At 41.5% G+C, this 54950-nt stretch carries 44 protein-coding genes; 15 read left to right on the top strand and 29 right to left on the bottom strand.

Annotated elements, in window-relative coordinates:
- A partial coding sequence (locus AC1DRQ_RS14080; protein ID WP_477425344.1) for a DUF885 family protein occupies positions 1 to 825 on the bottom strand: 825 nt, incomplete at its 3' end.
- An 89-nt stretch (positions 826 to 914) separates the two neighbouring features.
- On the opposite strand from AC1DRQ_RS14080, the gene AC1DRQ_RS14075 reads away from it, so the two are divergent.
- A complete protein-coding gene (locus AC1DRQ_RS14075) occupies positions 915 to 1394 on the top strand; it encodes a DinB family protein (RefSeq protein WP_477425342.1) in 480 nt (159 codons plus the stop codon).
- Positions 1395 to 1519: 125 nt separating this feature from the next.
- Here AC1DRQ_RS14075 and AC1DRQ_RS14070 read toward each other — a convergent pair whose 3' ends face one another.
- Positions 1520 to 2824: an alpha/beta hydrolase gene (locus tag AC1DRQ_RS14070; protein WP_429394262.1), complete on the bottom strand. Its 1305-nt coding sequence runs from the start codon at positions 2822 to 2824 to the stop codon at positions 1520 to 1522.
- Positions 2825 to 3200: 376 nt separating this feature from the next.
- Here AC1DRQ_RS14070 and AC1DRQ_RS14065 point away from each other — a divergent pair, with 376 nt between their 5' ends.
- Entirely contained in the window at positions 3201 to 5549 is a 2349-nt protein-coding gene (locus AC1DRQ_RS14065; protein ID WP_477425339.1) for a TonB-dependent receptor domain-containing protein, read from the top strand.
- A gap of 7 nt (positions 5550 to 5556) precedes the next feature.
- On the opposite strand, the gene AC1DRQ_RS14060 is transcribed toward AC1DRQ_RS14065, so the two are convergent.
- The 3 genes from AC1DRQ_RS14060 to AC1DRQ_RS14050 form a co-directional block, all read right to left on the bottom strand.
- The gene (locus AC1DRQ_RS14060) at positions 5557 to 5772 is read right to left on the bottom strand and encodes a KTSC domain-containing protein (protein WP_477425337.1); all 216 of its coding nucleotides are present in this window, start codon (positions 5770 to 5772) and stop codon (positions 5557 to 5559) included.
- Between the two features lie 43 nt (positions 5773 to 5815).
- The gene (locus tag AC1DRQ_RS14055; RefSeq protein ID WP_477425335.1) at positions 5816 to 6202 is read right to left on the bottom strand and encodes a DUF1634 domain-containing protein; all 387 of its coding nucleotides are present in this window, start codon (positions 6200 to 6202) and stop codon (positions 5816 to 5818) included.
- A 79-nt stretch (positions 6203 to 6281) separates the two neighbouring features.
- Positions 6282 to 7118, bottom strand: a complete 837-nt coding sequence (locus AC1DRQ_RS14050) for a sulfite exporter TauE/SafE family protein (protein ID WP_477425346.1) — start codon at positions 7116 to 7118, stop codon at positions 6282 to 6284.
- A gap of 199 nt (positions 7119 to 7317) precedes the next feature.
- On the opposite strand from AC1DRQ_RS14050, the gene AC1DRQ_RS14045 reads away from it, so the two are divergent.
- The 5 genes from AC1DRQ_RS14045 (at position 7318) to AC1DRQ_RS14025 (ending at position 14980) form a co-directional block, all read left to right on the top strand.
- A complete protein-coding gene (locus AC1DRQ_RS14045; protein ID WP_477425333.1) occupies positions 7318 to 9162 on the top strand; it encodes a UbiD family decarboxylase in 1845 nt (614 codons plus the stop codon).
- A gap of 329 nt (positions 9163 to 9491) precedes the next feature.
- Positions 9492 to 11207 (top strand): gliding motility-associated C-terminal domain-containing protein, encoded by a 1716-nt coding sequence (locus tag AC1DRQ_RS14040; protein WP_477425331.1) that lies wholly within the window; start codon positions 9492 to 9494, stop codon positions 11205 to 11207.
- Between the two features lie 175 nt (positions 11208 to 11382).
- Positions 11383 to 12078: a hypothetical protein gene (locus tag AC1DRQ_RS14035; protein ID WP_477425329.1), complete on the top strand. Its 696-nt coding sequence runs from the start codon at positions 11383 to 11385 to the stop codon at positions 12076 to 12078.
- A 170-nt stretch (positions 12079 to 12248) separates the two neighbouring features.
- A complete protein-coding gene (locus AC1DRQ_RS14030; protein WP_429394242.1) occupies positions 12249 to 13628 on the top strand; it encodes a M16 family metallopeptidase in 1380 nt (459 codons plus the stop codon).
- A gap of 14 nt (positions 13629 to 13642) precedes the next feature.
- A complete protein-coding gene (locus AC1DRQ_RS14025) occupies positions 13643 to 14980 on the top strand; it encodes a M16 family metallopeptidase (RefSeq protein ID WP_477425327.1) in 1338 nt (445 codons plus the stop codon).
- A 115-nt stretch (positions 14981 to 15095) separates the two neighbouring features.
- Here the strand turns inward: AC1DRQ_RS14025 and AC1DRQ_RS14020 are convergent, their stop codons facing one another.
- On the bottom strand, positions 15096 to 16196 hold the full coding sequence (locus AC1DRQ_RS14020) for an AI-2E family transporter (RefSeq protein WP_429394236.1): 1101 nt from the start codon (positions 16194 to 16196) through the stop codon (positions 15096 to 15098).
- Between the two features lie 139 nt (positions 16197 to 16335).
- The gene (locus tag AC1DRQ_RS14015; RefSeq protein WP_477425324.1) at positions 16336 to 17817 is read right to left on the bottom strand and encodes a glycine--tRNA ligase; all 1482 of its coding nucleotides are present in this window, start codon (positions 17815 to 17817) and stop codon (positions 16336 to 16338) included.
- Positions 17818 to 17988: 171 nt separating this feature from the next.
- Between AC1DRQ_RS14015 and AC1DRQ_RS14010 the strand changes: the two genes are divergently transcribed.
- Positions 17989 to 20598 carry a T9SS type B sorting domain-containing protein gene (locus AC1DRQ_RS14010; RefSeq protein WP_477425322.1) on the top strand — a complete coding sequence of 870 codons (2610 nt, stop codon included), beginning with the start codon at positions 17989 to 17991 and terminating at the stop codon, positions 20596 to 20598.
- Between the two features lie 141 nt (positions 20599 to 20739).
- Complete coding sequence (locus AC1DRQ_RS14005) at positions 20740 to 21405, top strand: ferredoxin reductase domain-containing protein (RefSeq protein WP_477425320.1); 666 nt, start codon at positions 20740 to 20742, stop codon at positions 21403 to 21405.
- A gap of 114 nt (positions 21406 to 21519) precedes the next feature.
- On the opposite strand, the gene AC1DRQ_RS14000 is transcribed toward AC1DRQ_RS14005, so the two are convergent.
- Complete coding sequence (locus tag AC1DRQ_RS14000; protein WP_429394227.1) at positions 21520 to 21762, bottom strand: hypothetical protein; 243 nt, start codon at positions 21760 to 21762, stop codon at positions 21520 to 21522.
- 151 nt (positions 21763 to 21913) lie between these two features.
- Here AC1DRQ_RS14000 and AC1DRQ_RS13995 point away from each other — a divergent pair, with 151 nt between their 5' ends.
- Entirely contained in the window at positions 21914 to 22834 is a 921-nt protein-coding gene (locus AC1DRQ_RS13995; protein ID WP_429394224.1) for a DUF6263 family protein, read from the top strand.
- 79 nt (positions 22835 to 22913) lie between these two features.
- On the opposite strand, the gene AC1DRQ_RS13990 is transcribed toward AC1DRQ_RS13995, so the two are convergent.
- Complete coding sequence (locus AC1DRQ_RS13990) at positions 22914 to 23276, bottom strand: hypothetical protein (protein WP_477425317.1); 363 nt, start codon at positions 23274 to 23276, stop codon at positions 22914 to 22916.
- Positions 23277 to 23285: 9 nt separating this feature from the next.
- Complete coding sequence (locus AC1DRQ_RS13985; RefSeq protein ID WP_477425315.1) at positions 23286 to 23915, bottom strand: TNT domain-containing protein; 630 nt, start codon at positions 23913 to 23915, stop codon at positions 23286 to 23288.
- A gap of 199 nt (positions 23916 to 24114) precedes the next feature.
- On the opposite strand from AC1DRQ_RS13985, the gene ligA reads away from it, so the two are divergent.
- The 4 genes from ligA (at position 24115) to dapA (ending at position 30199) form a co-directional block, all read left to right on the top strand.
- The gene (ligA, locus tag AC1DRQ_RS13980) at positions 24115 to 26127 is read left to right on the top strand and encodes an NAD-dependent DNA ligase LigA (protein WP_477425313.1); all 2013 of its coding nucleotides are present in this window, start codon (positions 24115 to 24117) and stop codon (positions 26125 to 26127) included.
- Between the two features lie 170 nt (positions 26128 to 26297).
- The gene (locus tag AC1DRQ_RS13975) at positions 26298 to 26525 is read left to right on the top strand and encodes a hypothetical protein (protein ID WP_429394214.1); all 228 of its coding nucleotides are present in this window, start codon (positions 26298 to 26300) and stop codon (positions 26523 to 26525) included.
- Between the two features lie 164 nt (positions 26526 to 26689).
- Positions 26690 to 29140, top strand: coding sequence for a DUF5686 and carboxypeptidase regulatory-like domain-containing protein (locus AC1DRQ_RS13970; protein WP_477425310.1), 2451 nt, complete (start codon positions 26690 to 26692; stop codon positions 29138 to 29140).
- 180 nt (positions 29141 to 29320) lie between these two features.
- Positions 29321 to 30199, top strand: a complete 879-nt coding sequence (dapA, locus tag AC1DRQ_RS13965; protein ID WP_477425308.1) for a 4-hydroxy-tetrahydrodipicolinate synthase — start codon at positions 29321 to 29323, stop codon at positions 30197 to 30199.
- A 64-nt stretch (positions 30200 to 30263) separates the two neighbouring features.
- Here dapA and AC1DRQ_RS13960 read toward each other — a convergent pair whose 3' ends face one another.
- The 3 genes from AC1DRQ_RS13960 to AC1DRQ_RS13950 form a co-directional block, all read right to left on the bottom strand.
- Positions 30264 to 30443 (bottom strand): histone H1, encoded by a 180-nt coding sequence (locus AC1DRQ_RS13960; RefSeq protein WP_090652322.1) that lies wholly within the window; start codon positions 30441 to 30443, stop codon positions 30264 to 30266.
- Between the two features lie 309 nt (positions 30444 to 30752).
- Complete coding sequence (locus tag AC1DRQ_RS13955) at positions 30753 to 32186, bottom strand: glycoside hydrolase family 125 protein (RefSeq protein ID WP_477425306.1); 1434 nt, start codon at positions 32184 to 32186, stop codon at positions 30753 to 30755.
- A gap of 247 nt (positions 32187 to 32433) precedes the next feature.
- Positions 32434 to 34170 (bottom strand): phospho-sugar mutase, encoded by a 1737-nt coding sequence (locus AC1DRQ_RS13950; protein ID WP_477425304.1) that lies wholly within the window; start codon positions 34168 to 34170, stop codon positions 32434 to 32436.
- A gap of 312 nt (positions 34171 to 34482) precedes the next feature.
- Here AC1DRQ_RS13950 and AC1DRQ_RS13945 point away from each other — a divergent pair, with 312 nt between their 5' ends.
- Complete coding sequence (locus tag AC1DRQ_RS13945) at positions 34483 to 34965, top strand: hypothetical protein (protein ID WP_477425302.1); 483 nt, start codon at positions 34483 to 34485, stop codon at positions 34963 to 34965.
- Positions 34966 to 35018: 53 nt separating this feature from the next.
- On the opposite strand, the gene AC1DRQ_RS13940 is transcribed toward AC1DRQ_RS13945, so the two are convergent.
- The 16 genes from AC1DRQ_RS13940 to AC1DRQ_RS13865 all read right to left on the bottom strand — a co-directional run bounded on the left by AC1DRQ_RS13940 (position 35019) and on the right by AC1DRQ_RS13865 (position 54433).
- Positions 35019 to 36263, bottom strand: a complete 1245-nt coding sequence (locus AC1DRQ_RS13940) for an aminotransferase class I/II-fold pyridoxal phosphate-dependent enzyme (RefSeq protein WP_429394196.1) — start codon at positions 36261 to 36263, stop codon at positions 35019 to 35021.
- 241 nt (positions 36264 to 36504) lie between these two features.
- Positions 36505 to 38106 (bottom strand): cell division protein FtsZ, encoded by a 1602-nt coding sequence (ftsZ, locus tag AC1DRQ_RS13935; protein WP_477425299.1) that lies wholly within the window; start codon positions 38104 to 38106, stop codon positions 36505 to 36507.
- 126 nt (positions 38107 to 38232) lie between these two features.
- A complete protein-coding gene (gene ftsA / locus AC1DRQ_RS13930; RefSeq protein WP_477425297.1) occupies positions 38233 to 39576 on the bottom strand; it encodes a cell division protein FtsA in 1344 nt (447 codons plus the stop codon).
- 4 nt (positions 39577 to 39580) lie between these two features.
- Positions 39581 to 40447 carry a cell division protein FtsQ/DivIB gene (locus tag AC1DRQ_RS13925; protein WP_429394187.1) on the bottom strand — a complete coding sequence of 289 codons (867 nt, stop codon included), beginning with the start codon at positions 40445 to 40447 and terminating at the stop codon, positions 39581 to 39583.
- Complete coding sequence (gene murC / locus AC1DRQ_RS13920) at positions 40440 to 41798, bottom strand: UDP-N-acetylmuramate--L-alanine ligase (protein ID WP_477425295.1); 1359 nt, start codon at positions 41796 to 41798, stop codon at positions 40440 to 40442. The genes AC1DRQ_RS13925 and murC overlap by 8 nt, the downstream gene beginning before the upstream one ends.
- Before the next feature lie 54 nt (positions 41799 to 41852).
- Positions 41853 to 43022, bottom strand: coding sequence for an undecaprenyldiphospho-muramoylpentapeptide beta-N-acetylglucosaminyltransferase (murG, locus tag AC1DRQ_RS13915; protein WP_477425293.1), 1170 nt, complete (start codon positions 43020 to 43022; stop codon positions 41853 to 41855).
- Positions 43023 to 43082: 60 nt separating this feature from the next.
- On the bottom strand, positions 43083 to 44228 hold the full coding sequence (locus tag AC1DRQ_RS13910) for an FtsW/RodA/SpoVE family cell cycle protein (protein ID WP_477425291.1): 1146 nt from the start codon (positions 44226 to 44228) through the stop codon (positions 43083 to 43085).
- 113 nt (positions 44229 to 44341) lie between these two features.
- Positions 44342 to 45727 (bottom strand): UDP-N-acetylmuramoyl-L-alanine--D-glutamate ligase, encoded by a 1386-nt coding sequence (gene murD, locus AC1DRQ_RS13905; RefSeq protein ID WP_477425289.1) that lies wholly within the window; start codon positions 45725 to 45727, stop codon positions 44342 to 44344.
- Positions 45728 to 45805: 78 nt separating this feature from the next.
- A complete protein-coding gene (mraY, locus tag AC1DRQ_RS13900; RefSeq protein ID WP_477425288.1) occupies positions 45806 to 47047 on the bottom strand; it encodes a phospho-N-acetylmuramoyl-pentapeptide-transferase in 1242 nt (413 codons plus the stop codon).
- 203 nt (positions 47048 to 47250) lie between these two features.
- Positions 47251 to 48711, bottom strand: a complete 1461-nt coding sequence (locus AC1DRQ_RS13895; protein ID WP_477425286.1) for a UDP-N-acetylmuramoyl-L-alanyl-D-glutamate--2,6-diaminopimelate ligase — start codon at positions 48709 to 48711, stop codon at positions 47251 to 47253.
- Positions 48708 to 50822, bottom strand: coding sequence for a penicillin-binding protein (locus tag AC1DRQ_RS13890; RefSeq protein ID WP_477425285.1), 2115 nt, complete (start codon positions 50820 to 50822; stop codon positions 48708 to 48710). The genes AC1DRQ_RS13895 and AC1DRQ_RS13890 overlap by 4 nt, the downstream gene beginning before the upstream one ends.
- Complete coding sequence (locus AC1DRQ_RS13885; RefSeq protein WP_429394164.1) at positions 50812 to 51225, bottom strand: FtsL-like putative cell division protein; 414 nt, start codon at positions 51223 to 51225, stop codon at positions 50812 to 50814. Before AC1DRQ_RS13885 ends, AC1DRQ_RS13890 begins: the two co-directional genes overlap by 11 nt.
- A complete protein-coding gene (gene rsmH, locus AC1DRQ_RS13880) occupies positions 51222 to 52124 on the bottom strand; it encodes a 16S rRNA (cytosine(1402)-N(4))-methyltransferase RsmH (protein WP_429394161.1) in 903 nt (300 codons plus the stop codon). The genes AC1DRQ_RS13885 and rsmH overlap by 4 nt, the downstream gene beginning before the upstream one ends.
- Entirely contained in the window at positions 52117 to 52581 is a 465-nt protein-coding gene (gene mraZ, locus AC1DRQ_RS13875) for a division/cell wall cluster transcriptional repressor MraZ (RefSeq protein WP_429394158.1), read from the bottom strand. The genes rsmH and mraZ overlap by 8 nt, the downstream gene beginning before the upstream one ends.
- A gap of 204 nt (positions 52582 to 52785) precedes the next feature.
- Entirely contained in the window at positions 52786 to 53424 is a 639-nt protein-coding gene (locus tag AC1DRQ_RS13870; protein ID WP_477425284.1) for a class I SAM-dependent methyltransferase, read from the bottom strand.
- Position 53425: 1 nt separating this feature from the next.
- Complete coding sequence (locus AC1DRQ_RS13865) at positions 53426 to 54433, bottom strand: NAD(P)-dependent alcohol dehydrogenase (protein WP_477425282.1); 1008 nt, start codon at positions 54431 to 54433, stop codon at positions 53426 to 53428.
- Between the last annotated feature and the right edge of the window lie 517 nt (positions 54434 to 54950).

Raw genomic sequence — 54950 nt, 5'->3', positions numbered from 1 at the left:
AACCTGCTGCGCAGTATTGGCCGATACTATTTCGTACTTAAATTTATCCTCATACAGATCCCTACCCAGCCTGAAACTGCGCGGATGGTCATTCTTTAATGCCTTTAACCAATCGGCATAACCTTTAATGGCCTGGGCACAAAGGGCTGCCCTATCCGTCATTAGTTTTTGTTCGGCTTTGGGGATATTGGTTTTCTTTAGCGAGTCGGCAAAATCTTTTTCAATCACTTCAAGTCCGCCCAGATTTTGCTCAATGGCCAGGCTGGTAAGTTCAGCAACCGGGTTTTTTATCTGCTTTTCGGCCTCTTTATAATAAAGTGGTACATTGACCATTCTTTGATAAAAATTACGTATACGCTTGGCAAGCGGTGCATAATGCTCATTAAGTATATAGGCAAAAGTTCCAATTACATTGTATGATGAGGGATCCCACTCGTAAGCTTTTAACTGTTGAATTTGCCATTGGGCGTACTCCAACTGGTTCTGCATCATTTTATAATCAATTCTGTTGGCCTCTGTAAGGCTGTTTACTTCAAAGCGGCTCAATGAATCAGTTTGAACTCTCACAAAATCCATCATTTTGTCCCGGCTCTGCCCATTAGGGATATATAGCAAACTATCATACTTATGATAGCCAACTGAGGTAGCCCAGTCAGGGTTTTGTTTCCATAAAGTCTCCAGAAAGGAGTTTTCATAAATGGTGAAAGCCGCATCATCCTTACCCATTAATGGTCCGCCGCCGCCATTATCTTTCTTACAACCCGTAAAAGCAACTATGAAAATTATAACAGCCAGTAATAGCTTTAAGTATATGTTTTTTATCACGAGATTATAAAATTTAGTAATGATGGATAAACTTAAAACATTTAAGGGATATAAATCAAACCATAGATAAATTTGTTACTTTAAACACTATGAAAACAACGAATAAAGAACACGATATTTTGATTGATGAACTGGTGCACCTGTTGAATGGAGGCAATGCCCATGCCGATTTACCAACGGCTTTAGCGAATTTGCCAGCCAATTTAAGAGGAGCCAGGCCCGATAAGCTACCCTACAGTATTTGGCAACTGGTTGAACATATACGCATTGCCCAGTGGGACATGCTGGAGTTTTGTAAGGATGGTAGCCACGAATCACCAAACTGGCCGGATGATTACTGGCCCAAAGAAACCAGTCCTGAAAATGAGGAAGCGTGGACCAGATCAGTTAAACAAATTGATATCGACAGGGATGAATTTATCGGCCTGATAAAAAATGGGGATCTGTTTGAGAAGATCCCGCATGGCGATGGACAAAACATCCTGCGTGAGGTTTTACAGGCTGCCGATCATAATGCCTATCATATTGCCGAAATTATTGTGATACGCAGGTTGCTTGGCGCCTGGTAGGATCGCACCGGGGGATTTGAATAATCACATTTGTCATGCTGAACGCAGTGAAGCATCTATTATACGACTTGCATATTTGTGAATAGATCCTTCGTTCCTCAGGATGACAAATGATTTATATAATATTACTTCACCTTATTTAAAAAGCTGATCATAGCTTTTACAAACTCGGGTTTAAGGGGCAGATCGGGTTGGTTGTAAGTGGCTGTATTTTGAGCTTTATCTGCCGGGGCTTCTTTTAAAACATGGTTCATGTTGGGTATAATGGCCAATACCGCATCAGATTTTGCTTTCTTTAGCTTTTCGGCATCGGCTACGGTTACCTGCAGATCAGTAGTACCCTGAACAATCAAAATAGGGATCTTTATTTTTTTGATCTCGCGGGTAGGGTTATACCTAAACCACGACATCAGGTATTTTTGTACGCTTGGCCGTGCAACTGAGTAAAGTGCAGGATCAATATTATCGGTGGTTTTACCCCTTTTCAAACTATCAAGCATACGGTTAAATCCATCGGCTATCCATTGGGGCTGTGATTTCATTTGCTCTGTCATGATCTTATCGGCCGAATCACCAGCACCAGCAACAGATATAAATGCCTTTATAGGCTGTTCATAAGCGGCCATCATACCTACCAATGACCCTTCGCTATGGCCCAGTATAATGATCTTTGAAAATCGCTGGTCGTCATTCAACATATTGATCAGGTTAACAGCATCTTCAATATAATCCTCAAACCGCAATTCAGATTCTTTTGTGGAGCTTACACTCTGGCCAACAAGGCGTTTATCATAGCGTAACGATGCATAGCCGTTTTTTCCCAACTCATTAGCTATCATTTTATAAACATTGGCTGATAGGCCCATTTTGGGGGCGTTACCATCACGGTCTGTTGGGCCCGAGCCGGCAATGATCAATACTACAGGCACTTTGTCTTTTACGTCTTTGGGTATTGCCAGCGTACCGGCAATGGAGCCCGACATGGTTTTTAATGATACCGGCGATTCTGTTATGGACGGATCAGTAGGTATAGTTGAAGTAGTTGTTGGGGCAGTAGTTGCAGGAGGCTGATATGGCTTTAAAAGCAAACCTGTAAACTGGTTTTGTGAGTTTACTGATAGGTTTAATAAAAATGTATTCTTTTGAAAAGTTGCTTTATAATAAGCCAGTGGCGCTTCATATTTTACAAAGTCGGTTTCAACAAGGTTGCCAAGCTGTCCTTTTAATTGCATGGTAGTGCTCCTGAAATTATCTAAAGGGAGGGCAGCTTTCATTTCGGAACTAAACATGTTAAAGATGCTGTCGGGCCGGTTAGCATTGTACAATTGTTTAAACTTGTTTAAGGCAATGGTATAATTAGCTGGTTCTGGTTGTGCAATTATTTTTGTTGCAAAACAGATGATCAGGATAAAAAGACTTACTTTCTTCATGTTTATGGTTATCAAAATTGTACAATGATCCGTTGGGCCGAAATTAATAAAAATTGAGTTGCTTTTATTTTAATTGAGCACACATGTTCCTTTTACAATCGTGAATTTTGTTTTATTGGAAATGCAAGCGCCGAAAACTCAAAACCGAGGCAACATTTATTATTTATGTATCTTAAATTGTCAATATGCAATTTATACGTTTTAATATATTGTTACTATATTGCGATACATTTTCAAATCAGGGAATATAGAAAATTTCCATACTAAATTATTAATGAAGGTTTTATTTGGGAGCTTGTTTTCGACCTTCTTGGCTGGCATGTGTTGTTTTTCTTTTGCGCAAACAAAACCTTCGGCACTACAGGGCAAAGTTTTGATGGAAAATAATGAGGGTGCAGAAGCTGCCACTGTTGTTCTCCTTAAAGCAGCCGACTCGTCCGTTGTAAGATCAACCCTGGCCGACAAAGCGGGTACATTCAGTTTTATCAATATCGATCCAGACTCCTATTTACTTTTGGCAACCAGTATAGGGTGCAGTAAAGTTTATTCGGGCCCCTACAAAATTGCAAGAGRCCAAAGCATAGCTGCCGCCAATATGATTTTAAAATTGGTAAACAGCCAGTTACAGGAGATCAAAGTTGTGGCACGAAGACCTTATATTGAAGTAAAGCCCGGAAAAATAGTTCTTAATATACAAAACAGCGTAATTGCCGAAGGCAATTCGGCTTATGATGTGCTCAGGCAATCGCCGGGAGTGCACGTAAACAGCGGCAACGAAACCCTGAGTATAAGTGGCCGGCAACCCGCATTGATAACCATTGATGGCAGACCAACAAATTTAACAGGGGATGACCTGGTAAATTTGTTGCGCACTATGCAAAGCAGCAATATTGATCAGATAGAGATGATCACCAGCGCTTCGGCAAAGTATGATGCATCAGGCGGGGGTATTATAAATATTATACAAAAAAAAGGCACTAACATAGGCAGTAACGGTACCTTAACAGCCGGCTTTGGCTATGGCAAATATTATAAAAGCCGGGCAGGTATTGTTTTTAATAACCGAAGCGCTAAACTCAACGTTTTTGGTAATTATACTTTTGAAGACAACAAAACCAGCCGCTATATTAATACCAACAGAAATATTACCTATAATGATATTTTAAGCAACTACAACGTTGATTATAATAATATTCAAACATCATACAATCATAATTTTAAATTAGGTGCCGATTATTCCCTTTCGCCAAAACAAACCATAGGAGTTTTAGTAAGCGGCATAGTACGCGAAGATGATTTTTTGAAAGACAATAATTTAAAGATCTCCAATCAACACAAGCTTGACTCGGTGATCATTGCTAAATCGACCCTTGACAGGGGCACCAGCTTTTTAAACTATAATATTAATTATAACGGGATACTTGATAAAAGCGGCAAAACCCTATCGGCCGATGCTAATTATTCAACTTACAGCCGCCACTCAAACGAGTACATAACCAACAATTTTTATACCCCAGCTGGAACCCAATACCGCGATTCGTTGCAATTGGAAAATCTATCCCCATCCCATATTCATATATGGACGTCAAAGATCGATTATGTGCACCCAATCTCAAAAACCGCAAGACTGGAAGCCGGGATAAAATATAACCATATACAGAGCGACAATAATTTAATATTTGGCCCACTGGTGAACAATGTTTACCGGGCCGATCCAAACTATTCCAACCGTTTTATATATACTGAAATTGTAAGCGCGGGCTATTTAAACTATGTAAATAAGATAGGGAAATTTGATATTACTGCAGGGCTGCGAGCCGAAAAAACAAACTCAATGGGTAGATCAATAGGCGTAGCCGAGATCAATTCGGTAACAAATGAAAACAACTACTTTAATCTTTTCCCGCAGGTGCAGTTAAATTATCAACTTGATAAAGAAAACAATTTTAACTTGAGCTATAACCGGGGTATTCACCGGCCCGATTATCAGGATATTAATCCTTTTTTATACTACACCGATTTGTATGACTACGTTTCGGGCAACCCTAATCTAAAACCCGAGTACACCAATTCAATACAATTGTCACACACTTACAATCAAACCTTTATAAGCACCTTATACTTTAATGTGACCAACGATGCGTATGATTTTCCGATTTATGAGCAAAACGATTCAACAAAGGTTAATATAACTATCCGCAGAAATTTTGGCAGGATATTCGTTTATGGCGCTACGTTTTATGCGCCTGTGCAGTTTAACAGTTGGTGGAATGCCAGCTTTAACCTTGATGCCTCCTACCAGCGTTATATAGCTTATGCCGTAAATGGGAATTTTAATAAAGGCTCGCAGGATATTATTTTTAACACTACACAAAATTTCACACTGAGCAGCACTGTTTTAGCCGAAGTTTCAGGAAGATATGAGTCGCCAACGTTATACGGTGTTAATCAGCTCAAACAAAGTTATACGGTAAACGCAGGTATAGGCAAGCAGATATTTGACAAACGCGGTAACTTAAAATTGAACGTTATTGATATTTTTAACAGTGATCGCGACAGAAATCATACTTTATATCAAAACGTTGATCTCAGAGGGATAAATAAAAGGGAAACCCGCCGCGTAATGCTCAGTTTCACTTATCGTTTTGGCAAAGCATCTATTAAGTCTGCAAGTAAGCATAATACCGGTAATGATGATGAGCTGCGAAGAACCGGCAATCAATAATACTTGATCACCTGATACGCAATTCGGGATACCTGCCTTTAATTTTGGTGACAAAAAAGTGGCCTAATGATTCGGCATTGATGAATTTTTTATACATGGTTGATGTAATGCCAAAGTATTGCCATACCCCGCCACTGTCCCTGAATTCCAGCTCTAAAATTTTGGCCGAGGGATCATAGCCTAAGCTATTTAATGCCGATGACTCTACTACGCGCCGTTGCATATATATTATAATATATGCAGTTCAAAAAATGTTTTAAAAATATTTAACCCGCGTGGCCGCTAAGCATACTTGCAAAAATAATAAGTAAAACCAATAAGGTAATGCCTGTATACAGGTAATCTTTTTCGAGCACAAAACCAATGGCCGAAAATACCACACGTATTACAGGAGTTGCAATAAGCAATACTATTCCTGCCTGTATGATGGCCCTTCCCCTTAAAGTAATAATGCCGTTAAATATGCCATGCGCGTTATGCACAAAATCAGGAACACCTTTAAATGTGCTATAATCAGCTGGTACTTGCCCATGCCGGTACAGGTATATTACACCACCAATAAATATAATGCTCATAGATAGCAGTACCCCAACGCGTAATATCCAGCCTATAACGATCTGCATATCATAATCTTTAAATGTTTTTGGGTTCATTGGTTTAATTGTTTATTGGTGTTATCTGTAAATAGTATATCTAACCTGTCCTGTGTTCACTAATGAACAAGTGAACCATCTATATTTTCCCTAAAAATCCGTTATATATCATTTGCGATGCCAAAAAAGTTACCACAATGGCAAATACCCAGCGCAACCATCCGGATGAGGTAGTGTGCACCAGTATTTTTGATCCGCTTAACGCACCAAGTAAAACACCTATAGCTACAGGCATTGACAACCCCGGATCAATATACCCTCTTTGCAAATAAACAACCGCACTGGCAGCAGCCGTTACACCTATCATGAAATTACTGGTAGTGGTTGATACCTTAAAGGGGATACGCATAATGGTATCCATAGCCAATACTTTTAATGCACCGGAACCTATTCCCAGCAAGCCCGATATAACGCCGGCAAACAGCATCATGAAAAATCCGCCACCAACATTTTTAACACTGTAAGCTACCGGTCCGTTTGCAGTAGGGAAACTGCTGTTCAACTTTAACTTTTCGGCCAGTTTGCTCTTTTCCCGGCTTATGTGTTCGGCCTTTTTACGTAACGACATGACAGCCGATGTAATAAGGATAACACCAAATAAAATAGCTATAAAATTTGTTGGGATATAAACCGCTATAAGCGCGCCAACCATGGCGCCGGCAGTAGTGGCAATTTCAAGGAACATACCAAGCCTTATATTGGTGATGCCCTCTTTTACATAAGCCGCTGCCGAACCAGATGAGGTGGCAATTACTGATACCAGCGATGCTCCAATAGCATAATGAATATCAACACGCAACACCAACGTTAGTAGTGGAATAATAACAAAGCCACCTCCTAAACCGGTTAATGAACCTAATAAACCCGCAAAATACGAGCCGATAAATATGATAAGCGTAAATACAATTACCGACATCATTTGCAGTCAAGTTGAACTGCGAAAGTAGCAAAATTTGATCATTTAAGTCATTGAATGATAAAGACATTGGGTATTAAAAATGTCTATATTATCTACAGACAAAATAACTAACAACATAATGGTCTGAACAGTAAATACATGGCCTGAAAGTAAAAATGACTTAATGCCCCAATGACTAAATTTACTACTTTCGTGCATGGGTTATAAAAGTTTACAGGCTTGCATTACCGATCTTGAAAAAAATGGTCACCTGATACGTATAAAGGAGCAGGTTGACCCATATCTGCAAATGGCGGCTATCCATCTGCGTGTATTTGAAAATCAGGGTCCGGCCATACTTTTCGAAAATGTTAAAGGCAGCAAGTTCCCGGCTGTATCCAATCTTTTTGGCACACTGGAGCGGTCGAAGTTTATTTTCAGGGATACCCTTGATAAGATCAAGACCCTGGTTGACCTCAAGAATGATCCTATAAAAGCTGTTAAACATCCTTTTAAATATGCGGGTGTAGCACTTACCGCTTTATCGGCCCTGCCTATGAAAAGTCGTGTCGGTGCTCCTATTAACTTTGGCTATTGCCAAATAAGCGACATCCCCCAAATAGTGAACTGGCCTATGGACGGCGGCCCCTTTGTAACCATGCCGCAGGTATACACCGAAGATGCCGATAAACCCGGCATTATGGACGCTAACCTGGGTATGTACCGCATTCAGCTGGCCGGTAATGATTATATATTAAATGAGGAAATAGGTCTCCATTACCAGCTACATCGTGGCATTGGCGTACATCAAACCAAAGCAAACGCAAAGGGACAACCCCTAAAAGTGAGCATATTTGTGGGCGGTCCACCATCGCATCCAGTGGCTGCGGTAATGCCACTGCCCGAGGGGTTATCAGAAATGACCTTTGCCGGGGCATTGGGTAACCGTCGTTTCCGCTATTTTTATGATGATGAAGGGTTCTGTATTTCGGCAGATGCTGATTTTGTGATCACCGGAACAGTAATGCCCCATGATAATAAACCCGAAGGTCCTTTTGGCGACCACCTGGGCTATTACAGCTTAAAACACCCTTTCCCATTGTTGAAAGTGCATAATGTGTACCACCGTAAAGATGCCATATGGTCGTTTACGGTAGTTGGCCGTCCGCCGCAGGAAGATACGAGCTTTGGAGCGCTCATCCATGAGATTAGTGGCGCAGCCATACCTAAGGAGATCCCTGGTCTGCATGCAGTTAATGCGGTTGATGCTGCCGGTGTTCACCCGTTATTGTTTGCTATTGGCAGCGAACGTTATACGCCTTACATTAAAGAGCGCAAACCACAGGAGATACTGACCATTGCGAATCATATATTGGGTAAAAGCCAATTGAGCCTGGCAAAATACCTGCTGATAGCCGCACAGGAAGATGATCCGAATTTGGATGTGAATAACATTGCCGCTTTTTTAAACCACATATTGCAACGGGTTGATTTAACCCGCGACCTGCACTTTTACACCCGCACAACTATTGATACCCTTGATTACAGTGGCAGCGGACTAAACTCAGGCAGTAAGGTAGCCATCACAGTGGCAGGCCATATTAAACGCAAATTATGGACAGAGCTGCCATCCTGGTTTGATTTGCCCAGGCCTGTCAATAATTATAAAATGGCCATACCAGGTGTGCTAATGGTTGAAGTGCCCAGGCATATAAACCATCAGGATATAGACAATATTATCAGTATCATAGAATACCGCTTAAAAGAAGAGGAAGAAGAATTAAGCGGCTTGCCCCTGATAGTGCTTTGTGATGATGCCGCTTTTGCTGCCGAAAATATAAACAACTTTGTTTGGGTAACTTTTACCCGCAGTAATCCATCGCATGACATTTATGGCATTGGCAGCTTTACCGAACATAAACACTGGGGTTGCACCGGTCCGCTGGTCATCGATGCCCGTATTAAACCCCACCATGCCCCTGTGCTGGAAAAAGACCCCGAAGTTGAAAAACTGGTTGATAAAATGGGCGAAAAGGGCGGCGCCTTGTATGGGATAATTTGATTTTAAATTAACCGTATCAGTTTTAGTTTTAAATACAACAATGTCAATACCCATGTAAGGTTTTATATTTATATTTACCTTATAATTTTTTGTCCTTGCCTGTCACCAATACTGTTTCTTTTACAAAAAGAACTATACTCCTTTTCGTCTTTCTGCTTTTAGCATTTGTTAAGAGCTATGGTCAGCAATTTTATGTTGCAACTTCAAGTGGCTCACTGGAAAGGGTCACGATAACCAACACTGGGATAATATCGGTACCCGTTGGGGGCTGCGGATACGGCAGCTTCTTTTCAATTGCTATTTCGGGCAATAAAATTTTTTATAATTCGATGTATGGGACATTATACTCAGGTGAAATAACCGGGGGAGATACGCCCAGCATAAGTAATTGTATCAGTATTGCCTCAAGTGTAAGTGGAAATGCCCTCACCATTGATAAGCAGGGAAATCTGTATTTTGTTAGCGGCAGTAATTTATTTTCACTTGCGCCAAACACTACGAACCCTGTATTATTAGGCACCATGCCTTATAGTGCAGGTGGGGATCTGGTATTTTATAACGATGAGCTATACATGGCAGCTAACGAGGGAGGGATTGTTAAAGTATCCATCACTGATCCGGCTAACAGTACCATGTATATACCTATTCCCGGTTCAATTTTTGGTTTAACAGTTGCTTCAATAAACGGAGTTAACAAGGCATATGCCTTTTTAGGTTCAACAATTATTGAGCTGGATATGGAAAACAAGACTGTAAAAGGCACAATTGGCACCTTGCCTTACTATCCCTATGATGCTGCGAGCGAAGTAGAAGCAGGTGCTATACCCGTTATTGAGATACAGGATATTAATATTACCCATGAGTGTGACGTACTAAACAAGGGGCACGTAGAGATCACCACTAAAGCCCATAACAGTCAATATACTTATAAACTAAATACTGGCCAAAGTAATCAAACAGGTATTTTTAATAATCTTGCTCCGGGTAATTACCATGTTACCATCACATCCAATGGTGCAGAAGCAGCACTAAGCAGCGATTTTAATGTTCCTGATTATTTGCTCAGTAATCCGATAATAACAGCTACCAAAAACAATCCGGTATGTGATGTTAAAGGTAAAATTAAACTGGATGCAGGAGCAGCTAATGCATCTTATAAAATAAAGTACAATGACCAGGTTTTTGGCTTTGATCATACTTTTACCAGTTTAGATCCCGGCAGTTATCACTTTACTATTTTAAAACCAAATGGATGCATTGCCGATGAAAAGGATTATACCCTACAACTGGATAATTGCCCGCCTATAACCATTAACAATGTACAAATACAGGCTGAATGCAACACTTACGGACAAGCCAGTGTAAAAGTGATTACGCAGGATCATCCCGATACTTACACTTATACCTTAAATAATGTGAGTAACAATACAGGGGTATTTGATTTTCTGATACCGGGCACCTATACGCTAACGGTTACCTCATCGGGCGGCGACCATACAGAACAGCAGGTAATGGTTCCTGATTTTACGTTAGATAAGCCTGCGCTAACTTATAAGGTTAAAGCCGCGGTGTGCACACTACTTGGCGAAATAAAGTTTAGTATCAATGGTGATGGTAAAGGTGCTGCAAAGGTGAAACACGGTATTGATGTATCTTCAATTGATCAAACTATTAAAGGTTTAACCCCAGGGCCAAATCATTTTACCATACTTAACCAGCAGGATTGTATTTTAGATGAAATAGATGTTGATATAACGCAGGATAAATGCGAGCCGGTTATTTTCCCCAATACATTCACCCCTAATGGCGATGGCATAAATGATTTTTTCAGACCTAACCAGGAAAGTAACCCACTCAATTTTAAGCTTTTCATATATAATCGCTGGGGTAATCTGTTGTTTCAGTCTCAAAGTATTTATAATGGCTGGGATGGTACTGCTAAGGGCAACCAGGCTCCTTTTGGCGTGTACTATTGGATTGCCACTTATAACATGCCCGATGGCAAAAGCTCCCGTCAAAACGGAACCGTTACCCTGATCAGGTAAGGAAAAATCCACGAAATCATGGCAATCCTTTAATCGTATAAATCAAGGCCCAGACAAAAAAATCAACGTAATCAACGGTCAAAAATTCCGATGATGCTTTAATCGCACTAATCAAAATTGAAAAAAATCAACGTAATCAACGTAATCACCAAAATCAACGGTTAACTTTGCCATTATGAAGAATTTTCTGTTTTGTTTTATAATTATGCTGGTTGCTTTTGGTTGTTCAAAAAGAGAAGTACCGCATTACACCATATCAAGGCTGGTTAAAAGCGACACAGCCAGTAAGCTTACTGTTAATATCAATGGCCGTTTAAGTCAGGCTGACCTGTTGAGCATTGCCTCAAAAATTAAAGCAGACAGTTCGACATTACCTAACCTGTTGCTTTGTTACTTATTACCCGGTCATAATGATAAAAATACCGGCGACAATAATTTTTATGCCACCGCCAAATACCCTAACAAGGATTTAGTAACCATGCAGGACACACTAAAGGATGCCGACGGCAATGCAGTACGATTAAAAATTACAGGTTTAACAAGCCAGGTGGCTAAGCACCTGCTTGGTTTAAATCCAAAGGAAATAACGGGCAAAAACATTTTGGGCCGTTTTGTTGACGACTATAACCAAACGGTTATTATCCCTTTTACCGAACCCAACGACCCTAAAAAGGAACTGTATATTCTTGAACTGGATACCGCAGGCAAAGTAGTTTCGGCAACGGTACCTATGCGTGATAATAAAGACGGGGTTGAAAAGCTGATTGTAACCCACCGTGGTGATTACTGCACCTTAAAGGATAGTGTACTTACCCAGTACTCTATTGACGATATGGGGTTGCCATATAATAGTATCAAATCGGGTATTTAAATATAGCTTGCCCGTATAGCAACAGCTTAGCGATCAATAAAATGTGCGAAAATCACTTATGGTGAGGCTATAGCTGAAAAAGCAATTCAAATATTTAAAACCTTCACGTTTTATAGCACGTTTTATAGAATATACCGATATATTTATAATGTTTAAAATATTATAAGTATATGACCCGGAATTTTACCAAAATTTTAGCACTAAGTGTTGCTGGGGTGTTTAGCTTTTGCTGTGCAATTGCACAACCCCGATTGCCGGAAGGTTACTTCTGGAAAAAACTTTCAAACGGATTGGAAGTAGTGGTTATTGAAAACAGCAAGGTGCCACTGGCAACCATTGAAATTGCTGTAAAAAATGGAGCCTATACCGAGGGCCCTGAATTTAGCGGCTTATCGCACCTTTTTGAGCACATGTTTTTTAAGGCCAACAAGGATTATCCTAACCAGGAGGTATTTTTAAAACGCACGCAGGAGTTAGGCGCCATTTGGAATGGTACAACCGATGTGGAACGGGTTAACTATTATTTTACTTTTGACAGGGATAGCCTTAAAGCAGGTTTAAAATTCATGAACGCCGCCATCCGCTTTCCGATATACCGCGAAGAGGACATGAAAAAGGAACGCCCTGTAGTTGACGGCGAGTTTCAACGCGCCGAGAGCGACCCGGGTTTCCAGCTTTGGTTTGGTATACAGCAAAAGCTTTGGGGCGATCTCATCACCCGCAAAAATCCTATTGGGATACATGAGGTGATCAATACGGCCACGCCCGAAAAGATGATGGTTATCAAAGACAAGTATTATTTCCCGAACAATAGCTTGCTTACCATCTGCGGCGATGTAAAACATGAAGCAGCTTTTGCCCTTGCCGAAAGTATATTTGGCGATTGGGCCAGCAGCGGCTTTAATCCGCACGAAAAATTTCCTATCCCACCGTTTAAACCGCTAACAAAGAGTGAGTATTTTATAAAGGAAAGTACTATTGCCCAAACACCGTACATCCAGTTGTCATGGCAGGGGCCTTCTTATCTAACGGATTCGGCTTCAACCGTTGCTGCTGATGTGTTCTCGACCATTCTTGGGTTAAACTCGTCAAAGCTTCAGCAGGCCCTGGTTGATAAGGGATTGGCAAGCGGCGCTTATGTAAGCTATACAACCAGCCGCTACGTTGGCCCGGTTGATGTTACCATAATTCCAAATCCCAATAAATTAAAGGAGTGTTACGATGAACTGATGAACCAGATAAACCTGTGGGTTAAGGCCGACTATTTTACTGATGAACAGTTGAATGACGCCAAAGCTATTTTACTGCGCAACAGCATCCATCAAAAAGAGAAACCGTCAAGATTACCCAGCCAGATGAGCTATCAATGGTGCAGCACATCGCTTGATTTTTATACCGATCTGGATAACAATTACCAGAAAGTTACACGGGCCGATATACAAAAGTACCTGAGCACCTATGTAGTTGGTAAACCATACGCGGCAGGTATTATTATAGCACCAGAGTTAAGTAAAAAACAAAATGTAGCTTCATTTTTTGTAGCTAAGTAAATTTAAATCTTATCATGATGAAGAAATTAGTGTTCAGCCTGCTAATTGCAGCGGCGATAGGAAATATAAAAACAGCACAGGCACAAAATAAAGCTTACGAAACCACAGTTGATGGTGTAAAGGTAATTGTGCAGCCAAGCGGCAACGATATTGTAGAGATACAAACCATTATAAAGGGCGGTGTGCAAAATTATAGTGCCGCCAAAATGGGCATCGAATCGATGGCGATGAACGCGCTTACCGAGTGCGGAACTATAAAACACGATAAAAATAGCTTTAAAGATCAGCTGGATAAAGTAAGCGCTACTGTTGATGGCAGCAGTAATAAAAATTACTCTATACTCAGGATGAATTGTATTAAGGGTGATTTTGATGTAGTATGGCCTTTGTATGTGGAGGCATTAACGCAACCCCGGTTTGATGCCAAGGAATTTGCCCGCATTAAAGATGATGCTATAAGCAATTTGAAACAAGCCGATTCTCAGCCGGATAATGCCATTGATAAATATGCAGACAGAACAGCATTTGCTAACCGCGATTATGCTAAAGACCCTAACGGAACGGTTGATATTGTCACTAAGCTAACCCCCGAAGAAACCAAGGCTTATTATCAGTCAATATTGACCAGATCGCGAATGGTGATCGTGGTAGTGGCCGATTTGGATAAGGCAGTTATCGAAGCCAAAGTAAAGGCAATGCTTGGCGGCATAAAACAGGGCCAGCCGTTTGAGTTTAAAAAATCCTTTTTCAGGGTGTATAAAAATTCATTCAATGCCGAATCAAGAGATCTGGCTACCAACTATGTAGAGGGGATTACCAGCGGTCCGCAACCCGGCACTGCCGACTTTGACGCATTTAACGTGGCCATGCGCATATTCAAGGACCGTCATTTTTTAGATGTACGTACCAACAACGGTTTGTCATATGCGCCACAAGCCTGGTTTAGCGTGGGCCAAACATCGGTTGCCAAATTCTCGGTATCAACCACCCAGCCAGATAAATATATTGCTGTGTTTGATAAACTGGTTGATAAGATAAAAACAGAAGGCTTTAAGCCCGAAGAGGTTGCCAACATGAAGATCACCTACCTCACCGGCTTTTATTATAAGAACGAAACCAACAACGCTCAGGCATCGTCCATTGCATCAAATGAAGTGTTATTCAATAACTGGAAACGCTCATTAACACTGGTAGACGATGTTAAAAAATTAACCCTGGAGCAGGTAAGCGATGCTTTCCGCAAGTATATTAACAATATTGTATGGGTTTACCAGGGCGATCCTAAAAAAGTGAATCAGTTATTGTATATCAATGGTACTTTAAATAAAGGCGATAACCCGGTTAGCCATTAATAAGTTTAAAGTCAAAATTAAAAAGTCAAAAGGGTTTGGTTTTGCACCATCCACTTTTGACTTTTTTGTTTTAGATACTGCGTATGCAACTGATTTTGAGTTTTAGTTTTTGAATTTACTTTGCTGGTAATACGACCTTTTTCTTCCGTCCCCATATTTCGCCTTTATAGCGGGTAGGTACGGTATCGCCAAGTAGCTTACCCCAAGGTTTAAGATCATCAATGCGGTCAAAAATGATCTTTATTACAGCTATGAATGGTATGGACAAGAACATGCCCGATAATCCCCACAGCATATTGCCTAACAGTACAACAATAATGGATATGAGCGCGTTGATCTGTACTTTTGAGGAAACTATACGCGGTACCAATATATTATTGTCAATAAACTGGATAATCAGGTAAGCTATAATAACCCCTAATTGAGTAGAGTAACCATCCTTCGTAACCGTAGCCATCAGTACAGGTAAGGCGATAGCTATGATACCGCCAATGTAAGGCAACAGGTTTAATATAGCGCCTATAACACCAATCAGGATCCCGTATTTTACGCCTAACAACATCAGCGCGGTTGAGTTAAGGATGGCAACTATAGTCATCTCGATCAATAAACCCTGAATATAGCTTTGTATGGCCATTTTAGTTTCTTTTAAAACATCAGCCACCTGTTTGGAGTTTTCCTCTGAAAATATTTCAAAAACAAAATTAAGTATAAGAGTTTTGTAGAACAGGATTAAAAAAACATATACCGGTATCACAAATACCAGCCCGAACACGCCCAGTACCGATCCAAGTGTACGACCCACCAAAGCCTGGCTGTTATTCATGGCATCTTTGATCATTTGATCCTGCTTTTGAATAGATAGATTGAATGTTGCAGCAACCCAACCTTTAAATGTAACAAACAACTCAGCAAATTTTTGCTTGAGCATGGGCAGCGAATCGCCAAACTGTATGATCTGGGTTGAAAGAAAATAGAATAAGGCCACTATTAGTACAGCGCCAATGAACATGGTAATAATAATGGAAAATATTTTGGGCACTTTATGAGCCAGCAGCCAGTTGCATACAGGGTTAAGCAGTATGGCGATAAATGCAGCAAACGCCAGCGGTATCAGCACATCGGCCAGTTGCGAAAAAACGTAAACCAGCAAAATGAGACCGAATAGGATCACGGTATTTTTTAAATAAAATGGGTATTCTTTTGCAGCAGGCATATCGGCAGGGAAGTTTAATTTAACATTAAAGAATAGATGAGGAAAATTGTTTTAATAAGTATAATGAACCACCATTTCACTGCAATAAAAAAAGGCCCGCTGAATCAGCGAGCCTTCATATATCTAAAAGTTTAGCTTATTACTTCAATAGGTTTCTCCAGCTAACCAGGTCGCCAATGATCTTGTCAAGCTGATCTGCGGGAACACGCTCCTGCTCCATGCTATCGCGGTGGCGTATGGTAACGGTATTGTCTTCCAGAGTCTGATGGTCAACCGTGATACAGAAAGGTGTACCAATGGCATCCTGACGGCGATAACGTTTACCGATAGCATCTTTTTCCTCGTACTGGATATTGAAATCAATCTTCAGCTTGTCCATGATCTCGCGCGCTTTTTCGGGCAGACCATCTTTTTTGGTAAGCGGGAAAATAGCGGCTTTAACCGGGGCCAGGCAAGGGTGCAGGCGCAGCACGGTGCGGCTATCCTGTTTTTCGTCGGTGCTCAGGTCTTCTTCCTCGTAGGCATTAATCATTGTAAGCAGGAACATCCTGTCTAACCCGATAGAAGTTTCAATTACGTAAGGAATATAGTTACCATAAGGTTTATCTGTTTCAGGGTCAACCTCAGGGTCAAAATATTGCAGTTTTTTACCTGAAAATTTCTGATGCTGACTTAAATCGAAATCGGTACGGCTGTGTATGCCTTCCACCTCTTTAAAGCCAAACGGAAATTCAAATTCAATATCAAAAGCCGCGTCGGCATAGTGGGCCAATTTTACATGTTCATGGTAACGATACTTGGCGGCATCGGTTCCCAGGGCAAGGTGCCATTTAAGGCGTGTCTCTTTCCATTGATTAAACCATTCTTTTTGTGTGCCGGGGCGTACAAAAAACTGCATTTCCATCTGCTCAAATTCGCGCATACGGATAATGAACTGGCGGGCAATTACTTCGTTACGGAAAGCTTTGCCAATTTGCGCAATACCGAAAGGGATTTTCATCCTGCCTGATTTTTGAACGTTCAGGTAGTTTACAAATATCCCCTGGGCAGTTTCCGGACGCAAATAAACTACATCTGCATCATCAGCAACAGCGCCCATTTGTGTGCTAAACATCAGGTTAAACTGGCGTACATCGGTCCAGTTGCGGGTACCGCTTACCGGGCAGGCTATTTCATGTTCAATGATCAGGTCTTTCAGTCGCGGCAGGTCCTCATTTTTAAGGGCCTCATCCATATCATGCTGCAATTGTTCGGCTTTATCCGTTTTGCCGTCCTTATCATACCGATCAATCTTATCTTCCAGCAGTTGATCGGCACGGTAGCGTTTTTTTGAATCTTTATTATCAATCATCGGGTCGCTGAAACCATCAACGTGCCCGCTGGCCTTCCATATTTTAGGGTGCATAAATATGGCCGAATCAATACCTACAATGTTATCATTCATTTGCACCATGGCTTTCCACCAGTAGGTTTTGATGTTGTTCTTTAATTCGGCACCAAACTGGCCGTAATCATAAACAGCGCTTAAACCATCATAGATCTCGCTCGAAGGGAAAACAAAGCCATATTCTTTGGCATGTGATATAACATTTTTAAAAAGTTCGTCGGTTGATTTGCTCATAATAGCTGCAAAGATACAATTTAGGTGCAAAGGTTAAAGGGGAAAGGTTAAAGCAGATAATGAACCTTATTGAGTTGTTTAATTTGGAGTTTATGAAGGTATTAAAATGTGTGGTTTGATTAAAAAATTCGATGAAAAAGCTTATTTTTCCCTGAATTTTACCTTATCATATTGCTGATCAAAACTATAATGCACCCGCTGTTTTCTATTCCACGYATTGCTGCGTTGATACTTATTTCCATAAACTTTTTTACAGGAAATTTATTTGCCCAGGCACCTGTTATTAAATATACAACCCCGCAAAGTTATACTATTAATGCACCAGTATCCGCTTTAGCGCCTACTAATACGGGGGGTGCAGTGCCTGCAAATGTATATGGAGCGGTGAGCACACTGGCTGGCGGAAGGGCACCAGTTACTTATGATAGTTTTGGTACTGACGCAGGTTTTAACTTGCCATCGGGCGTTGGCACAGCTACAGATGGTGTCATTTATATTAGTGATTATGGCAGTGGCGCAATAAGAAAAGTAACGCCGTTGGGTAATGTAACTACCATAAACAATGTTGGTACGCCAGCCTCGCTCACTTTAGATAATCAAAACAATATTTACATATCTGATTTTCAAAGCAACAATATTTTTAAGATAAGCTCCAGCGGAGTAAAAACAGTTTTTGCCGGCAGCGGTACGGCTGGTTATCAGGATGGAACAGGCACCGGTGCAAGTTTCAATAGCCCCGGGGGCATCACGGCCGATGATTTAGGTAATATATATGTGGCAGATCAGCAAAATAACAGGATCCGGAAAATAACACCGGCAAGAGTTGTTACTACCATTGCTGTCACTGGCCCTGCCCCCGGATTTAACAACCCCGATGGTGTAGCTGTTGATAAGCAGGGGAATATTTTTGTTGCCGATACCAAGAATAACCTGATACGAAAAATAACACCAACCGGCAATGTAACTACTTTTGCCGGTAGCAGCACGGCTGGTAACATGGATGGTACAGGTATAGCCGCGGCTTTTAATTATCCAACAAGCCTGACTTTTGATGCATCGGACAATTTATTTGTGGCCGATTATAAAAACCACCTCATTAGGAAGATTAGCCCTGCAGGTAAGGTAACAACCATAGCTGGCACAGGCAGCGGAGGCGCAGTAAATGGTATTGGTACCGCTGCCAGTTTTAATTATCCCATTGGTTTAGCTTTTGATGGAAGCGCTAATTTATATGTAACCGATTTTGGGAATTATTTGGTGCGCAAAATAACTTTAAGTGGTTACACCATTGATAAATCATTACCGGCAGGCCTTGTATTCGATCCTAAAACCGGCATTATTTCAGGTACGCCAATAGTTTTATCGCCCCCAACAAATTATACCATAACCGCTTATAATGGCAGCGGCAGTAACAGTACCATAGTAAATATCCAGGTAGTACAGGATGTCGCATTATTACCATCAGTTATTACTTTCCCCCCTCCCGTAGTTGTTCATATAGATCCTGATAATATTTTACATCCTGGTGCTACAAGTACCAATACAGAAACCCCCATCACTTATACCAGCAGTAATCCGGATGTGGCTTATGTGGGAGCAGACGGACAAATTCATGTTATTGCCCCCGGAGTAACTATTGTTACAGCCTATCAAAGCGGCAATGAAAACTACTCGCCTGCTACGCCGGTTCCCAGAACTTTTACCATTACTCAGGATCAGGTGATCAGTTTTCCGGCCATTCCTGTTAAAAACACCTGCAGCGCTGATTTTCCTACAGGCGCCCAGAGTTCAAATTCCACCATTCCACTTACTTATTTAAGCAGCAATCCTGCTGTGGCTACCGTTTCAGCAACCGGTAACGTGCATATCATTAGTCCGGGAACAACCACTATTACCGTATCGCAAAACGGAAATACCTTGTTTAATGCTGCTATCCCGGCATCCCAGGTATTAACTGTTGCCGACCTGGTTACACCTTCAGTACATATAACACCCGACGGCTATGGGAGTTGCGACGGTTTAACCTTAACCTATACTGCTATACCGCTTAATGCCGGGAGTAACCCAACTTATCAATGGAAGCTAAACGGCCAAAATAGCGGAGATAATACAGCTGCTTATATCAGTAGCACTTTAAAAGATGGTGATATCATTACCTGTGTGGTTACTAACAACGATGGATGTATCCCGGTAAGCTCACCTGTATCTAACCCGGCGAGTTTAACATCATATCCTTATACCACAATTTCAGTAACCATTACTTCATCAGTAAATGGAGCTGTAACTATCGGTACTCCCATTACATTTAAGGCAATTCCATCAGCTAATTTACAAGATAATCCCATTTTTCAATGGCAGGTGAACGGACAAAACGCCGGCACCAATAGTCCCAACTTTACTACCAAAACTTTATTAAATGGTGATGTAGTTACCTGTACAATGATTTCGGGTGGCAAGTGCGTAGCGAACCCGTCTGTGCTCTCTAACGCTATAACGGTTTCTGTATCATATACATCATTGATTGTTATTCCTAATACTTTTACACCAAATGGGGATGGCATTAATGACACCTGGGAAATAGTTGCATTATTGGCTTACCCCCATTGTACCATAAATATTTATAATCGTTATGGTTCAATTGTTTATCGATCCATTGGTTACCAGCAGCCCTGGGACGGAAGAACCGGGGGCAAGCCTGTACCCGGAGGCACGTACTATTATGTCATCAATCCTGAAAATGGAAGCCCGAAGCTATCAGGGCCTATTACTATAATCAGGTAATTATAAAAAAGGTTTAAAATCATCTCAAATTTCATAGTTATTTTTATATTCAATGCTTTTCATGTACGTATATTTATCATAACCTAAAACTAAATATGTATTAATTCATTATCATATATAAGCCAATTAATTCCCCGATCCATGGAACACATCGTTAGAATACTTGCTATTAATAACGTTACCCACAACGTAAAACAGTTTATTATTGAAAAGCCCGATGGTTTTACATTCACTCCCGGACAGGCAACGGAGCTATCAATCAACCAACCGGACTGGGAGAACGAGAAGAATCCCTTTACTTTCACCTGCCTTACCAATGCCCATTACCTGGAGTTTACTATTAAAATATACACCGACCACAAAGGTGTTACCAACCACCTGGGCGAATTGAAAGTTGGTGATGAATTAATTTTAAGAGAAGCCTGGGGGGCTATTGAATACAAAGGGCCAGGTTATTTTATAGCAGGCGGTGCAGGCATTACCCCATTTATTGCCATATTAAGGCAACTGCATAAGGACGGCGAGCTATCAGGAAATGCTTTGTTTTTCTCCAATAAAACTGATGATGATATTATTCTTGCCGATGAGCTTAAAACCATGCTGGGCGACAATGCTCATTTTACAACTACCCAACAGCAAGGCGGCAATAATGATCATCGCCGTATTGATGCCGAATTTTTAAACGCTGAGATAACTGATTTTAACAAACATTTTTACGTTTGCGGCCCCGACCCCATGGTTAATGAAATAATCGAAACATTAGCAAAATTAGGAGCCAATGCTGATTTTATTGTTTTTGAAAAATAATTTATATACCGGCTTTTACATGGTATCAAAAAAAGAGATAGCCCATGAACAATAAAAACTCATGGACTATGAACCATAAGCCACCATCCATGAACTATCAAATTCTTTTTTTTACTAAGCGTAACGATTTTTTATATGGTATTCAAGCTGGGCCATTATGTTATCGTCCAGATTACCCAGGCTGCAAACAAAATCGCATTCTTCATTAAAATTAACTTCTGCTATAATTTTACCCTGATCAACCACGCGGAACCTTCCTGCTTCGTTGGGTAAAATAGCTACAATGCGTTCATCATCCTTAAAATTGATCAACACATGAAACTGGCGTTGTGGTATAAATGCTATTTGCTGTAACATAAAACCCCCTTTCCCTTGTTAAAAAATATTAATAAATATCAAGAGCATTGATTACTATAAAGTTAACGAATTTAGTTTTAATTAATTGTTATGTTTTGTAGCATTTTTTGCTCCAAATATTATAATAACTTTAGCCCGCAATAACTATGCTATGAAGTATCTCTTTAATCTTTTTTTATTATTGATGGTAAGCGTTGCGTGCCAGGGTCAAAAACTAAAGCTTGCCTTACACTTAACCAAAGGCAATACCTACAATATGGTTACTACTACCTCCTCTGCTGTAAAACAAACTATTAACGGTCAGTTAAACAATATTGAATTAACCATTACGGGTAATACATCGTTCAAGGTGCTTAATGCCGATGACTCACTTTATTACATGGAGGTTAATTATAAAAACCTGGGTATGAAAATGCAATTACCCACCGGCCCTGTTAATTTCGATTCACAAAAGAAAGACCCTTCTGATATCATGTCGTCCATCCTGTCGGGTCTGGTGAATAAACCTTTTACAGCTACATTTACCAAAAGCGGTAAAGTAAGGTCGGTTGAAAATGTAGAGAAGATGATCTCATCGGTGCTTGATGGTTTTACGCAGGTACAAGGGCCGCAAAAAGAACAGATTAAAAATCAATTCATCCAGTCGTTTGGCGAAAAAGCCATTAAGGGGAACATCGAAATGTCGACCGCTATTTTTCCTGAAGTCCCGGTATCAAAAAATGAAAAATGGACTATAAATACCACGCTGGAAAGCGCTATGACCGCCAAAATAAGCACCGTTTACCAGTTAACAGATGTTACCCCTACCAGCTATGCTATTCATGGTGATGCCACTATTGCAACTAATGCGAATGACAATTATAAAGAGGTAAATGGGATGCCCATGAAATATAACATGAGCGGAACAATGACAGCCGATATAAAAGCAGATAAAGCTACCGGCTGGATCAGCGAGTCAAAAACCAAACAGACGATAAGCGGTACTGTTGAAATAAAAGATAACCCAAAAGTACCCGGCGGCATTACTTTCCCTATGAGTGTGGTAAATGAATCGGTTACTACGGATAAATAAAATCTGATATTCTGTATAAAAAAAGTCCTTGCATGACTACCTGCAAGGACTTTTTTATACCCGGTTATTTGTCAATTTGTTAATGGCTACTCACCCAGAAGCCTTCAAGGTAAAGTTTGTAACGGGTTGGTTGAAATTCTCCATAAGCAAAAACAACTATCACGTCACCTCTTTTGCAGAAGTACAATCTTAAGTTATCAATGCCTTTGTACAAATTCAGAAATCCGCCATCTGAAGTAAATCCGCCGGTTTTTACGATGGATTCAAAATCATCATTACCAATAATATGACGCAGATCCTCAAAACTATTATTGGCAAAGTCATTAAATTGTATAGTCCCCCCTATATTTATTCCTATATCTGGGATAATGGATCTGTTTAAAATTTCCGATTCGGATCCATCAAAAACCAATGACTTTACCTTTATATATTTTGTGATCATTAATAAATGTTATTTAATCTTTTCTTCCTCCAGGTAACCCTCTTTTTTCAGATCGTTAACCGTGTAGGGTAATTCATCCTGGGTACCTAAACCCGGTTTACCAAACCAGGGAATAATTTTCCCTTCTCTTACATTTGGAATAGGTTTTACAATTTTGTAAACCCTGTAGGGCGAATTCAGTGTCTTATCCGGCAATGCCCGTTGCGGAAAAGGTACAGATTTTAATGATACGAATGTTCCTTTGTCCTGAAATACACTGTCGGCATCGTAATAACCGCCATAACGATCAACCTCTAATCCAACTTTCAGGATAACTATCTTTAAATTTACCGCACCACGGTTTGGGGGCCAGCCACCGTTCAGATTGTTGGTAGTAAAGAATTGCTCCAGTTCGTTCCATTTTTCTTCCTTCCAAAGTTTCCATGCCGCCACTGCGAGGAGCTTTTTGGTACTGTCGGCAAAATCGGATACCGATGCCTTAAAATCCTCAAAACTAACCCCTCTTACAAGGCCGTTGCTGTTTCCATGATGCTTTGATGAACCTGCGGTGTGTTGGTGTTTTTTTGATTGCTGCTTTTGGGCATTCGCCATGAACGGCATGAGCAGCGCCGCCAGTAGCAAAATTCTGATTGTTTTCATTTGATTTGGTTTAAGTGCTATAAAAGTAACATGTACCATACTTTTCTCCAAACGAAATTTAAAATTTATTTTTAAGCAATAGTTAAACCCTTTTGTTCACTTATGCAGTCCGAATTTCAGTTCACATTTCTTAATCACCAATAACTTAATGATGTTAATCACTTAGGAATGAAATAAAGTAATTCTTAACTTCGCATCTATGTCACCAGCCGAAGCTAAAAACCAAATACAGGCCTTAACTACCGAATTAAAGCAGCACAATTACAATTATTATGTGCTGGCTATGCCTACCATTTCTGATTTTGATTTCGACAAGAAACTGGAAGAGCTGAACAAGCTTGAAAAGGAGTTCCCTGAATTTGCCGACCCGGATTCGCCTACACAAAAAGTGGGAGGAGATATTACCAAAGAGTTTGTAACGGTGAGGCACCGCTGGCCAATGTTGTCATTGGGTAATACCTATAATGAACAGGAACTGCTTGATTTTGATCAGCGCATCCGCAAAGCCATAGGCGATAGTTTTGAGTATGTATGTGAGCTTAAGTTTGATGGCTTATCTATGAGCCTAACTTATGAGGATGGCAAGCTGGTGCGCGCCGTTACCCGTGGCGACGGTGTACAGGGCGATGAGGTAACTACCAATGTACGCACTATAAATACCATACCCAAGCGCTTGCACCAAGGCAGCTACCCCGACTATTTTGAGATACGGGGCGAAGTTTTTATGCACCGCAAAGCCTTTGAGCGCCTTAACAACGAACGTTTGGAGAATGGCGAGGTTGCTTATGCCAACCCCCGTAACTTTGCCTCAGGCACCGTTAAAATGCAGGATTCGGCCGAGGTTGCCAAACGCCCGCTGGATTGTTTCCTGTATGCTTTAAATACCGATAAAACTTTATTTAAAACTCATTGGGAAAGCTTGCAGGCCATTAAAAGCTGGGGCTTTCATGTTAATGACCACAGCCGCCTGTGCGGCAGTATGGATGAAGTATTACAATTTATTGCCAAATGGGATAAGGACAGGTTTGATTTAAGTTATGACATTGATGGCATTGTAATAAAAGTAAATAATTACTCGCAGCAGCAGGAACTTGGTTTTACGGCCAAATCACCTCGTTGGGCCATATCCTACAAATACAAGGCCGAGCGGGTTGAAACCGAACTGATTAGTGTAAGTTACCAGGTTGGCCGCACCGGTGCGGTTACCCCTGTTGCCAATTTAAAACCGGTATTACTGGCTGGTACTACGGTAAAACGCGCCACCCTGCACAACGCCAATGAGATCATCAGGCTCGATCTGCATGAAGGCGACACCGTTTTTGTTGAAAAAGGCGGCGAGATCATCCCGAAGATCATCAGCGTAAATCCTGAAAAAAGGGCAGCTAATGCCGTACCCGTGGTGTACCGCACTACTTGTCCGGCTTGTGATACCCCTCTTGAACGCAAAGAAGGCGAGGCAGCTTTTTACTGTCCCAATGATGAAGGTTGCCCTCCGCAAATAGTGGGTAAAATGCAGCACTTTATTGGCCGCAAAGCCATGAACATTGATGGCCTTGGCGATGAAACTATTGAAACCCTGTACTCCCGGGGATTCATCAGGCACATCAGCGATATTTATAAATTACATAGCCATGCTGATGAACTGAAACAAATGGAACGTTTTGGCGATAAATCCATCAACAACATGCTTGATGGTATTGAAAAATCAAAACAGATGCCTTTTGAAAAAGTGCTGTTTGGTTTAGGTATACGCTATATAGGCGAAACGGTTGCTAAAAAACTGGCCATGTATTTTAAGTCGGTTGATAAACTGATGGCTGCTACTTACGATGAACTGATAGCTGCCGAAGAAGTTGGCGAACGCATAGCCCAAAGCCTGATTGAATATTTTAGCAACGAAAAACATCAGCAGGAAATTGAAAAACTAAAAGCCCTGGGCCTGCAATTTGTTGCCGAAGAAAAAGAAGTGAAACTGGCCAGCGAAAAATTGGCAGGGCAAAGCTTTATCATATCAGGTGTGTTCGAGAAATTCTCGCGCGATGAGCTAAAAGATCTGATAGAACAAAATGGAGGTAAAATACTAAGCAGCATATCGGCAAAGCTTAATTACCTTGTTGCAGGTGATAATATGGGCCCGGCCAAACTTGAAAAAGCCCAGAAATTAAATATCCCTATCATTAGTGATGATGAACTTTTGGCCATGACCAGTTAATTTAATTAAATTTTACAAAAAGCCATTGATTTGTAAAAAATATGTACATTTAACTATGTTTTCATTTTTTAAATAAAAAGCAAAACTAAGTAACTAACCATTACGTACTTATCACATACCAATTAGTGATACTTCTATTTTAAACAGACCGATTATCAAATTTTTATTCAATGGCACGTTTTATCGCTATACAGGATAATATTTTTTGCGAACCCTGCAAAGAATGTGGCGCAAGACCTGTAATTGAACAGTTAAAAGGAACTTTTGTGGTGCGGTGCCCTCAACATAAATCCCACTACAAAACAAAAGCAGGGTTAATTAATATTGATGACTGGAATTTAAAAAACAAAACACATCCTCCGCTCGGCAATGCTGAAAATCCGCAAAAAGCATCCTGATCAAAAGGTTGCTCTTGTTTCTGTTTAATATATTCTCTCCTCCTGTTAGTTATCTTCAGGCTTACTTAATACAAGCCTGGTATTATTTAATTTCACATTATTTAACAATCCGGCGTTGTAACATTTAGTGAATAAGCTTCATCTTAGCATAAACTACCTGCTAAATGAAATCTACCTTTTTGTTTATTCTCCTTTTTGTATCAAGTATCCCCGTATTTTCTCAACAACTTATCATCAGCGGCAAAATAACCGACGAAAACAACAAGCCCATTCCTTTTGCATCCATTTATGTAAAAAACACTACTAAAGGTGTATCAGCAAATAGTGAGGGTGCGTATGAGCTGCAAATAAGCCCTGGCAACTATGAATTACAGTATAAAGCTTTAGGTTACGGGCAGCAAAGCCAGCGGGTACAGCTTACCGGCAACCAGGTGATTAATATCGCGTTGAAAACTGAAACCTATCAATTAAAGGCTGTATCTATACATGCAGGCGGAGAGGACCCTGCTTATGCCATTATTCGCAAAGCCATTAAAAAACGCAAAACCTATTTAAACGAAGTTAATGCTTACACCTGCGATATTTATATTAAGGGTTTACAAAAGTTATTGGCCGCGCCTAAAAAATTCCTGCTTTTTGATGTGCAGAAAGCTACCAGCGAAGCCGGCCTCGACTCCAACCGTACGGGCATAGTTTACCTGTCAGAATCAGAATCGAAATATAGTTTTATACGTCCCAATAAGGTGCACGAAGTACAGGTATCCTCTAAAGTGTCAGGGAGTAATAAAGCATTCAGCTTTAACCGGGCATCAGATATGGCCGTTAATTTTTACGAGAATTTTGAAAACTGGGAAGGCCTGAGCAACAGGCCGCTGGTATCGCCAATAGCCGATAATGCCTTGTTTTATTATAACTATAAATGGATGGGGATATCTGTTGAAAATGGCGAAACCATTAATAAAATAAAAGTAAGCCCTAAACGTGCACATGATCCTTGTTTTGAGGGCTACATTTATATACTGGATGATAGCTGGCGGCTATCAGCATTACAGCTTTACCTTACTAAAAAGGCAAATATTAATTTTGTTGATACCCTTAAAGTAAACCAACAGTTTTACCCGGTAAGTAATAAGGCCTGGATGCCGGCTACCATTAAGTTTGAATTTACAGGTGGCTTATTTGGCTTTAAGGTAGGTGGTTATTATATTTCGATATATAAGAATTATGACCTTAACCCCAGCTTTGAAAAAACAAATTTTGCCGAGGTTTTACGTATTGAAAAAGGGGTCAGCAAGGATTCGGCATTCTGGAACCTGGAAAGACCGATACCGTTAACTGATGAGGAAAAAACTGATTATCAAAAAAAAGATATACTGGCCAAAAAGCATGAGTCAAAGCTATACCTCGATTCGTTGGATAAAGCTAACAATAAAGTAAAGCCATTAGATGTTTTGCTAACCGGCGTTAATACCCGCAACCGTTATAAAAAGGAATCATATCATTATGATGGTTTGCTTGGTTCGCTATTATATAATACAGTTGAGGGTTTTGCCATTAACTACGGCGCATCATACAGTAAACTGGTTGATACTATTGATAACAGGTACCTGATATTAAATGGCAAGGTGCGTTATGGATTTTCGAATCACTTGCTTAATGGCACAGTTGGGGCAGCCATACCTTTAAAGCGGTTCACGCTTAGCTTAACCGGAGGGTCTGATGTCACTGATCTTAATAACCAGCAACCGATATCCACGCTCTTAAACTCCCTGTATAGTTTGTTTGAAAAGCAAAACTATCAAAAGCTGTATCAAAAGCAATTTGTATCGGCCTCACTATCCGGTCGTATAACCGGCGGATGGAAAGCTTCTGCATCTGCAGAGTGGGCCAATCGCAAGTGGCTGCCCAACTCATCAACCTATAGTTTCTTTGACCCTGCAAATAGGGTATTTACTTCTAATAATCCATTGATCCCAACGCAGGATATTCCTTTATTCCCTGAAAATCAATCATTCAAGATCAACTTGCGTACTACTTATGATTTTAGTGATAAATATGAAACCTACCCGTCAGGCCGGCGGTACCTGCCATCAAAATATCCAACCCTTGGCTTAAATTATACCAAAGGGATAAAAAGCCTCTTTGGGTCAGACGTTGATTACGACCTGCTAAGTGCCGACATCTCCAAATCAAATATCGATATGGGTTTTTATGGCAAAACTTCCTTTTTTGCCGGCGCAGGTAGATTCCTGAATGCCAACAAATTATTTTACCCGGATTTTAAGCATTTTGACGGCAATCAAATTTTAGCATATACCCCCGGTATCAATCGCTTCCTGCTTTTAGATTACTATAATTTTAGTACGCCTGATAAATATGTTGAGGCTCATCTGGAACATAATTTTTCGGGTTTTATTACTAATAAGATACCCATCATCCGTAAGTTTAAGCTACAGGAAATCGTTGATGTTAACTACCTGTACACCCCTACCCTTAAAAACTATACCGAACTGGGCTTTGGGTTGCAATACCTTAACATCAGGGCCATGTATGGCATATCCTATAATAGCGGCAGCAAAGTAAACTCGGCCTTCAGGCTGGGGATAAGTCTTTGATTTAGTATCAAGTAGTTAGTATCAGGTATCATGATTTACCAGCAGGATTTTGATATTTTATATTCAATGYTGACCCATGGTAATAAACCTGAGTATTTTATGCAAATTCGGTAAATACTTGATACCTGATACTGGCTACTTGATACTATCTCACTATATTAGCATCCTTTAATTTTAATCATGAATAAATTTTACGGATCAGGGGTAGCCATGGTGACCCCTTTTCAGGCGGATGGGCAAATTGACTACGAGGGTTTACGAAACCTTATTGAGCATTTGATTGATGGCGGGGTGCAATACCTGGTATCATTAGGTACAACCGGCGAAAGCGCCACATTGAATGCCCAGGAGCGAAAGCAAATATGGGCATTTACCGCTGAGGTTGTAAATAAGCGGGTAAACTTAGTTGCAGGTATAGGCGGCAACAATACCCACGAAGTGGTTGAACAAATAAAGGAGTTTGATACCAATGGCTACGATGCTATATTATCATCAAGCCCGCATTATAACAAACCTACCCAGGAAGGTATCTATCAGCATTATAAGGCTATTGCGCAGGTAGCATCGCTTCCTGTAATATTATATAACGTACCCAGCCGTACCGGGAGCACTATAAGTGCTGAAACAACCGTACGCCTGGCTCGCGATTTTAAAAATATTATCGGTATTAAAGAGGCGTCAGGTAATTTTGACCTGTTTAACCAATTGATGCGGGATAAGCCCGAAGACTTTTTATTCATATCTGGCGATGACCCGGTTACCCTGCCTATGATGGCATTAGGTGCCGTTGGTGTAATATCAGTTATTGGCAACGCGTTGCCAAAGCAGCTATCAACTATGGTGCAACTGTTGCTTAATAACGATTTTAAAACTGCGCAAAAAGTACATAGCAGCTTAATTGAATTTACACGGCTCATGTTTATTGAAGGCAACCCAGCCGGTGTAAAAAGCGCGTTAAAACATTTAGGTATTTGCGGCGATGGGGTGCGGCTACCTCTTGTACCGGTAAGCAGCGGCACAGCTGCCGCCATTATACAGGAAACTAAAAAATTAGCATAAATAAAAAACCCGGTTAAAAAATAACCGGGTTTTTTATTGGAATAAGATTATCAAAAAATCTTCCTTAGCTTTCTTTATTTTTCGCCTCCTGGACTTCCAAACGGATAGCCTGTGCCAGGTTTTTAAGATCTTGCATACCTTTACGAACACGGGTTCCGGCAGCGCTGTTTCCTTTGTTGTAGAATTTGTCGGCGTCAGCTTCCAAAGATGCTACGAGCTCTTTTACTTCAGTAAATTTTTTCATTTAATTACTCCTTTTAAAATTATTAAGGTTTATTGTTTTAATTAAAGCTAATCTATAATGTTTTTTTTTAATTAAAAATTTTTGAAGCAAAAAAATACTGCCTTTAAAGTGCTTTTTTTCCACATTTTATAGTGATAATATAATATTTAMGCTACTATATATTATATTAAAAACACAAAGACTTAAAATATTGTATATTATATTTAATCAATAATTATAATATACAATAAATATACATAGAAAATAATATTTTATATGTTTTAAACTAAGAAAACAGATATTTTAACACTATTCATATATTAAAACCTATTAAATGATTTTTTGCAATATATCGGGGTAGTGCTGGTGTGTTTTTATGATCAGTTCGCCAAACAAAGTATTGGCCCAGGCAAACCATTTACGTGTAAAATCGGCAGCATTATCCTTATTAAACGACTCATGCATAAAACCCGTACCGGCATGTGTGGTTTTTAATAATCTAAGGCACTCCGTAATCTCGGCCTTATTGCTTGATGTCAGCCCGCGCATAATAATAGCCATTGGCCATATATAACCGATGCCTACGTGCGGGCCACCAATACCTTCGGCTACTTTACCTTTAAAAAAGTATGGGTTAGCTTCGCTTAAAACAAACTTGCGGGTATTTTGATACAATACATCAGTTACCGGTAACGAGTCAAGATATGGCAATGCCAGTAAGCTGGGCACGTTTGAGTCGTCCATAAAAAGCTGGTTGCCGTAGCCATCAACTTCAAAGGCTAATATTTTGCCATACTCGGGGTGTTGTGCCACCGCGTATTTTTTAAGGGCGGCATCCACTTCGGCAGCAAGAGACTTACAGGCTGCTGCTGTAGTGGTATCATTACCAATAGTGGCATACATTTCGGCCATTTGGTTAAGGCTGGTAACCGCAAAATAGTTTGACGGTATCAGGAACGGATAAATAGTCGCATCATCTGACGGGCGGAATATGGAGCAGATCAATCCAACTGGCTTAACAGGGTTACCGTATCCTTTGTTAGGAGCCGTATCGCTGGCCACCTCTGTTTTCCTTTGGAAGTGGTAAGGCCCTTTATCCGTTTTGCGCTGCTGTTCCTTAAAGGTGCTTAAAATGATCTTGCCAGCCTTTTGCCAGCTATCATCAAAAAAGCTGGTATCGCCACTAATTTTCCAGTAGTTATAGGCCAACCTTACCGGGTAACACAAGGAGTCTATCTCCCATTTGCGTTCATGCAGTTCGGGTTTCATATCGGTGCGGTCGGTATCCCACTCGCTGCCCGTTGGCCCCTGGTTAAAGGCGTTGGCATACGGATCTATCTGTACACATTTGGCCTGGCGGCTCAATACCCCCTGGATCAGCTTTTTAAGTGCCGGATCAGTTTTTATGAGGGGCAGGTACGGCCAAACCTGTGCAGATGAATCGCGCATCCACATAGCGTTAATATCGCCTGTAATTACAAAAGTGTCGGGTTTACCGCCGGCTTCCGAATAGTTTACTGTAGTATCGAGTGTATTGGGATAGCAATTTTCAAACAGCCAGGCCAGTTCAGGATCTTTAATATCCTTTTTAACTTTTTGTATAATAGCCTCAACCGCTTTGCTGGTAAACTTACGGTCGGCAAGTTTTGGTCTTTGACTTTCAAAGGCAGGCAAACTGCTGGCAAACAATGACGGTGTAACACCAAGGGTCAGTCCCGCGGTTGCAATTCCGTTCAGTTTTATAAAATGTCTTCTGGTAAGCATAAAGATTTTTTAATGGTGGCTGTAAAAATATAAAAGCCATTGGTTATCCGAAAGATATTAAATTTTATTTTAAAAGGTTTTAGCAGGCCCGGCTTGTCATGCTAAACTTGTTTCAGCATCCCACATGCAAAGCATACAGCACATCGATGACTGTCCTGAGAGATCCTGAAACAAGTCCAGGATGACAACGGGTAAAACATAAAGGCGCCTCAAATGAGGCGCCTTTATGTTTTACCTTCGAGAATCATTAAACCCCCAGATCCTGCATAATCGAATCAATTTTCGCTTCCAGTTGCTGATCGGTTTCTTTATAGGCCTCCTTACTGGCCAGCTTTCCGTTCACACTGCAATAAAATTTGATCTTAGGCTCAGTACCCGACGGACGGGCAGAAATAATGCTTCCATCTTCGGTTATAAATTGCAACACATCAGATGTTGGCAGTTCTATAGCTTTTGTAGTATTGGTATTCAGATCGGTTTCTACACGCTTTTCGTAATCTTTCAGCGTAATAACCTTTGATCCGCCAAGGGTAGCCGGAGGGTTGGTCCTGAATTTTTCCATCATGGCTTTAATCTCTTCGGCACCGGTTTTTCCTTTTTTAGTAATGGAGATCAGTTTTTCTTTGTAAAAGCCATATTGCACATAGGTGTCAATAAGCGCTTCGAATAAACTGCTGCCCTTATCTTTATAGTAAGCGGTCATTTCGGCAATAAAGGCACTCGAAACTACGGCATCCTTATCACGTACCAGCTCACCTACCAGGTAACCATAGCTTTCTTCGCCACCACCAATAAAGGTTTGCTTACCCTGCAGCTGGGTCATCAGCTCGCCAATATACTTGAAGCCGGTAAGGGTATTATAATAGGTAACGTTTTTGGCCTTGGCTATCGCCTCGATCAGGTTTGAAGTTACAATGGTCTTAACAATATACTCCTTACCGGTAAGTTTACCTTTGTCCTGCCAGGCAGTTAACAGGTAATTAATAAGCATGCTGCCGGTTTGGTTACCGTTTAGCAGTATAAATTCATTCTCGGTATTTTTAACAGCGATGCCCACACGGTCAGCATCCGGATCGGTTGCCAGTACCAGGTCGGCATCCACCTCCTGCGCTTTTTTCAGAGCCAGTGTTAAAGCTTCCTTTTCTTCGGGATTGGGGTACACTACTGTAGGGAAATTACCATCAGGAGTGGTTTGCTCATCAACCAATATCACGTTTTCAAAACCAAATAGTTCCAGTGCTTTTGGCGTAAGGGTAATCCCGGTCCCGTGAATTGGCGAGTAAACAATTTTAAGATCCTTTTGTCTTCTGATAGCTTCGGGAGATACCGAAAGTTTGGTGATCTCGGCCAGGTACAGCTCGTCTATATCCTTACCTATTACTTCAATATTTTCGTCAACACGGTTAAACTTCACATCGTCAATACTGCTAATGGCCGCCACTTCGTCCATTACAGCCTTATCATGTGGCGCAACAAACTGACCACCGTCATCACCATAGGCCTTATAACCATTATACTCTTTTGGATTGTGCGATGCGGTAAGCATCACTCCGCTTTTGCAACCCAGGTGGCGCACGGCGAATGAAAGCTCTGGAGTAGGGCGTAAGGCTTCAAAGTAATATACATGAATACCATTTGCCGAAAAAACCTCGGCAGTGGTGGTGGCTAAAAAATCGGCGTTGTTACGGCTATCATGCGCTATAGCTACTTTAATCTTTTCGCCGGGATAGGTTTTCTTCAGGTAATTTGCCAAACCCTGGGTAGCTGTGCCAATAGTATATTTATTAACACGGTTTGAACCAGGCCCCATAATACCGCGGAGGCCGCCGGTTCCAAATTCAAGATCTCTGTAAAACGAATCGGTTAACTCAGTATAAGCTTTATCATCAAGTAATTTTTGAATTTGCTGCTTAACATCAGCATCGTAGTTGCCTTGAAGCCACGTGTTTACTTTCTGTAGAACGGAGGGGTCTAATTCTTGCATATGTATTATATTAATGAATGAATTGTTAAAGTCTGCTTGATAACAAATATGGTAATAAAAAGTGTGAGCGCAATTGAACAATAAAATATTCTGATGATTTTTTAAACCTAAAACGGATAGGTTAGCCGGTTTATATCTTGCCGAATCAGCCTTCATTCATTTGCCATATAAAAGAAGCGTTCGGATGTTCGCTTTTTTGTGTGCATCCCCCCCCCCGAACAGGGTTAATCCGCCCGTCATTGCGAGGGTATGTTATTGGGGATTTTCTGCAGATAAATAATTATATTTAATTACCTTTCATAAACCTAAGCCATGAAGAAATTTGCGTTCCTGTTTCTTGTATTTTCATCATGTATCGAGTCCCCTAAAAAACATGATTCAATTGGTGTTAATCCAACCCAAAAAGCAGCTATGGTTGCGCAGGTCTGCATCGATTCAATGTATAACGCGTATTTAGTAAATATGTCTCGGGCATATCCATATCATATCACGAAAGTGGTGCTGGAAAAATCAAAATATTTTGATAATGATCAAAAATTTCATTGGGGCAAGCACCCTGTCAGCTACAAATTTGTACCCGATAGCCTGAAGAATAAGCCATATGAATATGATACCTTTTCAAATATCGAAATGCCGTACATTCTGAAAGCAGATAGTATAGCTGGTTATGATCTTAATAAAGCGTATGTAAGAATGCTAATGACAGGCATTGGGTCACAAATTGAATTTTATCTGTCACATGAAAATAACCACTGGATTATCAGGAAAACGATTGGGATGGACTATAAGGAATAAAAGAAAGGCCCCAATAAATTGAGGCCTTTTTATCAATATGCAGTATATAGCAATTACGCTATTTCCAGTTTGTCTTCTTTATAGTAACCAGATTTTAGTTTTTCTGCCATTTCGCTATATGCATCCAGCGTACGTTGTACATCTTCTAAAGAATGTGCCGCAGTTGGTATTAACCGAAGTACAATGAGGCCTTTAGGAATAACCGGATATATTACGATAGAACAGAATATGCCATAATTTTCGCGCAGGTCGCGGGTTAAGCTGGTAGCCTCATACAGGTCGCCTTTTAAAAACACCGGGGTAACCATACTATTGCTCACACCCAAATCAAAACCTCGTTCTTTTAACCCTTTTTGCAGTGTAGTAGCAATTAACCAAAGTTTTTCGCGCAACTCAGGTTTTGATTTTAATAGTTCGAAACGTTTTTTCAGCCCTATTACCATTGGCATAGGCAGGGCCTTTGCAAATGTTTGTGACCGCATATTATAACGCAGAAAATGAACTATCTGTTCATCGGCAGCTACAAACGCGCCAATACCTGCCATTGATTTAGCGAAAGTACCGAAATAGACATCCACCCCATCAACGCAATCCTGTTCTTCATGTGTACCGGCACCGGTTTTACCCATAGTACCAAAACCATGCGCGTCATCTACCAGTAAACGGAAATCAAACTTCTTTTTAAGTTCAACAATTTCTTTCAGCTTGCCTTGAACACCCGACATACCGAAAACGCCTTCGGTGATCAGCAATATACCGCCGCCGGTTTGTTCAGCCAGGCGGGTTGCGCGTTCCAGTTGTTTTTCGCAGCTTTCCAGGTCGTTATGCTGATAAACAAAGCGTTTACCCATATGCAAACGTACACCATCAATGATACAAGCATGTGATTCGGCATCATATACTATCACATCGTTCCTGTCAACCAGCGCATCAATGATAGATACCATACCCTGGTAACCATAGTTTAATAAAAAAGCAGCTTGTTTACCAACAAAAGCGGCCAGGTTGTTTTCCAGTTCTTCGTGATGTTTGGAGTTACCTGACATCATACGGGCACCCATGGGGTAAGCCATTCCATAATCGGCAGCGGCCTGGGCATCAGCTTCCCTTACTTCGGGATGATTGGCAAGGCCCAGGTAATTATTCAGGCTCCAGATCAAATGCTCTTTGCCATTGAACTCCATGTGCGGCCCAATCTCCCCTTCCAGTTTAGGAAATGAAAAATAACCATGTGACCATTTTTGATGCTGCCCGATAGGGCCGCCCAAGCTTTTTGTTATTTTATCAAATAGATCCAAAATCGTATGCTTTTTTAGATAGTTATAAAAATACAAATATAGCCGTTTGAACTGCTTGCTACAATAGCTATAACTTTTTAGAATAGGTTATAACTAAGTATCCAGTATCAAGTAGTTAGTATCAAGACTTTAATGCCAATTCAAGTTGTGAATGCTCTTAACTACAAAAGCCATTATAAAAATTGTGGTTCTTTATAATGGCTTTTCAATTATCCTGATACTTGATACTAATTACTTGATACTAATCAGCGTTATCGTGTAAAAACGAATTGTTTTTACGAATCTCGGTATTGCCTTCGTTATCAGGGATCAGGCTAAACCTCGAGATCTGACTTTCGTCAGACTGCGGGGTTTCCTGCAGTGCTATTTCTTTACGTTTATAGGCCGGTACATTTTCCAGCTCCTGTATGTTACCGCTACGCAGTTTCATGCTCAGGTCTTTGAGGCGCATGATACGCTCGCGCGATTTTTTAAGTTGCTCCTCAATTGATTCGTTTGTTTTATGATCATCGGCTCCAACCACAGGCTCAGGTTCAGGTTCAGGCTGCGGCTTAGGTTCAGGCATCCTTTCTTCCTTAACAGGTGTGTATGATTCCGGCTCGCTCATTTTAAAGGTAAAACCTGCAGTATCCGGTTCATTTTCCTCCTCGGCATCCTCTTCGGCCAGGTTATACCTCATTACCACCTCTTCTTTTTCATCGGGGCGGGCAAACATATCAAATAAGCCGGTTTGTTTTGGCTCATCTTTTTGTTTGATGTAGGGCTCGGCAGTAGCGTTGGCCTTTACCGGGTTAATAAATTCATTTACTGGTTTTACCAAAGGTTTAGCCTCGGGCTCCAGCATAGATATGATCTTCTTATTGTTATTCTCTTTCTCACGCTCATCCTTGGTTTGGAAACCGGTTGCTATAATAGTTACCGATAATTGCTCGCCCAGGTTATCATCCACGCAATTACCCCAAATCAGGTCGGCAGCCAAACCGGCTTCCTCCTGTATATAATCGGTAATGATGCTTACTTCATCCATGGTTACCTCTTTAAGGCCTGAGCTGATGTTAAGTAAGATGTATCGTGCACCTTCAATTTCGTTATCCTTTAACAATGGCGATGATAAAGCACCTTCAACAGCCTTTAAAGCGCGGTTCTCGCCTTCGGCGGTTGAGCTGCCCATGATAGATACGCCGCTGTCTTTCATCACCGTGCGCACATCCTTAAAGTCAACGTTGATATAACCAGGTAAGGTTATGATCTCGGCTATACCTTTAGCTGCTGTTGTTAATATATCATCGGCCTGCGCAAATGCAGAGCTCATGGTTAAGTTCCCGAATATCTGGCGTAACCTGTCATTTGATATCACCAGGAACGAATCGACATATTTTTTCAATTCTTCTAAACCGGCATCAGCCTGCATTTTACGGCGTTTACCCTCAAATGAAAATGGCGTAGTTATAATACCTACGGTTAGTATATCCATTTCACGCGCCGCTTTGGCTATGATGGGGCTGGCGCCCGTACCGGTACCACCACCCATGCCTGCTGTAATGAACAGCATTTTGGTATTAACACCCAGCATTTGCTTAATATCGTCGATATTTTCAATAGCTGAGTTTTTGCCCACCTCGGGTATTGAACCGGCACCCATTCCTTCAGTAAGGCTGGCGCCCAGCTGTACCTTGTTAGGTATAGGACTTAGCTCCAATGCCTGGGCATCAGTGTTGCAAATTATAAAGTCAACACCGGTGATTCCCGACCTGTACATATGGTTTACCGCGTTACCGCCGCCACCGCCAACACCAATTACTTTGATGATTGACGATTTTTCTTTTAACATCTCAAACTGCATAATCTTCGTTTTCAGCTATATGTGATCCAACCAATATTTAGATTTTACCATCGTAATAATAGGACTTTTTCCACAAAGGTTTTCCACAATTGTCAATAATGTGGAAAAGTTGATTTTTGTGAAAAACTATTTCAAAAAGTCCTCGTCATTAATATCGTCTTTAATAAATGTGATACTCTTTTTCAGCAACCTGTCAAACAAACCACCTTCTTTAGTTTTGGGTTCGTATTTGGGTTTCTCTGTTTTTGCTTCGGCATTGCTTGCCGCATTCATGTACTCCGTTTTCTGGATACCCTTTATCAACAAGCCTATACCTGTAGCAAAAGTTGGGCTTTGCAGCTCCTCATAAATATTTTTAGGCAGCACTTCGTTTTTAGCCAAATGCTCTGTTGGGTAACCTACGCGACAATCCAAACCGGTAACAAACTCAACCAGCTGGCGCAGGTGCTTAAGCTGCGCACCACCACCGGTAATAACTATACCTGCTATCAGTTTTTTCTCGTAACCCGATGATTTGATCTCATAATACACATGCTCTACAATCTCTTCCATACGGGCCTGAATTACATAAGCCAGGTTTTTTACCGAGATCTCCTTTGGCTCACGGCCACGTAAACCGGGTACACAAACAATCTCGTTCTCTTTATTCTCATCAGCCAGGGCCGATCCGAAACGCACCTTCAGTTGCTCGGCAATGTTGCGCATCACTGAACAGCCCTCGCGGATATCTTCGGTTACGCTGTTACCTCCAAACGGGATCACCGCAGTATGGCGTATAATACCCTCATGGAAAATGGCCACATCTGTAGTACCACCGCCAATATCAACCAATACCACACCCGCCTCTTTCTCTTCCTCACTCAACACCGACTCTGACGAAGCCAGTGGCTCCAGTATCAGGTCCTGGCTATCCAAACTGGCTTTGTTTACACATTTCACAATATTTTTGATAGCCGTAACCTGGCCCGATATGATGTGAAAGTTGGCCTCAAGCCTTACGCCTGCCATACCAATAGGGTCTTTAATACCCGGCTCGTTATCAACCGTAAACTCCTGCGGCAGCACATGGATAATCTCTTCGCCCGGAGGCATCACCAGGTTATACATATCCTCAATCAGTTTATCAATGTCCTTACGGCCAATTTCTGATTGCAGATCGCGACGGGTTATTAAACCGCGGTGCTGCAGGCTTTTAATGTGCTGCCCCGCGATACCCACAAACACTACCTTTATATCTACATTTGATTGTGCGCCGGCCACATCAACCGCCTGGGTTATACCCTGCACTGTTTTATCAATATTTGATACCATACCACGGGTAACACCCGCAGATTCGGCCTTGCCAATTCCTAATACCTCAATCTTCCCATTCTTGCTCCTGCGACCAACAATGGCGCATATTTTAGTAGTCCCGATATCCAATCCTACTACAATTGGCGAACTTTTTTCTTGTGTTGAGCTTTTGTCCATATTCCTAATTAATTTGAGATGTGTCCTTTTTCATTTTAGCAGAGTCGGGTTTAAGGCTTGCAGCTTTACTTGCCCTGATCGAATCTGCCTTCATATTTTCATTTTTAATACCAACCACCTGGCCGGAGTATTTAACATTGATCATGCTGTATTTATCCCAGCCCACCCGTGGCAGCACCTCTTTATAAAATGCCAGCAGGTTGGTAAATTTTACCTGTAGCGAATCGGCATTACCTATCAGTATCCTTTGGTTGCCCACACGTGGTATCAGCTCAATTTCACGGTCTTTATTTACATACAGTTGTGCTATCTGCGCATCCCATAATGAGTCCTTACGTATAAAATCGGCCGTAAAGAACAGGTCTTTGGCCAGTTTAGTATGCAACGAGTCGACATGGTTAGTGAACAGTTCATCAATAAATCCGTTAGCCACCAATACCCTTGCGGTAAAGTTTGGCGACAAAGGAATTTTTAAGCCATGCTGGTCAACATAAAAATCCATATCATAATGGTTCATGATACGCAGTATAGGCTGGCGCTGGCTTATTTCAACCCTTAAAACGCCGTTCATTTCGGTATAAACCTTAGCAAACTCAATAAATGGGTTTGCTCTTAATTTATTTTCCAGTTCCTGGATATTAATTTTCTCCAGTTTGCGGCCTATCAGGGTATGGCTGCTGGTTTGCAATATCTGGTCAACCTCTTCCTTGTCAATAAAATACTGGCTGCCCGGTATATTAACTTTTACAGCCGTACAAATAACCGCGGCTTTTTTAATTTCGATGAAACTCATGAGCGCTATGAGGCCACCCAGGCAAATTACCCAGGCAAAGCCAACAAGCAGGCGCTTCCAAATGAGTTTCTTATTCATGATTTAATATCTCCTTTAAAGGGTGAACCAATGTGTCAATATCGCCCGCTCCTACAGTAAGCAGCAATTCGGGTTTTTCATGTGCCACCGCATACAGTGCTTCCTGTTTGCTCAACTTCCGCTTGTTTTGCAGCTGCATTCTGTTTAATAGCATGTCTGACGTTACGCCTTCAATAGGCAACTCACGCGCCGGATAAATATCCAGCAGGATAAGCTCATCAACCATGTCAAGCACTTCGGCAAAGCCATCGGCAAAGTCGCGGGTGCGGGTGTACAAATGCGGCTGAAAAATGGTGGTCAGCTTTTTATCAGGGTACAGTCTTTTTATGGATGATATGCAAGCCCTTAATTCCTCAGGGTGATGGGCATAATCATCAATATAAATATGCTGCGGTGTTTTTACTATGTACTCAAACCTGCGCTTAACCCCTCTGAAAGATCCCAGCGCGCTTTTAATAGCATCGGTACTCACATTAAGCCTTAAAACCGCCTCGATAGCAGCCACAGCGTTCTCTACATTGTGTGTGCCTGCAATACCCATTTTTATGTTGGGGATAGTTACATCGGCATTTACAAAATCAAAATAAAAGTCGCCATCTGCTATACGTACGTTTGCGGCATGGGCATCGGCATGGGTATCATCAATGGCGTAAGTATAGCCGGTATCAAGCGGCAAGCCATTTTTATGAACCAGTGTACCACCGGTTTTTATCTGCGAAGCAAACAGTTTAAATGATTCAGTTAAGTGTGCATGATCGCCATAAATATCAAGGTGGTCGGCATCCATCGAAGTGATGATGGCCACATCAGGGTACAGGGTCAGGAACGAACGGTCATACTCATCGGCTTCAACCACCATTACATTACTTTTGCCGTACAGCACATTGCTTTGGTAATTAGATGATATGCCACCCAAAAACGCGGAGCAATCATTGCCAGAATCTTTCAGCAAATGCGCCACCATGGTTGAGGTGGTAGTTTTACCATGTGTACCGGCAACGGCTATGGTAAAGGAGCTTTTACTGATCAACCCTAAAACCTGCGAGCGTTTAAACAGCTCAAAACCCTTATTTTTAAAATAATTCAATATAACCGAATCTTTGGGTACGGCCGGTGTATAAATAATAAGTGTATCGTCGCAAGGCTGTTGAAAGCTCATAGGGATCCACTCTGCCTTGTCGTCAAAAACAATTTGTATACCTTCGTTATGCAGGTCGTTGGTCAGATCGGTCGAGGTTTTATCATAACCGCAAACAATACAACCCAAATGATGGAAATATCGGGCAAGGCCGCTCATCCCGATGCCGCCTATACCTATCAGGTAAACCCTTTGTATGTTGCGTAGTTCCATTTCTTTTGTTTTAAAAAAGGCCCTCCCCTTTTGGGGAGAAGGAGGACCATAATTTTAATTGTTGTTTATTGTTAGCTTTAATAATTCACGGGCAATAACCTCATCGGCATTGGGCATAGCCATTTTACCAATATTAGTACCCAGTTTCTTTTGCAGATCTCTGTCGTCTAAAAGTTCAATTGCCCGGTCAACCAGTTTTGTTTCGGCATTCCTGTCGGCCAAAAATATTGCCGCATCCTCTTGCACCAGCGCCAGTGCGTTCTTGGTCTGGTGATCTTCAGCCACATTTGGCGACGGCACCAGGATCACCGGTTTTTTAACCATGCACAGCTCGGCAATGGTACCCGCACCGGCTCTTGATATAATGATATCGGCAGCGGCATAAGCCAGATCCATACGGGTTAAAAACTCCCTTATTTTCACATCCGGATGATGATTCTCACCCAGTTTTTCAATGATCTGCTTATAGTAAAACTTGCCGGTTTGCCAGATTACCTGCACATCGGCAGCTATCAGCTTATCTAATCCTGCTGCTATACTGTTGTTTAATGTGCGTGCACCCAGGCTACCCCCGGTTATCAGTATGGTTTTCTTAAATGCCGATAACTTGAACAATTCAAGTGCCTGCATGTGCTTACCTGCAACATTCACCGCGTCCTTACGGATGGGGTTACCAGTTTTGATGATCTTACCGGCAGGAAAAAACTTTTCCATACCATCAAAAGCCACACATATTTTTTTGGCGTTTTTACCCAGCCATTTATTGGTGATACCCGCATAAGAGTTTTGCTCCTGTATGAGGTAAGGTATATTTTTTAACGATGCAGCGTACAACAGCGGCCCGGAGGCATAACCACCCACACCCACTGCGGCATCGGGTTTAAAATCTTTAATAATTTTAAGCGCCCTGCGAACACTGTTTACCAGCTTAACCGGGAACATTACGTTTTTCCAGATAGAATTACGTTGTATACCCTGAATATCCAAACCTATGATCTTATATCCGGCTGCCGGGACTTTCTCCATCTCCATCCGTCCATTGGCGCCAACAAACAATATCTCAATAGCCGGATCAATATTTTTTAAAGCATTGGCAATAGCAATGGCCGGGAAGATATGTCCTCCTGTTCCGCCACCGCTTATGATAATGCGCTTCGGCCCCCCAGCCCCCTGAAGGGGGCGTTTTTGATTGGCGTCACTCACATTATTGCTTTCTTTTTTCATTGTTTTAATTCCTTGTTTCTATATACACTATAGTTCCCCCTTCAGGGGGTTAGGGGGCTATTACGCCGTCCTGATCTCTCCTACTACCACTTTCCTGGGTTCTTCAATATCACGGCTTACCGATAATATGATGCCAAACGCCACACTTGTAAATAAAATTGATGTGCCCCCCATGCTTACAAATGGCAGCGGCACCCCTGTTACCGGGCCTAAACCTACCGCCACGGCCATATTTGCAAAAGCCTGTATGGTTAAGCTAAAACTTAAACCGCAGGCCAGTAATGCCCCGAAAGCCTTTGGGGCCTTCGTCACAATTTTTATACACCTGTATAGTAAAAACAGGTAAATGCCTATTAAGGCAAAGCCTCCTGCCAATCCATACTCCTCAATGATAATGGCGTATATCTCGTCGGAGTATGACTCAGGCAGGTAATTTCTTTCGGTACTGTTACCAGGGCCTTTGCCAAACAAACCGCCACTGGCAATGGCTATCTTAGCATGGTCAGACTGGAATGACTTATCAGCCTTGGCCAACTCGGGGTGTAAAAACACATTAACCCGCGAAACATAGGTGTGCCTGCGCGGCCCTAAAAAGATAACGCCCATTAACAATATCAATCCGGCCCCGCAAACCACGGCAATTTGCTTAATGCTGATACGCCCAATAATGAGTAGCAAAATGCTTACCCCAAATAGCATCAAAGCTGTTGAAAGGTTGGCCAGGGCTATCAAAATAAACACCAGGCAAACAGAACCCATGATAGGCAAAAAGGATTCTTTTACATCCTTTATATTTTCCTGCTTGCGGGATAATGTACGTGCCAGGTAAGTGATCAGCGCCAGCTTAGCCAGATCCGATGTTTGAAAACTGAGGCCTATTACTGGGATATTGATCCACCGGCTGGCATTGTTGATGTGGCTACCAAATATCAATGTATATAACAACAATGGTATGGTAACTATCATCATGATCTTTGAAATACCCGCATAATAACGGTAATCGAGCTTATGCGAAATATACATGAGCGCAATGCCCCCAACAACCATAGCCAGGTGTTTCATCAGGATCGACTCGACCCCAACCCCTCTTTTATAGGCCAGCGTACCTGTTGAACTGTATACAGCCAATAGGGATATAACAGAAAGCAATATGACTATAAGCCATATCCAGCGGTCGCCTTTTGTATTACTGAGTATCCTATGCATTTAGCCCCCTCTAAATCTCCCCCTAAAGGGTGAGACTTTTAATTTTATGTTCGTTAATAATCTATTCTATAATCTAATTTTACTTTTTCATCATCTGCACATTCATTTTCAAATTACAATTCCCTTACCGCTGCTTTAAATTGGTTGCCGCGGTCTTCATAGTTTTTAAACAGATCAAAACTTGCACAAGCGGGAGATAACAATACAGTATCGCCTTTTGTGGCCAGGTGAAATGCCACCTGCGCTGCTTCCTGTGCCGATCCTGTATTGACAATCACTTCCACATCATCTTCAAAGGCATCATGGATCCGTTTATTGTCCTTTCCCAAACAAACAATAGCTTTAACCTTTTGCTTTACCAATTCTTTAAGCATACCATAATCATTGCCTTTATCAACACCGCCCAGGATCAGTACCACATCAGTGGTCATGCTCTCTAAAGCGTACCAGGTTGAGTTAACATTGGTGGCTTTTGAATCATTAATGAAACTAATGCCTGATATTTTACCAACCGACTCCAGCCTGTGCTCGATGTTTTTAAAGTTACCCATGCTCTCCCTCATCGATTCGTTGCGCAATTCGAGCACCTTTGCTACAATACCTGATGCCATGGAGTTGTAAATGTTGTGCTTACCCTGCAGGGCCAGTTCTTTAATTGACATTTGAAAATGTTCTTGTTGTATGTTTATGACAATATTGTCGTTTTTGAGATATGCTCCCGGTTCAATCTTTTTTTCTATTGAAAATGGTAATTGCTGCGCTTCAAAACTGCGCCCGGTCATACCTTTTATGGTTTCCGAGTCATCGGCACAATAAATAAAATAATTGGCCGCTGTTTGATTTTGCGTAACGCGGAATTTTGATGCCGCGTAGTTTTCCAGCTTGTAATCGTACCTGTCTAAATGGTCAGGCGTAATATTAAGCAAAACAGCAATGTCTACCTTAAACCGGTACATGTCATCCAACATAAAGCTGCTTAGCTCCAACACATAATATTCAAATTTTTCGGTGGCTACCTGGTAGGCAAAGCTTTTTCCAATGTTACCAGCCAAACCCACATTTAAACCCGCATTTTTAAGAATGTGGTAAGTTAAACTCGTGGTAGTGGTTTTACCGTTTGAACCGGTTATACCTATAATTTTGGCATTGCAATACCTGCCTGCAAATTCAATTTCGGATATAACAGGAACACCTTTTTCTTTTAATTTTTTTATAACGGGGGCCTTTTCAGGGATCCCCGGACTTTTAATCACTTCAACCGCGCTTAATATTTCGGCTTCGGTATGTTGATTTTCCTCAAAGCGGATATTCCAGTCCTGCAGTTGTTTTTTATAGTTGCCCGCAATAGCCCCAAAATCCGAAACAAAAACATCATACCCCTGCTGTTGGGCAAGGTATGCCGCACCCACACCGCTTTCGCCGGCGCCAAGCACAACAATAGCCCCCCCCGCCCCCTGAAGGGGGTGCTTTTGATTGGGTATGTTTTTATTCTCGTTCATTCCTTTATTGTCCTTATTCTTTTATCTTGATTCTAATCTCCTGCTTCTTTCCCTCCCCCTTTAGGGGGTCGGGGGGCTTTATCTCAGCTTCAATGTTATTATCGTTATAATAGCCAGCAAAATCCCGATGATCCAAAAGCGGGTTACGATTTTTGCCTCGTGGAAACCTTTTTTTTGGTAATGGTGATGCAATGGCGCCATTAAAAATATCCTCCGGCCTTCGCCCGAGCGTTTCTTGGTGTATTTAAACCAGCCTACCTGCATTATAACCGATATATTTTCTATCAAAAACACACCGCATAATACCGGCAGCAATAATTCTTTACGTATCATAATGGCAAAAACCGCTATGATACCGCCTATGGCCAAACTTCCTGTATCGCCCATAAATACCTGGGCCGGATAGGAATTGTACCATAAAAAACCCACACAGGCCCCTACAAATGCTCCCGCAAAAACCACCAGCTCGCCTGAGTTTGGTATAAACATGATGTTCAGGTAATCGGCCATGGCAATGTTACCCGATACATAAGCCAGTATGGCCAGTGTGATACCTATAATTGCTGATGTACCTGTAGCCAGTCCATCAATACCGTCGGTAATATTAGCTCCGTTTGAAATAAAGGTGATGATCACGATAGCAAAAAACAGAAATACTACTAATGCATATTGCTCATATCCTGTACCTAAAAATTTAAGCACCTTGGCATAATCAAACTCGTTATTTTTATAAAAAGGCATAGTGGTTTTTGTTGAATGCACATCCTGGGTGTAAACCGGAATATTCCTTTTCATGTGAAACTCCACAGGTGCATCAATTTTAACCGGCAACTTTACTTCCTGTCTGATCACGATATCGGTATTGAAATACATGGTCCACCCAATAATGAGCGAAAGCCCTACCTGGCCTATGATCTTGAACTTGCCCGCTAATCCTTCTTTATTTTTTCTGAATACTTTGATATAATCATCTAAAAAGCCAATAGCACCCAACCATATAGTGGTGATCAGCATCAGGATAATGTACACATTGCTTAGCTTGGCAAACAGTAGCGTAGGTACCAGTATACCTAGTAAAATGATGATACCCCCCATTGTAGGTGTACCTGATTTTTGCATTTGCCCTTCCAGGCCCAAATTCCTTACCGTTTCGCCAACTTGTTTAAAACGCAGGTAATCAATTAACCGGCGACCATAAACCGTGGTGATAACCAGCGATGTTATTACAGCCAAAGCCGTACGGAAAGTGATATACTGAAATACCCCCGACCCCGGAATACTGTAATTTTTATTTAGATATGTAAATAAATAGTATAACATCTTTTGATTGATGTGCAGATGTGCAAATTTCAAATGTGCAGATTCCAGATGTGCAGATTTTAGATGTGCAGATTTGCGGGTTTATGTTTTAATTTTTTATTTATATTAATTGGTTGATATTTTGTTTGAACCTTAATTTGCCCGATTAAAAGATTTCCATGATTCTGGTGATTCTTTAGTTCTGTAAATTCTGATTCAGACAACTAATTCATTTCTTTAAATTGGTTCTCTAACTCTTCCATATCATCAAAGTGATTTCTCACTCCGTTTATTTCCTGGTATTTTTCGTGACCTTTACCGGCTATTAATATAATATCGCCGGGCTGAGCAAGCATACAGGCTGTTTTAATACCTTCACGTCTGTCCACAATACTTACAGCATGCCGTTTAAAGGCGGGGTCAATACCCACCTCCATATCTTTTATGATCTGGGCGGGATCTTCCGAGCGCGGGTTATCAGACGTAAGTATTACCTTATCGCTCCACTCGCTGGCTACGCGTGCCATTACAGGGCGTTTGGTTTTATCCCTGTCGCCGCCGCAGCCAATTACGGTTATCACCTTTTCGTTACCCTTACGTATGTCATGAATAGTGCTTAATACATTTTGCACCGCATCAGGTGTGTGGGCATAATCAACTATACCTATCACCTTGTTTGGCGCTACTATATATTCAAAACGACCTTCGGCTCCGGTTAACTTGCTCAGGCTGGTTAATACTTTTGCCTTATCCTGATCAAGCAGCATGGCGGTAGCATAAACGGCCAGTAAATTATAAGCGTTAAAGGTGCCTACCATTTTAAACCATACCTCTTCGCTATCAATTTGCAGCAACAGGCCGCCGAATTGGTTTTCAAGGATGCGGGCCTTATAGTCGGCCATGGTTTTAAGTCCGTATGACTTTTTATGAGCCTGTGTATTTTGCAACATTACATTACCGTTCTTGTCATCGCCATTGGTAAGCGCGAAGGCATTTTTGGGCAAGCCATCAAAAAACGCCTTTTTGGCTTTCAGGTAACTATCAAATGTTTTATGATAATCTAAATGATCATGCGTAAGGTTAGTGAATATACCACCCGAAAAATTCAGGTTGGCAATACGGTGCTGTGCAATCGCATGTGAGCTTACCTCCATAAAGCAGTAGTCACAGCCCTGTGCCACCATATCATCAAGCAGGCGGTTAAGCTCAATCGAATCGGGCGTGGTATGGGTTGATGGGATCACCTGGCCGTTAATCTGATTTTCAACAGTCGACAGTAAGCCGCATTTATAACCCAGATCGCGAAACAGCTGGTAAAGTAAAGTAGCTACCGTGGTTTTGCCATTGGTACCTGTTACCCCTACCAATTTTAACTGTGCCGATGGGTTATCATAAAAATTAGCGGCAACAATGCTTAGCGCTTTACCGGAGTCGGCAACCATTAAGAAATCAACCTCGGCGGCTGTGCGTGCGGGCAACTCTTCGCAAATAATAGCAATGGCGCCTTTCTTAATGGCCTGCTCAATATAATCATGGCCATCAACCAGGGTGCCTTTCACAGCAACAAACAATGACCCGGCAATTACCTGCCGCGAATCAAATGTTACAGAAGTAATTTCCACATCGGCACTTCCCTGTAATTCAGTGAAGGCCAGTCCATCCAATATATCACTTAAATACTTCATTCCAGTTCAATTGTTATGCGTGAACCCTTTGGTATTAAGCTGCCGCCAGTAACCGATTGTGTGGTTACTACGCCGCTGCCGCGTACCGTTACTTTATAACCCGCATTGCCCAATACATACAAGGCATCACTAAGGCCCATTCCGGTTACTGCCGGAACGGCGCCGTTCTTATATCTTACTTCTTCAAAAGGGATACCGTTGCTGGTATCAACCCCATTGCCTTGTGCATTGGCCGATGCGTAAAGTGGTTTTACACCCAGTTTGGTATAAACCTGTTTTAATGCTTTTAAATTGCCCTGTTTTACTTTTGGCATGCTTGTATTGCCCACCAGGTGCGTAGCCGGGTTTTGGTTTATCTCCATATCATTGGCATAAACCCTGTCGGCTACTTCCCTGAAAACCGGACCAGCAACTTTTGCCGCCAGGTAATCGCCTTTGGTTGGATGATTAATCACCACGATCATGGAATATTTAGGATGATCTGCCGGGAAGTAACCGCAGAATGAAGCCTGATATATTTTATTGGCAGTATAGCCTTTTCTTCCGTCGGCAACCTGGGCTGTACCGGTTTTACCCGCTACGCTATACAACTTGTTTTTGATCACATTTTTACCGGTACCATTAAGTACTACGCCTTCCAGCATACCCTTTATCTTCCCCAGTGTAACATCAGAACATACCTGTTCATTAATAACCCGCGCCTGGAACTGCTCAATAGGGTTACCCAGGCGACGTATCTCGCGCACAAATATGGGGGCAATCAATTTACCGTTGTTGGCTACCGAATTATAGAAGGCCAGCATTTGCAGCGGCGTTAAGTTCATTTCATAACCATAAGCCATTTCGGGCAGGGTATAATTCTTGTTCCAACTGCGGTTTGACGGATTTTTGATGACCGGTCTGCCTTCGCCTGGAATTTGCAAGCCCAGTTTTTCATTTAAATGATAACTGTAAAGCTTGTTGATATACTCCCATGGATTACCGCTATAGTATTTTGTAACCAACTTAGCCGCCGCAACGTTTGATGATTCTTCGAAAGCGCGTTTAACGCTCATTTCATAATTATCATGTTCCGTATCGGTAATAGTTGGCCCTTTTGGGAATTTATATTTACCACCTTCGGCATTTATTATGGTACTGGTATCAATTTTATGCTGATCAAGTAAAGTCATGTACGATGCCAGTTTAAAGGTTGAACCCGGGTCAATAGCGTTACTGATAGCGTAGTTCATTTTTTCCTGGTAATCACCATCCTTTGAACGGGTAAAGTTGGCAATAGCCCTAACCTCGCCGGTAGCCACTTCCATCAACACTACGCAACCATGGTCGGCCTCGCTTTTTACCAGTTGTTTTTTCAAAGCATCCTGTGCCACATCCTGAAAGTTCACATTGATGGTTGATATGATATCGGCCCCATCCTTTGCGGCTATCTCATCCTCATCATTATTAACCGGCATCCAGGTGCCACCGGGGATGCGTTGCATTAAACGCCTGCCATTCTCTCCGTTGATATATGACGAATAGGCCCCTTCAAGGCCTACCGCATTTTTAACATTCTGGTTTTTATAACCAATGGTACGGGCCGCTAATGAATGAAAAGGCAGTATGCGCTTATTTTGCTGCAGTACTATTAAACAGTTTTTGGTTTTTCTTTTTTTGAATATCGGGAACTCACGAATCTTCTTTAATTCCTGGTAGCTTACCCTGCGTCGCAGGAGTTGGTACCGCGAACCTTCCTTACGTGCATCGCGCAGGATCCTGGAGTATTCCCGGGTTGATCTGTCGCCATACATTTTTGACAAGTTTGCAGCCAGTACATCAACATTATCATTAAAAACGCTGTCATCGGCAATGCCACCTGCCAGCATATCCATATGCAGCTCGTACTCAGGTACTGATGTAGCCAGCAGGCTGCCATCTACAGAAAAAATATTGCCCCTTGCCGCTTCCACATCCCGGTATTGTGCCGACATGCTTACTGCCATGGCTTTCCATTTTTTGCCCTGTACAAACTGTACCCGGCACAACTGCACCACTACAGCAAACGCAAATAACAATATCAACCCGAAAGCGATATACACCCGCAGCAGAATGTTGGTTCTAATTCCCATCCTGATCTTCCTCCTTTACTGTTATCTTTTGCGGCGGCTCCACTGATTGCCTTACCCCAAGGGTATCGGCACGTTTGGCCACCTCTGTTAATGTACTCTTAAAAGCCATTTCGGCTTTGGCGGTTTTATAATCCCAGCCGCGTTCTTTTACTTCTTTAGTTATATTATCAATGTCACGTATCGTTTTTTCGGCCAGGTGCATGTTGCCAATGTATATCATGCCCAATAGGGCCACATACATTACAAACGGCAATGCGCTGGTGGCCTTTTCAGTACTGAGAATGCCCTTTGAAAAAAGCTGTGTAAAAAAATTATCCGAGATTTCCTTTGCAGGTTTTTCCTCAACGATAAGATTTTCTTCCGCTTCATCCTCCTGAATTTCTGTACGCAAACGATTGGTCATTTTTTTACAGCTATCCTTAATTTAGCGCTCCGTGCTCTGTTATTATTCTTTATTTCGTCTTCCGATGCTGTTATAGCTCCGCGGCTTACTGCAGCAAACGGTTTATTATCATTGCCATACAAATCTTTCTCCACCTCGCCGCTGAACTTACCCTTGGCTATAAAATTCTTCACCAGCCTGTCTTCCAGCGAATGGTATGACATCACCACCAACCTGCCACCAACAGCCAATACCTCGGCCGACTGGATCAAAAATTCCTTTAAGGCTTCCAGCTCCTGGTTAACCTCAATGCGCAAAGCCTGGAAAACTTGTGCCAGGTATTTATTTTCCTTACCCCGTGGTATCCGGTTACTTATCGCATTTTTCAGATCGGCGATGGTCACTATCGGCGCATTTAAACGCGCGGTAACAATAGTTTCGGCCAGCGATTTGGCGTTTTGTATCTCGCCGTAAACACCAAAAATGCGGTGCAGTTCCGCAGCGGTATAATTATTTACCACATCCTTAGCCGTAAGCTCGCCCAACTGGTTCATCCTCATATCCAGCTCGGCATCAAACCGGATGGAGAACCCACGCTCGGCCTGGTCAAACTGGTATGATGAAACACCCAGATCGGCCAGAATGCCGTCAGCCGGAATAGCGCCATGCAAGCGACTAAAATTTTTGAGGTACCTGAAGTTCTGATCTACAAAAACAAAACGCTCATCATCAATTAAATTTTGCTGCGCATCGGCATCCTGATCAAAGGCCAGTAGGGTTCCGCCCTCACCCAAACGTTTCAATATCTCGCGCGAATGGCCGCCACCACCAAAAGTTACGTCCACATAAGTGCCGTCCTTTTTAATGTCAAGGCCTTCCATGCATTCCTGCAGCATTACCGGTGTATGATACTCACTCATCTTCCCTCCTTGTTTTGTTACCCATTACCCTTTGCGCCAAAGCGCTAAAGTTTTCTGGTTCATTATCAAACGCAGCCTTGTGCGCGGCCGCATCCCAAACTTCAATTTTATTTAACTGGCAAGCCAGCACCACATCAGATTTTATGCCCGCATACTCCAGCAAAAACTTTGGCAACAACACCCTGCCGGCCGCATCAAGCGAAAGTTCAGTGGCCCCGCGGGTAAAATACCTTATAAAATCTATGTTATCTTGTTCGTATTCGTTAAGTTTGCTTAGTTCATCAAGTCTTTTGTCCCATTCCTTTTTAGTATAAATAACCAGGTAATTTTTGAATCCACGATTGATCACAAGCCCCTCACTTTCAGCTTCAGGAAGCTTTTTTTTGAGCCCAGCAGGTATCATCATCCTTGATTTAGGATCCAGTTTACATTCAAATTCACCGGTTAAATGAGACATTTTCAGACTATGGCATAATTTAATAGGTAAAAGTAAATTACTTTTACCACTTTCTACCACTTTTTACCACCAAAAAGTTTTCAACATTTTTGGTGGGTGTTTTTGCTATATCAATAAAAGCAAAAAGCCGGCTGGCGACTGTACATGTGAGTCGCGTCAAACAAATTATGAAGTATTGATAAAACAAATTTTGACTCACGTCCCTTACTTTTTCCCAGCCCAGATATAGGCTCGCCTGCTTGGGAATTTCGCATCTTCATACGGACGCCTTTCTATGGCCTCAATTATATTAAAACCTGTTTCATAAAGTAACGCTATGATGTCATCTGTTTTAAAAAAGTATAAATCAATATCCACTTCTTTCTCATGAGCTTTGTCAAAATGAACTATTTCATCCCCCGCATGAAAGGAAAATAAAAAATCTCCCCCGGTTTTCAGAACCCTGTTTATTTCTCCAAAACACTTCCTGATTTGGTCATTAGTAAAATGTACTATCGAATAGAATGCAAGTGCACTTTCAAAATGCCCCGGCGAATAAGCAATATTCAACAAGTCCCCGGTTTCAAATTTAATTTCAGGGGAAAGTCGGCGGGCAGCACTAATCATCGCCGGCGACAGATCAATGCCGGTGATGTCTTTTATGCCATTATCGTACAGAAATCTTGTTGTTTGTCCGGGCCCGCAGCCAAAGTCGGCACATGGCCCTTTGTCTTTATTGACAGCTGCAAATTCCTTCAATAACCATCGGTCAAAATGTGTTTTGGAGATTTCGTCCCAACGCTCAGCCGCATAGTCGTCGGCTACCTGGTTGTAACAGTATAATACTTTTTCCTGTGAATTCATTTTATTCTTGGTTTTCCAATACTAACCGGATGTTGATTTCTCCTGTTCTTACCTTTTCTATCGCTTTATTCATTTCAGAGAATGGCATAACGTCAACCGCGCTCCCGATATGATGCTTTGCCGCGAAATCAAGCATATCCACCATATGCTTGCGGCTACCCACATAATTTCCATAAATACTTCTTTGCGCGTAATCATACAGCAAGCCGATGCTAATAGGTTGCTTTTGCAAAGGCGAAGCCACTACGCAAAATTTCCCCTGTGGTTTAAGCATTTTCAAAAAGGCGTCCAGATCATATGCTACATTTAAGGTAGAAATAATAAAATCAAATTTCTGATTTAGCGCCGATAGGTCATCAGGTGTGGAGCTGCGTATAAATTCGGCACCCAACTGGTTAATCATCTCTTTTTTTTCCGGAGAATGAGAAAATGCATAAGCCTGGTGCCCCATTTTATTTAAAAACTGAATTGCCAGTTGGCCAAGGCCACCGGCTCCCGATACGCCAACAACGGAGTTGGGCAACAATTGTGCATGCATAATTGCTGAATAAACGGTAAGGCCGGATGATAACAAAGGAACGGACTTTGCCGGGTGTAATGCCGGTGGAAGTTTAAAGGCAAATCTGTGATCAACAACAATATGCTCGGCTAAACCACCATAACAATGCACACCAATTACTTTTTGCTGAGTGCAAAATTGTTCGTTACCCGCTTTACAAAACTCACATTCGAAACAGGCCGCTTGCTGATAACCGACACCAACCTGATCGCCCACACTTAGTGTAGTTACACTGGAACCAATTTCTTCAACAATTCCTAAAATTTCGTGTCCCGGAACAAGCGGAAATTTTGTATCGCCCCAATCATCACTTATGAATTGGATGTCCCCCCGTGCAATGGCGCAATAAAGAACTTTTACGCTTACCTCGTTGTCACCAACATTTCTTTCATAGTAAAATGGCTCCGCTTTGCCACCTTTCTGTTTAATTCCGTACGCTTTGATTTTCATAAATAATTCAATGAATTTACAGATTTTTGATATCCGTTGTTACCAAATTAAGATTGTTACCGACGGGTGCCCTTCGCCTTCAATTTCGTGAGATCACCAACTTTGCATCCTGTATATAAAACATTGGTTTTCTTATACCCAAATATCTCTAATTAGCCTAAGAGAGATCACTATTGCCTCAAATCGTATGCCATGTAGTCACGATAGGTATACTCGTCGTAGTTTAAAACCATAGCCATTCCATATTATTCCACAACCTGTTTAAGCACACTTTGCTTAAGCCTGCTTGCTTCACATAATTTCACACATTACTGCCCAACTTTATACACATTTGATTTTTTAAACTAATTATGTGTGCAATAAATGGTGACCTAATTGTATACTTTTCTTCAGATATTAAAGAAATATAAAGACTATTTTTAACTTTAAATTACTACTGCGTTACAGAAGTAATACAAACACTATTCCGCAAAATATGCCGTTCATTTAATTCACATATTAATACACAGCATTAAAG

The organism is Mucilaginibacter sp. P4_E8 (genome assembly GCF_056401495.1).
The sequence above is the reverse complement of the archived record's forward strand: the minus strand, read 5'-3'. Positions and strand labels throughout refer to the sequence as shown.

Coding starts and splice junctions, on each gene's coding strand:
- AC1DRQ_RS14075 (WP_477425342.1), top strand. CDS start 915: ATGAAAACAACGAATAAAGAACACGATATTTTGATTGATGAACTGGTG.
- AC1DRQ_RS14070 (WP_429394262.1), bottom strand. CDS start 2,824: ATGAAGAAAGTAAGTCTTTTTATCCTGATCATCTGTTTTGCAACAAAA.
- AC1DRQ_RS14060 (WP_477425337.1), bottom strand. CDS start 5,772: ATGCAACGGCGCGTAGTAGAGTCATCGGCATTAAATAGCTTAGGCTAT.
- AC1DRQ_RS14055 (WP_477425335.1), bottom strand. CDS start 6,202: ATGAACCCAAAAACATTTAAAGATTATGATATGCAGATCGTTATAGGC.
- AC1DRQ_RS14050 (WP_477425346.1), bottom strand. CDS start 7,118: ATGTCGGTAATTGTATTTACGCTTATCATATTTATCGGCTCGTATTTT.
- AC1DRQ_RS14045 (WP_477425333.1), top strand. CDS start 7,318: ATGGGTTATAAAAGTTTACAGGCTTGCATTACCGATCTTGAAAAAAAT.
- AC1DRQ_RS14040 (WP_477425331.1), top strand. CDS start 9,492: ATGTATGGGACATTATACTCAGGTGAAATAACCGGGGGAGATACGCCC.
- AC1DRQ_RS14035 (WP_477425329.1), top strand. CDS start 11,383: ATGAAGAATTTTCTGTTTTGTTTTATAATTATGCTGGTTGCTTTTGGT.
- AC1DRQ_RS14030 (WP_429394242.1), top strand. CDS start 12,249: ATGACCCGGAATTTTACCAAAATTTTAGCACTAAGTGTTGCTGGGGTG.
- AC1DRQ_RS14025 (WP_477425327.1), top strand. CDS start 13,643: ATGATGAAGAAATTAGTGTTCAGCCTGCTAATTGCAGCGGCGATAGGA.
- AC1DRQ_RS14020 (WP_429394236.1), bottom strand. CDS start 16,196: ATGCCTGCTGCAAAAGAATACCCATTTTATTTAAAAAATACCGTGATC.
- AC1DRQ_RS14015 (WP_477425324.1), bottom strand. CDS start 17,817: ATGAGCAAATCAACCGACGAACTTTTTAAAAATGTTATATCACATGCC.
- AC1DRQ_RS14005 (WP_477425320.1), top strand. CDS start 20,740: ATGGAACACATCGTTAGAATACTTGCTATTAATAACGTTACCCACAAC.
- AC1DRQ_RS14000 (WP_429394227.1), bottom strand. CDS start 21,762: ATGTTACAGCAAATAGCATTTATACCACAACGCCAGTTTCATGTGTTG.
- AC1DRQ_RS13995 (WP_429394224.1), top strand. CDS start 21,914: ATGAAGTATCTCTTTAATCTTTTTTTATTATTGATGGTAAGCGTTGCG.
- AC1DRQ_RS13990 (WP_477425317.1), bottom strand. CDS start 23,276: ATGATCACAAAATATATAAAGGTAAAGTCATTGGTTTTTGATGGATCC.
- AC1DRQ_RS13985 (WP_477425315.1), bottom strand. CDS start 23,915: ATGAAAACAATCAGAATTTTGCTACTGGCGGCGCTGCTCATGCCGTTC.
- ligA (WP_477425313.1), top strand. CDS start 24,115: ATGTCACCAGCCGAAGCTAAAAACCAAATACAGGCCTTAACTACCGAA.
- AC1DRQ_RS13975 (WP_429394214.1), top strand. CDS start 26,298: ATGGCACGTTTTATCGCTATACAGGATAATATTTTTTGCGAACCCTGC.
- AC1DRQ_RS13970 (WP_477425310.1), top strand. CDS start 26,690: ATGAAATCTACCTTTTTGTTTATTCTCCTTTTTGTATCAAGTATCCCC.
- dapA (WP_477425308.1), top strand. CDS start 29,321: ATGAATAAATTTTACGGATCAGGGGTAGCCATGGTGACCCCTTTTCAG.
- AC1DRQ_RS13960 (WP_090652322.1), bottom strand. CDS start 30,443: ATGAAAAAATTTACTGAAGTAAAAGAGCTCGTAGCATCTTTGGAAGCT.
- AC1DRQ_RS13955 (WP_477425306.1), bottom strand. CDS start 32,186: ATGCTTACCAGAAGACATTTTATAAAACTGAACGGAATTGCAACCGCG.
- AC1DRQ_RS13950 (WP_477425304.1), bottom strand. CDS start 34,170: ATGCAAGAATTAGACCCCTCCGTTCTACAGAAAGTAAACACGTGGCTT.
- AC1DRQ_RS13945 (WP_477425302.1), top strand. CDS start 34,483: ATGAAGAAATTTGCGTTCCTGTTTCTTGTATTTTCATCATGTATCGAG.
- ftsZ (WP_477425299.1), bottom strand. CDS start 38,106: ATGCAGTTTGAGATGTTAAAAGAAAAATCGTCAATCATCAAAGTAATT.
- ftsA (WP_477425297.1), bottom strand. CDS start 39,576: ATGGACAAAAGCTCAACACAAGAAAAAAGTTCGCCAATTGTAGTAGGA.
- AC1DRQ_RS13925 (WP_429394187.1), bottom strand. CDS start 40,447: ATGAATAAGAAACTCATTTGGAAGCGCCTGCTTGTTGGCTTTGCCTGG.
- murC (WP_477425295.1), bottom strand. CDS start 41,798: ATGGAACTACGCAACATACAAAGGGTTTACCTGATAGGTATAGGCGGC.
- murG (WP_477425293.1), bottom strand. CDS start 43,022: ATGAAAAAAGAAAGCAATAATGTGAGTGACGCCAATCAAAAACGCCCC.
- AC1DRQ_RS13910 (WP_477425291.1), bottom strand. CDS start 44,228: ATGCATAGGATACTCAGTAATACAAAAGGCGACCGCTGGATATGGCTT.
- murD (WP_477425289.1), bottom strand. CDS start 45,727: ATGAACGAGAATAAAAACATACCCAATCAAAAGCACCCCCTTCAGGGG.
- mraY (WP_477425288.1), bottom strand. CDS start 47,047: ATGTTATACTATTTATTTACATATCTAAATAAAAATTACAGTATTCCG.
- AC1DRQ_RS13895 (WP_477425286.1), bottom strand. CDS start 48,711: ATGAAGTATTTAAGTGATATATTGGATGGACTGGCCTTCACTGAATTA.
- AC1DRQ_RS13890 (WP_477425285.1), bottom strand. CDS start 50,822: ATGGGAATTAGAACCAACATTCTGCTGCGGGTGTATATCGCTTTCGGG.
- AC1DRQ_RS13885 (WP_429394164.1), bottom strand. CDS start 51,225: ATGACCAATCGTTTGCGTACAGAAATTCAGGAGGATGAAGCGGAAGAA.
- rsmH (WP_429394161.1), bottom strand. CDS start 52,124: ATGAGTGAGTATCATACACCGGTAATGCTGCAGGAATGCATGGAAGGC.
- mraZ (WP_429394158.1), bottom strand. CDS start 52,581: ATGTCTCATTTAACCGGTGAATTTGAATGTAAACTGGATCCTAAATCA.
- AC1DRQ_RS13870 (WP_477425284.1), bottom strand. CDS start 53,424: ATGAATTCACAGGAAAAAGTATTATACTGTTACAACCAGGTAGCCGAC.
- AC1DRQ_RS13865 (WP_477425282.1), bottom strand. CDS start 54,433: ATGAAAATCAAAGCGTACGGAATTAAACAGAAAGGTGGCAAAGCGGAG.